35 protein-coding genes, 2 tRNA genes and 1 pseudogene (1 of these 38 cut by a window edge) are annotated in these 51,117 nt (G+C 69.2%); 13 read left to right on the forward strand and 25 right to left on the reverse strand.

From position 1 onward, the window contains the following. Together hflK and hflC are read left to right on the forward strand one after the other, a co-directional pair. Positions 1-816, forward strand: partial view of an FtsH protease activity modulator HflK gene (hflK, locus tag F4X11_23140; protein ID MYN67885.1) — the 3' portion only. Its footprint begins 219 nt before the window's first position; the window shows 816 of its 1,035 coding nt (coding positions 220-1,035); the start codon falls outside the window, past its left edge; its stop codon occupies positions 814-816. Continuing rightward, a complete protein-coding gene (hflC, locus tag F4X11_23145) occupies positions 813-1,742 on the forward strand; it encodes a protease modulator HflC (protein ID MYN67886.1) in 930 nt (309 codons plus the stop codon). Before hflK ends, hflC begins: the two co-directional genes overlap by 4 nt. A 73-nt stretch (positions 1,743-1,815) precedes the next feature. On the opposite strand, the gene F4X11_23150 is transcribed toward hflC, so the two are convergent. From F4X11_23150 to F4X11_23165, 4 genes are all read right to left on the reverse strand, one after another. Continuing rightward, positions 1,816-2,028 carry an integrase gene (locus tag F4X11_23150; GenBank protein MYN67887.1) on the reverse strand — a complete coding sequence of 71 codons (213 nt, stop codon included), beginning with the start codon at positions 2,026-2,028 and terminating at the stop codon, positions 1,816-1,818. A gap of 61 nt (positions 2,029-2,089) precedes the next feature. Next, positions 2,090-4,540, reverse strand: a complete 2,451-nt coding sequence (locus F4X11_23155; protein ID MYN67888.1) for an FtsX-like permease family protein — start codon at positions 4,538-4,540, stop codon at positions 2,090-2,092. A 4-nt stretch (positions 4,541-4,544) separates the two neighbouring features. Continuing rightward, the gene (locus F4X11_23160; GenBank protein MYN67889.1) at positions 4,545-5,696 is read right to left on the reverse strand and encodes a Gfo/Idh/MocA family oxidoreductase; all 1,152 of its coding nucleotides are present in this window, start codon (positions 5,694-5,696) and stop codon (positions 4,545-4,547) included. A 29-nt stretch (positions 5,697-5,725) separates the two neighbouring features. Beyond that, positions 5,726-6,715, reverse strand: coding sequence for a sugar phosphate isomerase/epimerase (locus tag F4X11_23165; GenBank protein ID MYN67890.1), 990 nt, complete (start codon positions 6,713-6,715; stop codon positions 5,726-5,728). 300 nt (positions 6,716-7,015) lie between these two features. Between F4X11_23165 and F4X11_23170 the strand changes: the two genes are divergently transcribed. The 5 genes from F4X11_23170 to F4X11_23190 all read left to right on the forward strand — a co-directional run bounded on the left by F4X11_23170 (position 7,016) and on the right by F4X11_23190 (position 13,270). Beyond that, positions 7,016-8,113 carry an NADP-dependent oxidoreductase gene (locus tag F4X11_23170; GenBank protein ID MYN67891.1) on the forward strand — a complete coding sequence of 366 codons (1,098 nt, stop codon included), beginning with the start codon at positions 7,016-7,018 and terminating at the stop codon, positions 8,111-8,113. 143 nt (positions 8,114-8,256) lie between these two features. Next, the gene (locus tag F4X11_23175; GenBank protein ID MYN67892.1) at positions 8,257-9,606 is read left to right on the forward strand and encodes an ATP-binding protein; all 1,350 of its coding nucleotides are present in this window, start codon (positions 8,257-8,259) and stop codon (positions 9,604-9,606) included. Beyond that, positions 9,309-10,640: a TIM barrel protein gene (locus F4X11_23180; protein MYN67893.1), complete on the forward strand. Its 1,332-nt coding sequence runs from the start codon at positions 9,309-9,311 to the stop codon at positions 10,638-10,640. Before F4X11_23175 ends, F4X11_23180 begins: the two co-directional genes overlap by 298 nt. Before the next feature lie 23 nt (positions 10,641-10,663). Continuing rightward, a complete protein-coding gene (locus F4X11_23185) occupies positions 10,664-12,034 on the forward strand; it encodes a DUF1080 domain-containing protein (protein MYN67894.1) in 1,371 nt (456 codons plus the stop codon). 9 nt (positions 12,035-12,043) lie between these two features. Next, positions 12,044-13,270: a nucleoside permease gene (locus F4X11_23190; GenBank protein MYN67895.1), complete on the forward strand. Its 1,227-nt coding sequence runs from the start codon at positions 12,044-12,046 to the stop codon at positions 13,268-13,270. A gap of 676 nt (positions 13,271-13,946) precedes the next feature. Here the strand turns inward: F4X11_23190 and F4X11_23195 are convergent. The 14 genes and pseudogenes from F4X11_23195 to F4X11_23260 form a co-directional block, all read right to left on the reverse strand. Continuing rightward, on the reverse strand, positions 13,947-14,900 hold the full coding sequence (locus F4X11_23195) for a hypothetical protein (GenBank protein ID MYN67896.1): 954 nt from the start codon (positions 14,898-14,900) through the stop codon (positions 13,947-13,949). Next, on the reverse strand, positions 14,897-15,175 hold the full coding sequence (locus tag F4X11_23200) for a DUF4258 domain-containing protein (protein ID MYN67897.1): 279 nt from the start codon (positions 15,173-15,175) through the stop codon (positions 14,897-14,899). The genes F4X11_23195 and F4X11_23200 overlap by 4 nt, the downstream gene beginning before the upstream one ends. A 38-nt stretch (positions 15,176-15,213) precedes the next feature. After that, positions 15,214-16,557 carry a DUF1552 domain-containing protein gene (locus tag F4X11_23205; GenBank protein ID MYN67898.1) on the reverse strand — a complete coding sequence of 448 codons (1,344 nt, stop codon included), beginning with the start codon at positions 16,555-16,557 and terminating at the stop codon, positions 15,214-15,216. Then, positions 16,554-19,046, reverse strand: coding sequence for a DUF1592 domain-containing protein (locus F4X11_23210; protein ID MYN67899.1), 2,493 nt, complete (start codon positions 19,044-19,046; stop codon positions 16,554-16,556). Before F4X11_23210 ends, F4X11_23205 begins: the two co-directional genes overlap by 4 nt. A gap of 131 nt (positions 19,047-19,177) precedes the next feature. Then, complete coding sequence (locus tag F4X11_23215; GenBank protein MYN67900.1) at positions 19,178-22,270, reverse strand: hypothetical protein; 3,093 nt, start codon at positions 22,268-22,270, stop codon at positions 19,178-19,180. Positions 22,271-22,448: 178 nt separating this feature from the next. Further along, on the reverse strand, positions 22,449-23,411 hold the full coding sequence (locus F4X11_23220; protein ID MYN67901.1) for an alpha/beta hydrolase: 963 nt from the start codon (positions 23,409-23,411) through the stop codon (positions 22,449-22,451). A gap of 129 nt (positions 23,412-23,540) precedes the next feature. Then, positions 23,541-25,007 (reverse strand): DUF1501 domain-containing protein, encoded by a 1,467-nt coding sequence (locus tag F4X11_23225; protein MYN67902.1) that lies wholly within the window; start codon positions 25,005-25,007, stop codon positions 23,541-23,543. Between the two features lie 60 nt (positions 25,008-25,067). Beyond that, the gene (locus tag F4X11_23230) at positions 25,068-28,343 is read right to left on the reverse strand and encodes a DUF1553 domain-containing protein (GenBank protein MYN67903.1); all 3,276 of its coding nucleotides are present in this window, start codon (positions 28,341-28,343) and stop codon (positions 25,068-25,070) included. A gap of 170 nt (positions 28,344-28,513) precedes the next feature. Continuing rightward, positions 28,514-29,629 (reverse strand): annotated as a pseudogene (locus tag F4X11_23235) (hypothetical protein). A gap of 1 nt (position 29,630) precedes the next feature. Beyond that, positions 29,631-30,821: a branched-chain amino acid ABC transporter substrate-binding protein gene (locus F4X11_23240; GenBank protein ID MYN67904.1), complete on the reverse strand. Its 1,191-nt coding sequence runs from the start codon at positions 30,819-30,821 to the stop codon at positions 29,631-29,633. Between the two features lie 47 nt (positions 30,822-30,868). Next, entirely contained in the window at positions 30,869-33,889 is a 3,021-nt protein-coding gene (locus F4X11_23245; protein ID MYN67905.1) for an NHLP bacteriocin export ABC transporter permease/ATPase subunit, read from the reverse strand. A gap of 20 nt (positions 33,890-33,909) precedes the next feature. After that, positions 33,910-36,084: an NHLP family bacteriocin export ABC transporter peptidase/permease/ATPase subunit gene (locus F4X11_23250; GenBank protein ID MYN67906.1), complete on the reverse strand. Its 2,175-nt coding sequence runs from the start codon at positions 36,082-36,084 to the stop codon at positions 33,910-33,912. A 20-nt stretch (positions 36,085-36,104) separates the two neighbouring features. Continuing rightward, positions 36,105-37,367 (reverse strand): NHLP bacteriocin system secretion protein, encoded by a 1,263-nt coding sequence (locus tag F4X11_23255; protein ID MYN67907.1) that lies wholly within the window; start codon positions 37,365-37,367, stop codon positions 36,105-36,107. Then, positions 37,364-38,902, reverse strand: a complete 1,539-nt coding sequence (locus F4X11_23260; GenBank protein ID MYN67908.1) for a TolC family protein — start codon at positions 38,900-38,902, stop codon at positions 37,364-37,366. The genes F4X11_23255 and F4X11_23260 overlap by 4 nt, the downstream gene beginning before the upstream one ends. Positions 38,903-39,401: 499 nt before the next feature. Here F4X11_23260 and F4X11_23265 point away from each other — a divergent pair, with 499 nt between their 5' ends. Genes F4X11_23265 through F4X11_23285 form a run of 5 tightly spaced genes read left to right on the forward strand, consistent with a single transcriptional unit; the run spans position 39,402 to position 45,229 of the window. Beyond that, a complete protein-coding gene (locus F4X11_23265; GenBank protein MYN67909.1) occupies positions 39,402-39,929 on the forward strand; it encodes an NHLP leader peptide family natural product precursor in 528 nt (175 codons plus the stop codon). A gap of 15 nt (positions 39,930-39,944) precedes the next feature. Further along, positions 39,945-43,187, forward strand: coding sequence for a type 2 lantipeptide synthetase LanM (gene lanM / locus F4X11_23270; protein MYN67910.1), 3,243 nt, complete (start codon positions 39,945-39,947; stop codon positions 43,185-43,187). Between the two features lie 5 nt (positions 43,188-43,192). Next, complete coding sequence (locus F4X11_23275; protein MYN67911.1) at positions 43,193-44,332, forward strand: hypothetical protein; 1,140 nt, start codon at positions 43,193-43,195, stop codon at positions 44,330-44,332. Then, complete coding sequence (locus F4X11_23280; GenBank protein ID MYN67912.1) at positions 44,329-44,559, forward strand: hypothetical protein; 231 nt, start codon at positions 44,329-44,331, stop codon at positions 44,557-44,559. Before F4X11_23275 ends, F4X11_23280 begins: the two co-directional genes overlap by 4 nt. Beyond that, positions 44,540-45,229 (forward strand): hypothetical protein, encoded by a 690-nt coding sequence (locus F4X11_23285; GenBank protein MYN67913.1) that lies wholly within the window; start codon positions 44,540-44,542, stop codon positions 45,227-45,229. Before F4X11_23280 ends, F4X11_23285 begins: the two co-directional genes overlap by 20 nt. A 90-nt stretch (positions 45,230-45,319) precedes the next feature. Here F4X11_23285 and F4X11_23290 read toward each other — a convergent pair whose 3' ends face one another. From F4X11_23290 to F4X11_23320, 7 genes are all read right to left on the reverse strand, one after another. Continuing rightward, positions 45,320-46,276 carry a Zn-dependent exopeptidase M28 gene (locus F4X11_23290; GenBank protein ID MYN67914.1) on the reverse strand — a complete coding sequence of 319 codons (957 nt, stop codon included), beginning with the start codon at positions 46,274-46,276 and terminating at the stop codon, positions 45,320-45,322. A gap of 60 nt (positions 46,277-46,336) precedes the next feature. Continuing rightward, positions 46,337-46,410 (reverse strand) — tRNA-Cys (locus F4X11_23295). Positions 46,411-46,449: 39 nt separating this feature from the next. Then, a tRNA-Gly gene (locus F4X11_23300) sits at positions 46,450-46,524 on the reverse strand. 90 nt (positions 46,525-46,614) lie between these two features. Next, on the reverse strand, positions 46,615-46,998 hold the full coding sequence (locus F4X11_23305; GenBank protein MYN67915.1) for a YraN family protein: 384 nt from the start codon (positions 46,996-46,998) through the stop codon (positions 46,615-46,617). A 101-nt stretch (positions 46,999-47,099) separates the two neighbouring features. Beyond that, complete coding sequence (locus F4X11_23310) at positions 47,100-48,542, reverse strand: cysteine--tRNA ligase (protein ID MYN67916.1); 1,443 nt, start codon at positions 48,540-48,542, stop codon at positions 47,100-47,102. A 40-nt stretch (positions 48,543-48,582) separates the two neighbouring features. Continuing rightward, positions 48,583-49,029 carry a hypothetical protein gene (locus F4X11_23315; GenBank protein ID MYN67917.1) on the reverse strand — a complete coding sequence of 149 codons (447 nt, stop codon included), beginning with the start codon at positions 49,027-49,029 and terminating at the stop codon, positions 48,583-48,585. Between the two features lie 5 nt (positions 49,030-49,034). Continuing rightward, positions 49,035-49,988: a bifunctional riboflavin kinase/FAD synthetase gene (locus F4X11_23320; GenBank protein ID MYN67918.1), complete on the reverse strand. Its 954-nt coding sequence runs from the start codon at positions 49,986-49,988 to the stop codon at positions 49,035-49,037. A gap of 589 nt (positions 49,989-50,577) precedes the next feature. Here F4X11_23320 and F4X11_23325 point away from each other — a divergent pair. Then, the gene (locus tag F4X11_23325; protein MYN67919.1) at positions 50,578-50,949 is read left to right on the forward strand and encodes a hypothetical protein; all 372 of its coding nucleotides are present in this window, start codon (positions 50,578-50,580) and stop codon (positions 50,947-50,949) included. The last annotated feature ends 168 nt before the right edge of the window (positions 50,950-51,117 follow it).

Genomic DNA, 51,117 nt, shown 5'->3' on the forward strand with positions numbered 1-51,117 from the left:
GAAACCGTGCTCAAGGTGCCCGTGCAACGGCAGCTCAAACAGGAGTTCGGATTCCGGACCATGGAACCGGGCATCCGCACGCAGTACGCCGCCTTCGACCGTAACGCCACCGAGGAGTCCGTGATGCTGACGGGCGACCTCAACGTGGCGGTGGTCGAGTGGATCGTGCAGTACCGCGTCGCCGACCCGTATCTCTACCTCTTCAAGGTGCGCAACCTCGAGGACACCTTCCGCGCCATGAACGAGGCGATCATGCGCGAGGTGGTCGGGGACCGGACGGTCACCGAGGTGCTGACGGTCGGACGCCAGGAGATCGAGTCCAGGGTCGAGGGACGTCTGCAGGACCTCGCCAACCAGTACGAGATGGGCATCACCATCGACCAGGTGGTGCTGCAGGACGTCAACCCGCCGGATCCCGTCAAGCCGTCGTGGGACGAGGTCAACCAGGCCCAGCAGCAGCGCGACCGGATGATCAACGAGGCGCGGGCCGAGTACAACCGCGTCATTCCACGGGCACGGGGCGAGGCCGAGCAGACCGTGCTGCAGGCCGAGGGCTACGCGCTCGACCGGGTCAACCGGGCCGAGGGCGAGGCGACCCGCTTCGAGGCGGTTCAGGCCGCCTACCGCCTGGCTCCCGACGTGACGCGGCGCCGGCTCTACCTGGAGACGATGCAGCGCATCCTGCCGCGGGTGGGCCGGAAGCTCTACGTCGATGAGGACGCGACCGGCGTCCTGCCGTTGCTGTCGCTCGACGGCGCGACACCGCGCCGTGCTGCCCAGAACACGACGCCCGTGGGGGCCGGAGGTGGACAATGAGCAGGAACGCACTCTCTCTCGTGATCGTCTTCGCGGCGCTCGTGATCGTCGGCCAGGCCGCCTACACGGTGAGCGAGACCGAGCAGGTAATCATCACGCAGTTCGGGGAACCGGTCGGCGACCCGGTGGTCGCCCCCGGGCTGCACTTCAAGATCCCGTTCATTCAGCGCAGCAACTTCTTCGAGAAGCGCTTCCTGGAGTGGGACGGCAATCCGAACCAGGTGCCGACCCGCGACAAGCGTTTCATCTGGGTCGACACCTACGCCCGGTGGCGCATCGTCGATCCGCTGCTCTTCTTCCAGCGCCTGCGCGACGAGCGCGGGGCGCAGTCGCGGCTCGACGACATCCTCGACGGGGAGACCCGCAACGCGGTCGCGCGCCACGACCTGATCGAGCTCGTGCGCAGCAGCAACCGCGATCCGGCCGACGTGCTGATCGAGTCGGAGGAGGAAGAGGCCATTCTCGAGCAGATCGAGCGCGGCCGGCTGGAAGTGACCCGCACGATTCTGGACACCGCCGCGGGGCGCACCGCCGACCTCGGCATCGAGCTGCTCGACTTTCGCTTCAAGCGGATCAACTACGTCGAGGAGGTCCAGCAGGACGTCTTCGCGCGGATGATCGCCGAGCGGCAGCGGATCGCCGAGGAGTTCCGGTCGGAGGGCCAGGGCGAGTCGGCCCGCATCCACGGCGAGCGCGAGCGCGAGCTGGCCCAGATCCAGTCCGCGGCCTACCGCCGGGCCGAGGAGCTGCGGGGCGAGGCCGACGCCAACGCCACCCGCATCTACGCCGACGCCTACAACCGCGACGAGGACTTCTACGCGTTCACCAAATCGCTGGAAACCTACGAGGCGACCATGGATACCGAGACGCTGTTCATTCTGGGGACCGACAGCGAGCTGCTCCGGTTCCTGGAGCGGACGCGCTGAGCCGGGCTCGGAACCGACGCGGCCCATGCCGTGAGTCGTCCCCGCGGCGGCTCACGGCGCGCCCGCGGATGTGTCAGCCGGCGACCAGACGCAGGAGAAGGGCGAGGATCGCCATGGACAGCGCGACGTTGAACCCGGCGATCCATTTCAAGAGCTTCACATCGGACTCGATGTTGGAAAGCCGGTCTTCGAAGCCCGCGATCTCTTCGGCAGCCTCGCGGGCCTTGTCCTCCGGCGCGCCGGCGGCCTTGAATGCGTCGTAGGTCTTCGACAGCATCAGCGCCATCTCGGCATCGTACGGTAACGGCCGCGCGGAAGCAACGCGCCCGCGGAAGAACCGATGCAGGTCACTCCCCCCGCAGGACGATCGCCGGATCCACTCGCGCCGCGCTGCGGGCCGGTGCGAACGCGGCGAGCATCGAGGCCATTCCAAGGATGACGGCGGCACCGGCCAGCGTCGGCGGGTCGCGGGGGTCTATCTCGTACAGCAGGCTGGCGAGCCCGCCCGTGGCCAGGACGCTGGCCCCGAGGCCGAGCAGCAGACCGATCCCGGTCAGCCGCTCGGCGCGGCGCAGCATCAGCCGGACAATCGACGCGGGCGTGGCGCCGAGCGCCGCCCGGACTCCGATCTCCCGTTGGCGACGGCCGACGACGTAGCCCATCAGGCCGTAGAGGCCGACGAGCGCCAGGGTTGCGGCGACCGCCGCGAGCGCCGACGCCAGTCCGGCCTGGAGGCGCGCGTCCCTTGTCGCGTCGAACCGGAGCTCCGCGAAGGTACGAGGGGCGGACACGGCGCCGCCTGCCTCGAGCGCGCGCAGATGCTCGCGCAGGGCCGGCAGCGCCCCGCGCGGATCCGCCCGCGTTCTCAGATTCACCCACGTCCAGCCCGGCGGGTCCTGCGCGAGCGGAACGTAGACCATCGCGTACGCCGGTGAGCGCACGTCGCGCCGGGCGGCGTCGCCCACGACCCCGACGATGCGCCGGGCCTGGTCCTCGACGGCCCATTGCAGGCTGTGGCCGATCGGGTTCGTCCCCGGCCAGTACAGCTCGGCCAGGGTGCGGTTCACGACGGCGACAGCTGCTCCCGACTCCTCGGCCGCCTCGAAGTCCCGCCCGGCCAGGAGCGGAATGCCCAGCGTCTCGAAGTAGTCGCGGCTGACCGGCCGGTAGCGCGCGGTGACCGCCGACGCCGGCCCGGCGACCGGCGAATCGTGAACGTAGACCTCCCGGGCCGGCAGGAACGACACCACCGCGCCGCCGCCGGATGCGCTGGCCGCTTCCACGAACGGCTCGTCCCGCAGGCGGTCGACGAGTGCGCCGAACAGCACCGCCCGCTCCTCCGCGGTCAGACCCGGCACCGTCACCCTGGCCGTCAGCCCGCGGCCGGCGTGGAAGCCGAGGTCGACCTCGGCGGTCCGGAACGCGCTCCGGACCAGCAGGCCGCACGACACGAGCAGCACGAGCGACAGCGCCACCTGAACCACCACCAGCCCGTTCATCGCCCGCACGCCGCGGCTGCCGGTCGTCCCCATCCGCTGGCGCTCGGCGAGCGAGGTTCCGTCGCGGAGCACCTGCGCCAGCGGCAACGCCGCGAACAGGAGCGCGGCCAGGGCCGCAACGGCGACGCCGATGGCGAGCACCCGCCGGTCCGGACCGAGGTCGAGCTCGTAGGGCACCCCGAGCGGCAGCAGCGGCGTCAGTGGGCTCAGCGTGTACACCAGCCCCGCCGCCAGCGTCCCGCCCGCGGCCACCAGCAGCACCACCTCGGCGCCCACGCGGCGCGCCAGATCGAGGGCCCCGGCTCCGAGCGCGCGGCGAACGGCCAGTTCGCGCCGCCTTTCGAGACCACGCGCGATCAGCAAGGTGGCCAGGTTCGCGCACCCCACCAGCAGGCCGGCCATGGCCATCAGCCCCAGCATCAGCAGCACCCGGCCCACGGGCTCGCGATACTCCGGCCATAGCCGCAGGTAGTTGCCGGGCAGCACCGCGACGCGCCAGGGCTGTCCCATGTCGGGAAAGCTCGGATTGTCGACCCGGTCGCGCGAGAGCACCGCGTCGAGCGGATCGATGCGCGCCTGCAGCGCCTCGATCCGTTGTCCGCCACGCACCCGCCCGACGGTCTGGAACACCGGCAGGGCGGCGCTCCCGAACACCCGAGAATCGTCGACGCCGAACTCCTCGGCGGCCATCAACGCGGGAATCCAGAAGGCGCTCTCGAAGCTGGGCCAGACCGGACCGCGGAACCCGGGCGGCGCCACGCCGATGACCTCGAAGCGGCGGCCGTCCAGCAGCAGGTCGCGGCCCACCACGTCCGGGTCCGACGCGAACTGCGTGCGCCACAGCATGTGCGACAGGACGATCACGGAATGAGCGCCGGGGGCTACGTTGTCGGACGGCGCAATGATCCGCCCGAGAAACGGCTGCACCCGTAACACGGAGAAGAAGTTGCCGGAAACGAGCTCGCCTTCGTGCAGCTCCGGGAACTCGCCGCCGCCGACCGTGCTGAAGGTGCGCACGAAGGCCGCCAGGTCCGCGGGTCCCTCACCGTCGTCGTGCAGGACATCGCGGAAGGCGACGTAGTCCGGCCAGGCAATCGTGGAGTACTCGACACCGCTTCGCGCGTAGAGCGTGATGAGCTCGCCCCCGTCGGCGAAGCCGAGAGGCCGCCACAGCGCCCGGTCCACGAGACTGAACGCCAGCGTCGACCCGGCGATGCCGATGGCGACGGTCAGCACCGCCGCCGCGACCCAGCCCGGCTTCTTCAGGAGAAAGCGCAGCGCGAGCCTCAAGTCACGCACCGTCTCATCCCGCCGGCATCGACGTCCATTTCTCGGACGAACCCGCGCTCGCCACTACCGTCTCGATGAACAGCATGCCGCGCAGGCCGTCGTCGACGTTCGGGAAGTCGAGCGCGAGCGGATCGGGCTCCCCACCCAGCACGCGGGCACGGATGGTGTCGCAGGCGTTGGCGTAGATGTTCGCGAACGCCTCGAAGAACGCCTCCGGGTGGCCGGCCGGCAGCCGGGTCGCGCGGGCCGCGGCGGGGCTCATCTCGCCGATGTAGCCATTGCCGCGGCTCCAGGTCTCCTCCGGCCCGTCGAGCGAGGTCAACTGCAGCGTGTTGGGCGTCTCCTGCCGCCAGCGGAGGCCGCGCCGCTCGCCGTAGACGCGAAGCGCGAGCCCGTTCTCCTCGCCGACCGAGACCTGGCTGGCGAACAGGACGCCGCGCGCGCCGCCCTCGAAGCGCACCAGGACGTTGCCGTCGTCGTCGAGCCGCCGGCCGTCGACGAAGATCGTCAGGTCCGCGGCGAGCTCCGTGACGCGCAGGCCGGTGACGTACTCCGCGAGGTTCTCGGCGTGCGTACCGATGTCGCCGATGCAGCCGGCCGCACCGCTGCGGGCCGGGTCGGTGCGCCAGTCGGCCTGCTTCATGCCGGTCCGTTCCAGCGGCGTGGCCAGCCAGCCCTGCGGGTATTCCGCCACGATCTTCCGCACCGGCCCGAGCTCGCCCTTGCGCACGAGGTCGCGGGCCAGCTTCACCATCGGGTAGCCGGTGTAGTTGTGGGTCAGCGCGAACACGCAGCCGGATCGCTCGACGATCTCCTTGAGACGCCGCGCCTCGTCGACGTCGAACGTCATCGGCTTGTCGCAGACGACGTGGATGCCCGCCTCGAGCAACGCGCTCGCCATCGGGAAGTGCAGGTGGTTGGGGGTGACGATCGAGACGAAGTCGACCCGCTCCCCCGCCGGCAGCCTCCGCTCACGCTCGATCATCTCGTCCAGCGAACGGTAGACTCGCGCCGGATCGAGGAGCAGCTCGCGCCCCTTCTCCCGCGATCGCTCGAGATCGGAAGCGAACGCCCCGGCGACCAGCTCCACGCCGCCGTCCAGCAGCGCCGCGCGCCGGTGGACGTCCCCGATGAAGGCGCCCGGGCCGCCTCCGACCATTCCCATCTTCAGCGTCCGGTCCAGAATCGCCATGATCAGCTCTCGAACGCCGCGTCGAAGGCCAGGCTCGACGGCGCGAAGTCGATGCTCTTGACGAACTCGCACGACTCGCGGGCGCCGTGCTCGCGGTCCATGCCGGAATCCTCCCACTCGACGGACAGCGGTCCGGTGTAGGCGATCCGGTTCAGGGCGCGGATGATCGCTTCGAAGTCGACGTCGCCCCGGCCCACCGAGCGGAAATCCCAGCCGCGGCCCGGCTCCCCGAACCCGAGGTGCGACGAGAGGATGCCGCTGCGGCCGTCGAGCGTGACCGCCGCGTCCTTCATGTGGACGTGGTGGATGCGGTCGGGGAACTCCTCGATGAAGCGCACCGGATCGACCCCCTGCCACTTCAGATGGCTCGGATCGAAGTTGAAGCCGAAGGCGTCGCGCCGCCCGATCGCCTCGAGCGCCCGCGCGGCGGTGACGATATCGAAGGCTATCTCGGTCGGATGGACCTCCAGGGCGAAGCGCACCCCGTTGTCGTCGAACACGTCCAGGATCGGGTGCCACAGCGCCGCGAAGCGCTCGAAACCCGCCTCGATGGCCTGCGGGCTGACCGGGGGGAAGGAGTACAGCAGGTGCCAGATGGACGAGCCGGTGAAGCCGCACACCACCGGGACGCCGAGATTGCGGGCGGCTCGCGCCGCGTTCTTCATCGTCTGGACCGCCCAGGCCCGCTTCGCCTCCGGATCGCCCGCGAGGTCGTCCGGGGCGAAGGCGTCCGAGCGCTCGTCGTTCGGATCGCAGACGAGTTGCCCCGCCAGGTGGTGGGAGATCGCCCAGCAGCCGAGGTTCTCGGCCGCCAGCAGCTCCTTCCGCTCGGCGCAGTATTCGGTGTCGGTCGCCGCGCGGTCGACGTCCAGGTGATCGCCCCAACAGGCGAGCTCCAAGCCGTCGTACCCCAATTCGGCCGCCTTCGCGGCGAGATCCGAGAGTGGAAGATCGGCCCACTGGCCGGTGAAGAGCGTGACCTGACGCGCCATGAATCGTCCGTCCTTTCGTGCGAAACCACCGCCAGCCGGACGCGCCGCCCGACTGCCCTCACTACATATCACGTTCACGTTCCGCGGGCGGCGCCGCCCACCGTTCCGCTGCGAGCCGCGATGCGCGTACGGCCGAAGCGCGGACGCGCCAATCGCGTATTATCGCTTCATGGGCAGGTGGCGGCGGCCGGGCGGCAACGAGCACCGACACCGCAACGGAATCGCGGGGACGGGCTCATGGCGGAACGGACCGGGCGCCAGGCGACCGTCCTGAGCGACACGCAGCGAGAGACCGTGCCCGTGCGGGTGGACATCAATCGCCAGTGGTTGCTCGCTTCCCGGCCGCGGGGCACGGTGGCCGAAGCGGATTTCCGCTACCACGAAGCGCCGTGCCCGACGATCGGCAGCGGGCAGTTCCTGGTACGGACGCTCTACGTGTCCATCGATCCGGGGCTGCGCGGATGGCTGACACGCTCTCCGGAGTATCTCTCTCAGGCCATCGACCTGTACCTGGACGCCCTCTTCGTGACGCGCGGCCAGATGGCCGTTCCTCCCCGGTACAACGCTCCCCTCTCCATCGGATCGGTGATGTGCGGTCCGGGCCTCGGACAGGTGGTCGAGTCGCGCCATCCGGCGTTCGCCGCCGGCGACTTCGTATCGGGACTCCTCGGCTGGCAGGAGTATTGCGCCAGCGATGGCGTCAACGAGGTTCCGGTCTCCCGGTTCAAGCGGGTGCACCCGCTGCCGAGATACCTGGGCGTGTTCGGAAACAGCGGGATGTCCGCCTACTTCGGCATGCTCGACGTCGCGAAGCCGCGCGAGGGCGAAACGGTGCTCGTATCCGGCGCGGCCGGGGCAACCGGCTCGATCGCCGCACAGATCGCGAGATTCCAAGGCTGCCGCGTCATCGGGATCGCGGGCGGGCCGGAGAAGCGCCGCTGGCTCACGGAAGCGCTCGGGCTCGACGCCGCCATCGACTACAAGTCCGAGGATCTCGACGCGCGTCTGAAGGAGCTGTGCCCCGACGGCGTCAACGTCTACTTCGACAACGTCGGCGGCCGGACGCTCGAGATCGTGCTCGACCACATGGCCACCTGGGGACGCATCGCCCTGTGCGGCACGATCTCCGCCTATGACCACGGCGAGGCGCCGGCGGGTCCCGCCAACCTCGCCCGCCTGGCCACGCGCCGCGTTCGGATGGAGGGTTTCCTGGCCCCCGACTACAGCCCGCGCTACAAGGAGGCGCGGCGCCAGCTCTCCGCCTGGCTCGCCACCGGCGCCCTCAAGGCATGCGAAGACATCCACGAGGGTTTCGAGAACATCCCGCGGGCCTTCCTCGGTGTTTTTCGCGGCGCCAACATAGGCAAGGCGATGGTCAAGCTGGCCGATCCGGTGTGAGCGGCGCGGCCGGCGCGGGAACGGCACGGCGAGCCGTCGCCGCATTGCCGAACGAGAAAGCGACGAGGGTGCCGGCCGGGGGTTCTGGCGCAAAATACCCTGAATCCTTGACATGATTCGTCACAAATAGACACCATTCTCTGGTGCTCTTCAGGCGGGTAGTCGATGACCTTCGGTCCTGGCGGCAAAGGGACGACCGCAAGCCCCTCGTGCTCCGCGGCGCCCGTCAGGTCGGCAAGACGACGGCGGTCGACCTGTTCGGCGCGGAGTTTCGCCAATACGTCTCGCTGAATCTGGACCATCCCGGAGACCGCGAGATCTTCGACCGCGAGCTGCCCCTCGCGCGAACGCTGGAGGCGATCTTCTTTCTGAAGAACGCCGACCCGGCCGAGGCGTCGACGCTCCTGTTCCTCGACGAGATCCAGAATTCCCCGCACGCCGTGCAGTTGCTGCGCTACTTCGCAGAGGAACGCGCGGACCTGCCCGTGGTTGCCGCCGGGTCGCTGCTCGAGGCGACCCTGGACCGGTACCGGGCCAGCTTCCCGGTGGGCCGCGTCGAGTTCCTGTACGTCTATCCGCTGACCTTCGCAGAGTACGCCGCGGCCGCGCCCGACAGGTTGCACGACGCGATGGCCGCCGCCCCTTGCCCGGACTACGCCGTCGCACCCTTGCGGCGCCTGTTTCGAGACTACGTCCTGGTCGGCGGCATGCCCGAGATCGCGGCCTCGTATCTCCGCCATCGTGACCTCGGCCGCCTGACGCGGCTGTACGAAGGTCTGCTCGTGTCCTACGCGGACGACGCTGCGAAGTACGCTCGCGGCGCGACGCAGCTCGGACATCTCCGGCACGTCATCGAGAGCGCTCCGTTGCAGGCGGGCGAACGGATTTCGTTTCAGGGGTTCGGCGGCTCCAACTACCGTTCTCGCGAAATGGCCGACGCGCTCAGGACCCTCGAGCGCGCCATGCTCCTGTTTCTGGTCTACCCCACCACCGCCGTCCAGCCGCCGGCGCTGCCCGATCTGCGCAAGTCACCGCGCCTGCTCTATGTCGACACCGGCCTGGTGAACTACCGCGCCGGCCTGCAGACCGGATTCCTCTCGGCGAACGATCTCGGCGCGCTGTATCGTGGCCGCTTGGCAGAGCACATCGTCGGCCAGGAAATGATCGCCGCCGACCTCCGGACCAACGCCAAGCCATGCTTCTGGGTGCGGCAGAAGCCCGGGTCCACTGCGGAAGTCGACTACCTGCATCGGTACCGAGACCGACTGGTGCCCGTCGAGGTGAAGTCCGGCAAGAGCGGCACCCTGCGGTCGCTCCACCAGTTCATGCAGCGCGCGGACCACGACATCGCCGTTCGGCTCTGGGACGGCGACATCGACCTGCACGTGGCGAAGACGCCCGAGGGACGCCGCTTCCGCCTGCTCAACCTGCCCTTCTTCCTGGCCCACCAACTGGACGCCTATCTCGATTGGGCAGACCGAGAGGGCTACTGACATGGAGCCCCGAAACCCCTCGCAGGCTCGGAGTCTCGGCCCGTTTCGTCCTCATCACGACCTTGCGTCGCAGCCGTTCCGCGACGCAAGGTCGTAGAATGGGCAGGTTCGGGCAGCGGAGGTTACCGATGGCGCAGCTCACACGACGCGAATGGCACCGGCTGACGCTCGGCGGCGTCGCGGCGGGCGCGGCCGGCATCCTGCCGGGAACCGCTCGTCGGGCCGTGTCCGCGCAGTCCGAATCGCGGTTCGCGGGCGTCCTCATCGGCCTGCAGAGCTACAGCTTCCGCGACCTGAGCCTCGACGCGGGCATCGCCGCGATGCAGCAGGTCGGGATCACGAGTTGCGAGCTGTGGGAAGGGCACGTCGAGCCGGCCGAGTTGCGCCGCCCCGAGAACCGGGAGCGGCTGCGGCGCTGGCGAACGACCATTCCCCTCGATTACTTCGAGGAGATCCGCTGGCAGTTCGAGGACGCCGGCATCGAGATCAACGCCTACAACCTCAGCTTCAAGGACCACTTCTCGGACGCGGAGATCGACCGCGGCTTCGAGATGGCGCAGATGCTGGGGGCGCCGGCCATCACGGCCTCGGCGCACATGAACAGCGTGCCTCGAATCGCCCGCTACGCCGACCGCTACGGCATGCCGGTGGCGATGCACAACCACTCGCGCGTCGACCCGAACGCGTTCTCCAGCCCGGCGGACTTCGCGCGGGCGATCGAGATGGGCGGGCGCGCGCCGATCGCGGTCAACCTCGACATCGGCCACATGGTGGCGGCCAACCACGATCCGATCGCCTACCTGAAGGCGAACTACCAGCGGATAGTCACCCTCCACCTGAAGGACCGCGAGCGGAACGACGGCCCCGACACGCCATGGGGCGAGGGCGACACCCCGATCCGCGAGACGCTGCTGCTGCTGCGCGACGAGGGCTGGAACATCCCGGCGAACATCGAGTACGAGTACCCGGGCGACGACACGGTCACCGAGATCGGCCGCTGTCTGGAATACTGCAAGGACGTGCTCGGCGCATGAGCAAGGGCACGGGAGTGAATCCGATGACAGACTTGATCCGCACCACACACGCGACCCTGGCCGTGCTGCTGCTCGCGGCGATTGCCGCGCCGGCAGTCGCCCAGACGCTGCCGCGGGTGCTGTACGTCACCCAGTCGGCGGGCTTCGCGCACCCGGTGGTGCCGCTCTCCGAGCAGGTGCTCCCGGCCATCGGCCGCGAGCACGACGCATTCGAGGTCGACATCACGCGCGACGCTTCCATCCTGACCGCGGAGGTGCTGGCCCGCTACGACGCGGTCGTCTTCTACACCACCGGCGAGCTGCCGCTCGACGCCGACCAGAAGGAGGCGTTCCTCGACTTCATCCGCGGCGGCGGCGGCTTCATCGGCGTGCACAGCGCGACGGACACCTTCTACGAGTGGCCGGCGTACGGCGAGCTCATCGGCGGCTACTTCGACAACCACCCGTGGCGGCAGGAGGTGGAGATCCGGGTCGAGGACCTCGACCACCCCGCGACGCGCCACCTGGGCGCCAGCTTCCGCATCAGCGACGAGATCTACCAGTTCAAGGACTGGGAGCGCGCGCGGGTCGACGTGCTGCTGAGCCTCGACACCGACTCGGTCGACGCGCAGAAGGAAGGCGTCAGGCGCACGGACGGCGACTTCGCGCTGGCCTGGAGCCGCGACTACGGCGACGGCCGGATGTTCTACACCGCGCTCGGCCACGAGGACGCGGTGTGGCAGGACGAGCGGTTCCAGCGTCTCGTCGTCAACGGTATCGTCTGGGCGATGGGCGATGCCGGCAACCGGTCCGCGGACGACTGGCGCGTTCTGTTCGACGGCACGACGACGGCGGCCTGGCGCGGCTACAAGCGCGACGCGCTGCCGGACGGCTGGCAGGTGGTCGACGGCGCGCTGGCGCGGGTCGACCGCGGGGGGGACATCATCACCGTCGAGCAGTTCGAGAACTTCGAGCTCCGCTTCGAGTGGCAGGTCGAGGCGGGCGGCAACAGCGGCGTGTTCTTCGGCGTCACCGAGGAAGTCGACGGCCCGGTCTGGCACAGCGGCCCCGAGTTCCAGATCCTGCACAACGCCGGGCACCGCGACGGCCAGGCGCCGATCACCTCGGCCGGCAGCAACTACGCGGTTCATCCGCCGGCGGCGGACGTCACGCGACCGGTGGGCGAATGGAACACGTCACGGCTGATCGTCGACGACGGCCGCGTCGAGCACTGGATGAACGGCATGCACCTGCTCACCTACCAGATGGGCGACGCCGACTGGCAGGCGCGGGTGGAGGCGAGCAAGTTCGCCCCGCTGCCGCGCTACGGACGCGTGCCGCGCGGGCACATCGCGATACAGGACCACGGCGATCCCGTCCGGTTCCGCAATATCCTGATTCGGGAGATCAACTGAGCGTCTCCCATGTCGCCAACTGTTCGCCTCAAGCTCTCGGCGATGATGTTCCTCCAGTACTTCGTCTGGGGGGCATGGTCCGTGCCGCTCGGTACCTATCTGGGCGGCCCGCTGGCGTTTCAGGGCGAGCAGATCGGCCTCGTCTTCGGGACGACGGCCATCGCCGCGATGGTCTCCCCGTTCTTCATCGGGATGGTGGCGGACCGCTTCTTCGCCACTGAGCGGCTCCTCGCCGCGCTCCACGTCGTGGGCGGGATCATCCTGTTCATGGTGTCGCTGCAGGCGTCGTTCGGAGCGTTCTACGCGGTCCTGCTGGTGTACGCCCTCTGCTACATGCCGACGCTGGCGCTCACCAACTCCATCTCGTTCCGGCAGATGTCGAATCCCGGCCAGCAGTTCCCCGCCGTGCGCGTGCTCGGCACCATCGGCTGGATCGTGGCCGGCCTCGCGGTCGGCTTCCTGCAGCTCGAAGATACCGAACGCCCGCTGCAGATCGCCGCCGCCGCGTCGGTCGTGCTGGGCGTCTTCTGTCTCGCGCTGCCCCACACGCCGCCGGCGAAGACCGCCACGCGGGTGACGGCGCGCGACGTGTTGGGCCTCGACGCCCTGCGGCTGCTGCGCGAGCGCTCGTTCGCCGTCTTCGTGATCGGCTCGTTCCTCGTCTGCATCCCGCTGCAGTTCTACTACGCGTTCGCCAACCCGTTCCTCAACGAGATCGGCGTCGACAACGCGGCCGGCAAGATGACCCTCGGCCAGATGTCCGAGATCGGCTTCATGGTGCTGATGCCCTGGTTCCTCGTCCGCCTGGGCGTCAAGCGCCTGCTGCTGGTCGGCATGCTCGCGTGGGCGGCGCGATACGTCCTGTTCGCCTACGGAGACCCCGGACCGGCCGTCTGGATGCTCTACGCCGGCATCCTGCTCCACGGTATCTGCTACGACTTCTTCTTCGTCACCGGCCAGATCTACGTCGACACCAAGGCGCCGAAGGACCTGCGCGCGGCCGCACAGGGGTTCATCGCCTTCGTCACCCTCGGCGTCGGCGGCTTCATCGGGAGCTGGCTCTCGGGACGTGTCGTCGATGCCTACGTCGTGGCGGGCGACGGCGTCCCCCACCAGTGGGAGTCGATCTGGCTGATCCCCGCGGCCTGGGCCGCAGTCGTGCTGGTGCTGTTCGCGGTCTTCTTCACGCACCGGGACGATCCGGACCCGGCGGCGGAAGCGAGAGCGGCGGCCTGATAGCGCTCAACCATCACGAAGCGAGCAAATGAGACCGTATTACGACTTCTCTCGCGGAGAGCGCGGCAAGTTCTACCGCCGCGGGGCCCGGTTGAATCTGCCACGCCATGAGGTAGTCCCGGACCCGGACCATCCGAACGGCAATTCTGCCACACGCTCGCCTGAACCGCGTGCGGGCGTGTCGAGACCGACTGACGACAGCATGGTCGGCGACGACGAATCCGGGACTGCAGCCGGCTCGAGGCGAATGCGAAGCCAACGCCCTTGAATACGCTGGTCGACACCCTCGTCGTGACCAACGATGGGGACGAATCGTCCCCGACGGTCGGGCCGCGCTGGTGCCGTTCGCGGTGTTCTTCATGCACCGGGAAGCGCCGAACCCAGCGACAGAGGCAAGGGCGACCACCTGTGCGCTGAACGGCACGACAAAGCCATCACACGAGTCCCGTCAGCGGCCGCGTTTCCATGCCGCCACCACGATTTCACCCGCCCGGCGCTTGTCGCCCGCACTCAGTTGCCCAAGCGGCACCTGCGCGGCAGGCCCGAATGCAAAACAGAATGGGAATGGCAGGACTGACGCGCCACTCGAATCCCTTGACGTCCTCGAACGCACGCCACGCCTTCTCCACAGCCGTGTTGAGATACTGCCGCGATAGCGACTCCATCGCTGTCACGGCTATTCGGCGGTCTCGTCGTCGTCCCGGACCCGACCAGCTCGACCCTCGTCACAGGGACCTCGCAAGAGCATCCACGCTTCTGTACGATCACAAGCATCGGCAAGGGCGAAAACGGCCCGTTCGACATCCACGGCTCGAACGCTCTTTCCGGAAGAACCAGATTCCGCGTTGACCGACGTGGCGATGTCCCTGCACCAGGAAGCCCACTTCCCATAGACGCATTCATTCCTCCTGGTAATCTTGATCTGCGTATCGGCCTTCTTTCCGAAGTCAGCTCGTTTCCGAAACACGAGATCCTGCAAGGGAGGAAACTCCAAAGTCTGCGAAAACGACTCGGCGACCTTCATATCCAGAACGGGGTGTCTATCCGGATTGAGGAACATGACGATCTTGGTCACGAATGACATGCCACTGAACTGGGGCAAGCCAATCTTCTTGATGTCGAACAACCCCGGCGTCTCTTGCGATTCCGTAGCCGAAATGAAGTCGTCGACCATCTTCTCGGTAGCGTTCTGCAGGAATTCCTCGACCCGATGGACTCGCCGTCCAGGGCTGTTGGCATACCCCCAGTACAGAACATTCGCCAGGCCCTCCTTCACGGTCTCGGATTCTCTTGCTCGTAGCCGCTTTCCGATGTACATCTCCACCGCAGCCATGTCACGATGACAGAGCTCGCGCCCCTTCCGGAAGTCATAAGTGACCGTGGGAAAACGGTACTGCTCGATGGCCGTACGTAACATGGACGAATACGTACCAGTGCTCGCGAGCAGCTTCCGCACCGCCGGCACCAGACGGGTCGGAATCACCATGACCGTCTGACCGGGGTCGGACAGGGCGGCCTCGTCCTCCGCCACTGCCTCGTCCTCGGGTTGCGTCTCGTAGTGCGTAATCACGTCGGCAACGCGGGCGTCGCCCCACCCTTCCGGCAACCGCGAATTCCCCGACGACTTCATCGCCGTTTCCTCTTCATTCGACGCACGAAAGCTCGTAGGGGCTTTCCGTGCAATTCGTACGCCGTGATGACGAACAGGCCATCGGCATCTCGCGACGGCGCATAGATCACGCGCAGATATCTTCCGTCCTGGGTCTGACCCGTGGCAATCCGCGAGCCAGCCCGACCCGGCCGGTCCTCACCCGGTGCTCCAAGCACGTCCTCGACCTCCGTCTCGGAAACACCGTGCCCATAGATGTGCGGCTCGCCCGTAGCGGGGTCCGAATAGTACCGCACTCCGAACCGACCTGTTCATCGCGACACCCGTGACTACGCTACACCCCGGCGAGCCTCCCCGTGCTGTCGGCGATTCGGTCCACCTCGACGTCGACCTTCTCGAGCAGGCTGAGCCCCAGGTTCATGAACGGGGTGTGCAGCGGGTACTTCAGGTGGCGGTTGCCGGCCAGCCTTCCGGCGCCGCCGCCGACGAGCGCCGTCGGCAGGTCGAACGGGGTGTGGTGGTCGCCGTCGCCCATGCCGCAGCCGTAGACCAGGATGCAGTGGTCGAGCAGCGTGCCGTCGCCGTCGGGGGTCGCGCGCAGCTTCTCGACGAGCTTGGCGAAGAGCGACATCTGGAAGACGGTGATCTTCGTGTACTGCGCGACGTTGTGCGGATCGGTCTGGTGGTGCGACACCGTGTGGTGCGCCTCCGGCACCCCGATCTCGGGATAGGTCCGGCCGCTCTGCTCGCGCGCCACCTGCGTGCAGCTCACGCGGGTGACGTCGGCCTGAAAGGCCAGCGCCAGCAGGTCGTAGAGCAGGGAGAGGTGCTCGGCGTAGCCGTCGGGCACGCCGGCCGGCTGCTCCAGCTCGGGCAGCGGGGTGGAGGCGTTGTTCTCCTCCGCCCGCTGGATGCGCCGCTCGACGTCACGGACCGTATCCAGGTACTCCCCGACGCGCGTCCGGTCACCTGCGCCGAGCCGCCGCTCGAGCCGCCGCAGGCTCTCGGTGGTCGCGTCGAGGATGCTGCGGTCCTTGCGCATGTCGGCCAGCCGCGCCGCCACGCTGCCGCCGTCGCCGAACATCCGCTGGAAGACGACGCGGGGGTCCCGCTCGTGCGGCAGCGGCGTCGACTCGTCCTTCCACGACGTCGAGTTCAGGTAGGCGCACGCGTAGCCGTTCTCGCAGTTGCCGACCAGGTAGTTCGAATCGGTGGTCAGCTCCAGCGACGACAGCGAGGTCTCGGCGCCGAGCACGTCGGCCGCGTACTGGTCGATGGTCTTGCCCGCCTTCAGGTCGGCGCCTTCGGTCTTGTAGGGCAGGACGCCGTTGAGCCAGCCGGCGTGGGCGCGGCTGTGGACCCCGCCCCCTTCGTTCGGGCTGACCACGCCGCGGTTGCTGAGGCCGCTGACCACCGTCAACTGGTCGCGGAACGGTTCGAGCGGCTGCAGGATCGGCGTCATCGCGAAGTCGCGGCCGCCGTCACCCGCCGGGTGGAAGTTCGACAGGAACATGCCGTTCGGCTCGTAGAAGAAGCCGAGCCGCCGCACCGGCCGCGCCGCCGTCCGGGCGGTGGCGGTCAGCGCCGGGGCCATCGCGTCGAGCAGCGGCAACGCCACGGCAGCGCCCAATCCGCGGAGGAACATCCGGCGGGGCAACGACTTGCGGGTGATGATCATGACCGCGCTCTCCTCAACTGGAACGGATCGCTCCGCACCACGCTCAGAATGATGTCCTGCAACCGGTAGCCGCCGTCCGCCGTCTCGCGCAGAATCCGCCGCACCGTCGGCATGTCGGCGTGCGTCAACCCGCGGCCGAGGGCGTAGGTCAGCAGCTTCTCCGTCATCGTCGTCACGAACCGCTTCGGACGCCGCACGAGCGCCGTGCGCAACTCGGCCGCGCCGTCGAACGCCGTGCCGTCCGGCAGGACGCCCGATGCGTCGATCGGGTTGAACGACTCGTCGACCACCCGCCAGCGGCCGATGGCGTCGAAGTTCTCCAGCGCGAAGCCGGCCGGGTCGATCATCGCATGGCAGGCCGCGCAGGCGGGGTTGTCGCGGTGCGCCTGCATCCGTTCGCGCAGCGTCGCCGTCTTCGCCTGCGTCTTGCGGTCGACCAGCGCCGGCACGTTCGGCGGCGGGTCGGGCGGCGGCGTGCCGAGGATGTTGTTCAGAATCCACTTGCCGCGCAGCACGGGCGACGTACGGATGGCGTGCGACGTCAGCGTGAGGATGCTGCCGTGCCCCAGCAGACCGCGGCGCGGGCTGCCGGCGGGCCGGGACACCCGGCGGAAGTGACTGCCCTGCACGTTCGGAACGCCGTAGTGCGCCGCCACCCGCTCGTTCAGGAACGTATAGTCGGCCGTCAACAGGTCCAGGGCCGCCCCGTTCTCCCGCACGACGCTGTCGAAGAAGAGCTCCGTCTCGCGGATCATCCCGCGGCGCAGCGACTCGTCGAACGCGAGCGAGTACGGGTCGCCCGGCCGCACCGCCGTGTCGGCCAGGTTGCGAAGCTGCAGCCACTGCCCGGCGAAGTTGCGGGTCAGCGCGCCGGCGCGCGCGTCGGCCAGCATTCGCCGCACCTGCCCTTCCAGCTCGTTCGGATCGCGCAGACGGCCTGTCTCGGCCGCCCGCAGCAGCGCGTCGTCCGGGATGCTGCTCCAGAGGAAGAAGGAGAGGCGCGAGGCGAGCTCCAGGTCGCCGATGCGGTAGACGTCGGCGCCCGCCTGGTCGGGCGGCGGCGCCTCGACACGGAAAAGGAAGTCCGGACTCGCCAGCAGCCAGCGCAGCGCCAGCTCGATGCCCGCCTCGAACGAGCCGCCCGCCGCGCGCTCGTCCGCGTAGAAGCCGAGCAGCGTGTCCAGGTCATCGTCGGTCGCCGGCCGCCGATAGGCGAGGCGGGCCAGGGACGACAGGATACGGGCGGCGCACCGGGTCTGCTCGTCCGGCGCCGCACCGGCCGGCCGGCACGTGAAGATCCGCGCCCGGCTCGGGGTCTCCCCCGCCCCCTGCGGGTTGTAGGGGCCGGTGACGGTGATGCTCGACACGATCGGGATCGGCCCGGCCGCGCCGCCGCGCCGCGGGTTCTGAAACGGCAGCCGGACCTGCTCGACGAGTGCCGCCGGATTGCGGAAGAAAGTCACCCCGACGTCGTGCGGACCTGCGGGAACCGGCACGCGCACCGTCACGCTCGACGCGTTCGCGTACGGGTTCGACCCGCCGGCGTCGGGATCGGGCGGCGCGAGCGTGACCACATCGACCTGCTCGCCGTCGACGGTGATCTCCAGACGGTGCGGGACGCTCACGTTGCGCGACCGCCCCAGCTCGACCTGGATGTCGTACTCCGCCTCCTGCGGGAACAGGTGCGTCACCAACGCGCCGCCCCGGGTCCCGAAGGGCAGCCGGTCCATGCGGTCGTGCTGCTGCATGTCGGTCGCGAGGCGGTAGGTCTCGCCCACCACCGCCGGCGGCGGGCTCCCGACCGCAGCCCGGCTGACCGTCCTGGCCGCCGCGAGGTAGCGCTCCAGCAGCGACTGCGACATCCGCAGCGCGGTCCCGATGTTGTCGAATCCGTAGCTGGAGTCGTCGGCCGGCAGCAGGGCGTCGACATCCACCTCCAGGGCCAGCAGGTCGCGGACCGCGTTGCGGTACTCGGCGCGGTTGAGACGGTGCAGCGGCGCCGTCCGGCCGGGATCGGGCCGCGCGGCCGCCGCGCTATCCAGCTCGGTTTCCAGCCACGTGACGAAATCGAGCGTGCCTGCCTCGTCCGGGCGGGGCCGACCCGCCGGCGGCATCATCCCGCCGCGCAGCTTGCGAACGACCTTCTCCCACGCCTCGGGATGCTCGCCGACGGCCGCGAGGTTCAGGGTGTCGAGGGTCAGCCCGACGGCGCGGAGCTGGCCGACGAGCGGCGACGGCGCGCCGCCGCGGCCCGTGACCAGGCGCTCGTTGTGGCAGGTGACGCAGTAGCGGTCGAGCAGGGCGCGGTACGACGTCGCCCCTCTCTCGGCTCCCGTAGCTTGCGGTGCGACCGCGGCGGCAAACGTTGCCTGAGCACGCGCAGCAGAAGCCGATGCCGCCGCGGCCGGCACACCCTGCCCGAGTGCCTCACCGGCCGGCATGAACGCAACGGCGATGACGGCGAGGGCAATGAACGGCGTCCGGCTCACGAGGAATCCTCCCGAATCACGGAGCGATGCACCGAGGGATGGCGGCCCGCGGCGATCGTACAACTCCACTTGCCCACTGACAATTCGGATGCGCGTTCCGCCCGACCCGGAAACGGGTTCACCCGTCGTGGTCAGAACGGCAGACCGACCCGAACGTAGTAGCGCGGCCCCTCCCGCTCGATGAAGGGAAAGGCGGCGCCTGCACGCAGCCGCAGCGGCACCCCGTACAGGGCGAGCAGGTCGGTGCTGACCTCGAAACCGGCCGACAGCAGAACGCTCGGCCGGGGACTCTCGTCGCCGGAGGACGACACGCGGCCCCACGCGTTGCCGCCGTCGAGGAACACCGAGCCGAAGATGCGGTCGACGTGCAGCGGCAACGTCCCGCGTCCGCGATTGACGAGCGCGAGCGGCATGCGCAGCTCCACGCTGGTGGACCATGCAGTGCGGCCCGATCGCGTGGATGTCTCGTAGCCGCGAACAGGCAGGAAGACCGAGCCGCCCACCAGCGTGGGAGCGCCCGGCAGCGACACGCGGTCGCCCGAGGCGCCGCCCACCTCGAAGTACCCGGTCTGCGCCCCCGGCCCGCGAGCCGTCCCGCCGCTCGCGCGCACCGCGAGCACCGGCGCCGCGAATCCCGGTCCCGGCAACGGAATGTAGGCCCGCACCCGCCCGATGAGGTCATCGACGGAGAGATCGACGGCGTCGCGACCCGCGAGCCCACCCGGAACATCCACGTCGCCGCGCGTCCGCGCGCGCAGGTACAGCGCCGCGCCGCGTGCGTTGCCCATCTGGAAGGCATGCGACCGCGCGCTCGAGACGCTGAACGAAACCGCGTACTCGCTCAGGAGGCTGCCGGGCCGGGTGAGGCGGAGACTGTCCGTCGACCGCAGGGCATCGTCCAGCACCTCCCGGTCGCTGCGGACCAACCCGGCCGACAGCCGCAGCGACGTCGACAGGCGCACGCCGGGTCTCCGCACCCGCACCGACGTGGCCAGGCGCCGCTCCCGCTCCAGAACGAAGAACGCCGCCGGCGAGCCCGCCGCACCCGCCTCCGGGCGTCGTACCCGCACGCCGTCGTCGTCCCACGTCTGCGAGGCGGTCACGCCGATGGTCGGATTTCCCAGGCCTCGATACTCGTACGAAACGTCGCCTTCTCCCCGGCCGCCCGACGTGAAGACCTGCGCCCCGGCCTCGTAGGCATGCCTGCCGACGAGGTCGATGCCCGACGTGCGGCCGCCGAGCGCGTAGCCGAGAAGCTCCGTGCGCGGCACCTCGACATCCCCGACGGTCGTCTTCGCGGTTGCGACCGGCTCCCGGATCACGGGGAACCAGTACCGCGGATACAGGGTCGAGGCCGGCGAGTAGTCGCGGGACGGACTCTCCCGATCGCGGGACGTCGTTCCAGCCGTATCGCCGATGGAAGCGCCGGCGGCGGCCGGCCCGACATGCGAAGCGCCGGCATCGTCGAAGCGCGCCGCCGGGGCGGGGGCGGGCGGGGCGGCGTCCGGGGCGAACCGGACCCGCTCCACCTCCCAGCCGTCGACGTGGTAACCGGAGAAGTACAGCCACTCGCCGGCGGGGTCGACGCTCGGAAACGCCGCCCCCGTCCGCACGTTCGTCAGCATGACGGGCGGGCCGAGGGGGCCGGTAAGCGGATCGACCTCCGCGCCCAGGATGTTCAGGATGCCGCTCCGGTCCGACGACCAGACCAGATAGCGGCCGTCCGCGCTCCATTTCGGCGCCAGGTCGAGGGCCCGGTCACGGGTCACCTCGTGCGTCACGCGCCCGTCCGCATCGAGGACGACCACGTCGTGCCGCCGCTCTGTCCAGCGGCTCGCGGCGATCCGACGCCCGTCGGGGGAGACCGCGGGGTAGGCCCAGTACGTGCCGGCCTCCGGCGCCGCCAGCGTCCGGATCGACCCGTCCAGGAGGTCGACCCGGGCCAGGCCGTTCGTTCCCTCGCCCTCCGCCACGGCGACGGCCCACGTTCCGTCGGGGCCGGCGGACGGCGCCGTCAGCCTCGCGCCTCGGGTCACGCGGCGCACCTCCCCGTCGACGGTCGCGACGTGCACGTCGCTGAACACCCGGTAGCGGTCCGTGTAGTCGCGTTGCGCGAAGACGACCCCCCCGGACGGCAGGACGTCGAACGGGGCGCGATTGTTGATCCTCGTCACGGTGGTCGGATCGCCGCCGTCGGGCGGCATGACCACCAGCCGCGGATACGACCGTCCATCGGACCGAACGTAAACCAGGGCGCCGCCGTCCGGCGACCTCATCGGGTGCAGCCCGTAGCGGGCGTTGCGGGTCAACGCCTCCGGCTCGGTGATCGGGCCGAACGCCGCGAGCTCGCCATCGAGGCGGTTCAGGCCCGCCCGCAACTCGTTCGTCCAGGCGGCCCATTCGCTCGACAGCGACGCGCCGAAGGCGCGCCGGCCGGCCGCGTTCAACCACGACAGCGACAGTTGTGTCGCCGGGCGCACGACCGCCTCGACGAACGCGGCCATGCTCTCGCGGCCGTGCTTGTCGAGCAGGTAGTCGAAGAAGAGCGACCCGTAGGCGTACCGGCGGGTACCGCCCGGCCACTGCCGCGAGTTGCCGCTTGCCTGTCCGATATTCTCGAACCGCCCCTCCAACGCCGCCGTCCGCAGCACCATCTCGTGGAACGTCCCGTGCACTCGGCCCGCGTCGGTCAGCGCCGACTCGTACCAGGTCGCCAGTCCCTCGGCTACCCAGCCGGGCACGACGACGCCGGGAAAAGTCAGCGGCGTCTGCGCGCGCCCGAACAGCGTGCGGAAGATCCTGCCCAGCGTCCCGCCGTAGTCGAGGTGAAAGATGTGCGCCAGCTCGTGCGTGACCAACAGCTCGAACCAGTCGTCGAAGTAGGCCAGCGCGAGGTGGTCGGCGGGGGGACGCGCGTAGAGCACGATCCGGTTCGACGGCCAGATCCGCGCGTAGCCGTTCGAGACGTCGACGTGGTCGGTCAGCACGACGTCGATCCGCCCGGACGGACCCTCGCGGAATTGCGCCGTGAGCTCGCGGTAGGCCCGCTCGGCCAGCTCGCCCACCCGCCGACCCTGCTCCTCCAGTTGCGCGGGAAAGGTGATGCGGAAGTGCTCGGTATCGACCGAGCGCCAGGCTTCGTCCGGCGGCACCTGAGCCGCCGCCGGAAAGGCGAGCACACACACGAGCACCGTCGTGGAGAAACGGAAGGACGAACGGGACATGCTGCGTCGACTCCCGGCGGGCTGGCCTCTCCAGCCTACCAGGAGAAGCGGGACGCCGGAGACGGCGGCCAGCGCGAGGTCGCCGGAAGGCCGGCGATTCGGCATTCGGCAGGCCGAGGGCCGAGGCCGTCGGACCGGAAGACGATGCGGTACCCGTGCGTCCGGGATCGGACGGGATCTACTCTTCGTCGAGCCATGCCAGAATCGCCGGCGTCACGATCTCCGGCACCTGCGTATGCGGTCCGTGCCCCACTCCCGGCAGGACGCGCAGGGTCAGCGGACCGTCTACCCAGCGCCAGATCCCGTTGAGCGTCTCCGGCTTGAAGGGGCCGCTGTCCCTGCCGTAGATGAGCAGCGTCGGAGCCTGGACCGGCGGGAACTCGCCGATGCGAAAGCCGAAGCCCTCGGTCTCCATCGTGAACGGACGCGGCGGCCAGTTGGCCTTGTAGAAGTTCACGATCGACTCCGGGTACAGCCGCTGGTAGGCCAGCCGGCGCAGGGCCGCCAGCTCGAAGGTGTCGTCCGGGCTCGGCGGCCGGCTCCGAATGCGATCGCCGAACTCCGCCCCCGCGTTCGGGTTCTCCTGCATGCCCCGCTGGAACATGCTCGCCTGCTGCTGCTCGGTGTTGGAGATCAGCTCCCGGATCAAGCCCTCCGGGTGGATCGTGCCGACGGAGACGAGGCGGGCCGTCTTCTCCGGATGGGTCATGGCGAAGTGCCAGGCGTAGAACCCGCCGCTGTCCTGGCCCACGATGATGGCCCGCTCCTCGCCGAAGTCGTCGATGATGGCGGCGATGTCGGACGAGATCTTCGCCATCGTGTAGTTCTCGACGCCCTCCGGCTTGTCGCTCTTGTCGGTTCCTCGGGTCGACATCGCAACCACCCGGTAGTGCTCCGAGAGCGCGACCAGTTGATGACGCCAATCGAACCACGGACCGGTGATGCTGTGGACGAAGATGACCAGCGGACCCTCGCCCGCCGTGTGGTAAACGATTCGGACACCGTCCGAATCGGCGGCGCCCTCCTCCATGGTCACCGACTCGCCCCGCCAGTCCGTGACGGGCACCTGCGCCCCGGCCACTGCCGAGATCAGACCGAGAAACGCGACGACAAAGACCAGCGACAACCACCCTGTTCTCACGACATCCTCCCGAATCTCCGGATCACTGCCGCCCGTCCGACCGGAGCCGAGCCGTCACGCAAGCGTCGAACATCCTGCAGGTCGAGCGTCTCGCTCCTCCGAGCGCGCGCGGGGCCTCCCCGCGGCCCGCTACGCCAGCACCTCCCGGACCACGCGGGCCGGCTCGACGCCGGTCAGCTTGGCGTCGAGGCCCCGGTGCTTGTGCGTGAACCGCTGGTGATCGATCCCGAACAGGTGCAGAATCGTCGCCTGCAGGTCCCGGATGTGCACCGGGTCCTTGACGATGTTGTAGGAGAAGTCGTCGGTCTCGCCGTGGACGACGCCCCCCTTGACCCCGCCGCCCGCCATCCACAGGCTGAAGCAGCGCGGATGGTGGTCGCGCCCGTAGTCGGTAGGGGTCAGCCGCCCCTGCGAATAGATCGTCCGGCCGAACTCGCCGCCCCAGATGACCAGCGTCTCGTCGAAGAGACCCCGCTCCTTCAGGTCCTGGATGAGCGCCCACGCCGCCCGGTCGACGTCCCGCGCCTGCGCCGGCAGCACCTCGGGCGCGAACGCGTGCACGTCCCAGCCGCGATGGTAGATCTGGACGAAGCGCACGCCCCGCTCGATCAGCCGCCGGGCCATCAGGGCCGCGTTCTGGAACTTGCCCGGCTGCTTCGCGTCCTCGCCCCAGCGTTCGAACGTACGCTCCGGCTCGCTCGACAGATCGGCCATCTCCGGAACCGACGACTGCATCCGGAACGCCATCTCGTACTGCTGGATGCGGGCCAGCGTCTCGGGGCTGCCGAACTGCTCGTGCTGGATCCGGTTCAGATCGGCGAGGCCGTCCAGCATCTGCCGGCGGACGTCTCGCGAAACGCCGTCCGGGTCGCGCAGGTACAGAACCGGATCGGCACCGGTCCGCATCCTGACCCCGGCGTACTCCGGCGACAGGAACCCGGCGCTCCACAGCTTCGCCGAAATAGCCTGCACGCCCGACTTCGGGTGGCTCTTCTCGGCATTCATCACCACGAACGTCGGCAGGTCCTGGTTCATGCTCCCGAGGCCGTAGGCGAACCACGCCCCGATGCACGGGCGGCCCGGGATCTGCTGGCCGGTCTGGATGAACGTGATGCCCGGCTCGTGGTTGATGGCGTCTGTGTGCATCGAGCGGATGATGGCGATGTCGTCGGCCATCCGCGCCGTGTACGGCAGGATCTCCGAAATCCAGGCGCCGCTCTGCCCGTGCTGGTCGAACTTGAAGACCGAGGGCGCGATCGGGAAGCGCGCCTGCCCCGACGTCATCGTCGTCAGGCGCTGCCCCTGGCGGATCGACTCCGGCAGATCCTTGTCGTACCAGTCCCGCATCTTCGGCTTGTAGTCGAGCAGATCCATCTGCGGCGGGGCGCCCATCATGTGCAGATAGATGCAGCGCTTCGCCTTCGGCGCGAAGTGCGGCAGCGACGGCAGGCCGCCGAACGACGCGGCGTCCTGCGGCGCGGCGAACGCGTCCTCGGCCATGAGGCTGGACAGGGCGAGCCCGCCGACCCCCATGGCGACCTTGCCGAAGAACTGCCGCCGAGTCTCCGCCTGGATCGCCTCTTTTACTGGATGCATCGTGAACCTCTCGTTAACGGATCGCCCGCGCCGCCACGTGTTGTCCGTCTGCTCGCGCCGCTACTTGTTGAGCACTTCGTCCAGGTTCAGCACCTGGGTCACCAGCATGGTCCAGGCCGCCGACTCCGCCCGCGGCAGCGTGTCGTCCGGCGCCGAGTCGCCCACGTCGAGAAGCCGCTCCGCCTCGTCCGCATCCGCGCGATAAGCCTCTACGAGACGGTCGTACGAACGCTTCGCGATCTCGCGCTCGCCGTCGCTGAAGCGCCGCGCGAGCAGCCGCAGGGTCACGAAGTCGAGCCGCGGCTCGAACCCGTCGCCCGCCTGCCGCATCGCGCGCTGTGCCAGGTGCCGCGATGCCTCGACGAACTGCGGATCGTTCATCGTCACCAGGGCCTGCAGCGGCGTGTTCGTCCGCTCCCGCCGCACGACGGAGTGCTCGCGGGTCGGGGCGTTGAAGATCTCCATGGACGGCGGCGGCGCCGACCGCTTCCAGAAGGTATAGAGGCTCCTGCGGTACAGGTTCTCGCCGTCGTCCTGCCGGTAGGTCCCGGTATTGCTCTGCGGCATCGCCACCGTCGACCAGACACCGGCCGGCTGATACGGCCGTACGCTGGGGCCGCCGATCGTCGGCACGAGCAGCCCGCTGGCGGCCAGGGCGTAATCGCGCACCATCTCGGCGTCCATCCGGAAGCGCGGGCCGCGCGAGAACAGACGGTTCTCCGGGTCTGCCTCCAGCTTCTCGGGCGTCGTCAACGCGGACTGCCGGTAGGTGGACGACGTCACCAGCGTCCGGAAGAACTGCTTGACGTCCCAGTCCGACGCAAGGAACTCCACCGCCAGCCAGTCGAGCAGAGCCGGGTGCGTCGGCGGATCGCCCTGCGCGCCGAAGTCCTCGCTGGTCGTGACCAGACCGGTCCCGAACACCTGCTGCCAGAAGCGGTTCGCCGTCACGCGACTCGTCAGCGGGTTGTCCTCGTCGACCAGCCAGCGAGCAAGCCCGAGGCGGTTGCGCGGCCACGACTCCTCCATCGGCGGCAACGCGGCCGGCGTGCCCGCCAACACGCGCTCCAGCGGCTGGTCGTACATCCCCCGGTCGAGCACGTGCGCCGCGGCGTCGCTGTCCGCGCGCTCGTTCATCACGTGGGTCACGCCGCCGCGGCGGCGCATCTCGCGCCACTCGCGCTCGATCTGCTGGCTGCGCGCGACGAGCCCGCGGTAGCGCTCGTCCTCGACGCTGAGGTAGTAGAGCCGCAAGGCCTCCCGCTCGGCCTCGTCGAGCGCCGCGGCCTGCTTGTCACGCGCCTGCTCCAGCGTCGACCAGAGCGAGACGACCCTGGCCTCCTGCACCGTGAGCGGGCGATTGAAGACGCGCAGGTCGGCGATGCCGCCGCCGGTGAAGTAGCGCATCTCCAGTTCGTCGCGGCCGCCCCGGCCGGTCGTCCGGCCGCGGCCGAGCTCGAGCGGCAGGCCGGCCCGGATGCTCCCGATCGCGCGCGTGAAGTACTCGCTGCCCGACGCCTCGACCACGTCACCGTTCTGGAAAACGTTCATCCCGGCGCGTTCGCCCGTGCCGTCGTGCGTGATCACGATGTGCGTCCACTCGCCGGGCGGCAATCGCCTGAGGTTGCTGGGCGCAACCCTCGGCGCCGGCCGCCCTTCGCCGTCCGGGTCCGGCCCGCCCGTCATCCGGAACGAGAGCTGCCGCGATCCGATGTTCATCGACCAGCCGCGATTGGCGTCATCGGCGTCGTACTGCCCCGCGACGACGTAGTTGCCTTCCAGTTCGGGCTGGTAGATCCACAGCGCGATGGAGAAGGGCGTGTCGGTGTCGAGGGGCACGGACGGGAGGCCCGCCCACGACGCGTCCTCGAAGCGGAGCGCCGCCTGGCCGTGCGGCCCGGCCTCGATCTTCGCCCCGCCCTCGAGAGTGACCGGATGCCGCTGCCCTTCCATCTCGAAGCCCGGATCCGCCGGTTCGCCGAGATCGAGCCGCATCCACTGCGCCTCGTCCTCCAGGGGCGACTGCAGGTTCCGGTAGTCGCCCGTCGCGAGCCACTCGGTGAAGGCGGTGTCGACCTCCGCCGCCCGGCGGGCCATCCGCGCCTCCACGTCGGCGGCCTCCTCCCGCAGGTCGTACCAGAGATCCCGGTCCGCCTCCTGCGGGACCACCAGGATGGGCGGCGGGTCGGAGACGTTGCCGTCCATCACGTACTGGGTGGTGTTCCGGAAGAACGCGGTCATCGCGTAGAACTCGCGCTGCCGGATCGGGTCGAACTTGTGGTCGTGGCAGGTGGCGCAGCCGACGGTCAGACCCAGAAAGACGTTGCCGACCGTCTCCGCGCGATCCTTCGCGTAGATGACCTCGTACTCCTCGGGAACGACCCCGCCCTCGTTGGTCGTGATGTTGTTGCGCTGGAAGCCGGACGCCACGAGCTGATCCAGGCTCGGCTCGGGCAGCAGATCGCCGGCCACCTGCTCCATCGCGAACTCGTCGAAGGGCTTGTTCCGGTTGAAGGCGCGGATGACCCAGTCGCGGTAGGGGTACATCTCGCGGTAGTTGTCGATGTGGATCCCGTGCGTGTCGCCGTAGCGCGCCGCGTCGAGCCAGTAGCGGGCCCTGTGCTCGCCCCACCGCTCGGTCGCGAGCAACCTGTCGACGTACCGCTCGTAGGCGTCCTCGGACGGATCGTTCAGGAACGCATGCAGCAGCGCGGGATCGGGCGGCAGACCCGTCAGGTCGAGTGCCGCGCGACGCGCCAGCGTCCCCCGGTCGGCATCGGGCGCCGGCGCCAGCCCCTGGGCCTCCAGCCGGGCGAGGACGAAGCGATCGATCGGATTGCGCGCCCAGTCGGCATCGGCCACGGCCGGCGCCTCGGGGCGGACGATGGGCTCGAACGCCCAGTGCTGGTCCCAGGAAGCGCCCTCGTCGATCCAGCGCCGCAGCACGTCGATCTGCTCGTCGTTCAGCGTCTTGTTGGTGTGGGCCGGCGGCATCCGCAGCCGCTCGTCGGCGTGCGCGATGCGCTGGAAGACAAGGCTGGACTCGGCGTCCCCCTTGACGACTGGATGGCCGTTCGGCCGTTCCCCGAAGGCGCCCTCCTCGGTGTCGAGCCGCAGCCGCACCTGCCGGGTGCTCTCGTCCGGCCCATGGCACTGGAAGCAGTTGTCCGCCAGGATCGGCCGCACCTGCCGCTGGAAGTCGACGGCCGGCGCCGCAGCCGCGTCCTGACCGGCCGCCGCCGGTGCGCCGGCGAACGGCCCGGCCGCGAGCGCCAGAATCGCCGCCGCGAGCGGCCACAGGCCACGGGTTGAAAGGTTCGCGGATCGACTTGACATTGCGTTCACCCCGAATACGCGTCGGTGGTCCGGATCTCCGTGTCGCTCGTGCGAGTCACCAAGGTTATACGGGCGCGCATCGCGGGTGTCAATCGGCGCGGTCACAACGGTCTCGCGTGCACCGGCCGCGGCGCGCGTCCCACGTGGGGTGCGACGGCCCGGGCAGCCGCGCGGAGACGTCTCGCGGCGTCGGCCGCGGCGAGATCCTCGACGGTCAACCTCGTCATTGCGACGACCGTACGGATGTGGCCATCCGGCCGCGTCGCGTCGTCGCCGGTCGCGGACCACGCCTCCAGATTCTCGACCGCGCGCGTCACCAGGCGCTGCAGGACCCGGAAGGCGCCATCCGAGAGTGGAGGATCGCCGCGGTAGTGCTCGAGGCGTCCGCCCGACCGATAGTCCGGATACGACTCGAGGCCGAGGAACCTGAGAGCCCAGTCGGCACGGAACCGGCCGGTCGCGCGCACGATACCCGCATAGTCCGCGATCAGCTCGTCGAGCAGCCGGTTCTTCATGGACCCGAACACGCGGCGCGTGAAGTAGTGCATGGACTCGTGCTCGATGCGAATCGTCAACGACAACCGCTTCCAGCTCCCGGCGTCGAGGCCGAGGCAGTCGGCCGGCACCGCGCTGTAGGGCGCCGTGGACGCGATGACGAACCGGTCTCGATAGAGTTCCTTCTTCGGAAGCAGCTCTCGCAGCTCCCGCCTCCAGCCTGCCTGCGTCGGGATCGGGTGCGCCGCCCACCAGCGATCCCTCAACCGGCGCAGCCGATCGACGTTGGCGTAGCCGGCGACCATGCAGGCGCCGACCGCCGCGGGAACGGGCGCCGGCTCGTTGCGCTTCGTCAACGCCTGCACCAGGACCTCGAAGTCTTCCCGGCAGGCGGCGATCAGCACCGGCAACCGGCCGGCGGGCGTTGCGTGGATCTCGATCCGCAGGTCGCCCGGCCGCTGCAGGCTCAGCGGCGCGGCCGGATCACTGACGGGCACCGGACTTCGGGTGGCGGACGCATAGGCGGGCTCGCGACTCATTCCCTCCCGGACGGGGAACCGGAGTTGCACCAGTGCGCGGCGTAGCACGGCCCACACGCCGTCGACCGCCGCCTCCCGCGCGTACCGCTCCCACGTCGCCACGAAGGGCTCGTCCGCGAGCGGCAAAGGCCCGCCCCGATCGAGACCCGCCGGATCGAAATGATTCTCGTTGTAACTCAGGAGCTCGAGAGACTCGGCCGGGGCCGCCCCGAGAGCACGCAACACCGACAAGCGGTCCGCCCCGGCCGGCACGTCACTCCCCCTCGGCGCCGTCGCCCAGCCAGACGAGCTGCCCGTTGCGAACGACGACCTTGCCGATAGCGCGCTCGACCAGGTCGCCGTCGTCCGTGAAGGTGACGGGCCCGGTGACTCCGCGCCAGCCGGCCGTCGCTCGCAGGGCATCGGCCACCCTGTCCGGGTCGACCGATTCCGCCCGGGTCATGCCGTGCGCGAGCAGCCGCACGGCGTCGTAGGCGAGCGCGGCCGATGTGTCGGGCAACCTGCCGTAGCGCTCCCGGAACCGCACGCTGAACTGCCGCACCGTTTCGCGCTCGTCACCCGGGTGGAACGCCGCCGCAAGCACCGTTCCCTCGACCGCACGGCCACCCATACTCACGAAATCGGCCGTGCCCAGCGCGTCGCCGCCCAGCACGGGAACGTCTATCGCACGCTCGCGGGCGGCCCGGATCATCGCCGCCGCCTCGCGGGGCTCGCCCGCGATGAAGATCGCGCGCAGGTTCAGATCCCGCCAGGACGCCAGGATGTCGGTCAGCGCTCGATCCCCGCCCACCGCATTGGGATCGTAGGACTGCCGGTCGGCGATGCCGACGCCGCGCTCGAGGGCCTGCTCCTCGAACGCGTTGGCCAGGCCCCGCCCGTACGCGTTGCGGATGTAGTAGATGGCGATTCGGTCGTAACCCCGCTCCGCGGCGAAGTCCGCCATCTGGGCGCCGGTCTCGCGGTCGGTGAACGTCATGCGGAACAGCCGGCGGTATCCCTGCTGCGTCAGCCGCGGGTCGGTCGACGTCGGCGCGAGGTGAACGATGCCGAACAGGTCGTAGATGGCCGCCGCGGGAAGTGAGACGTAGGACTGCATGTGCCCGATCACCGCCACCACGTCGTCATCCTGTGCAAGACGCCGGGCGACGAGCCGGCCCTCGTCGACCGACTCCCGATCGTCCTCCCGCAACACCCGGAGAGGGCGTCCCAGCACACCCCCCGCCGCGTTTGTCTCGTCGACGGCCATCTGCAGACCCTGGCCGTACAACAGGGTCGCCCGCGACTCCCAGGGCCACGCGGTAGCGATGGTCACGGGTCCGCCCGCCTCCGCCTGCGCCTGTCCCCGGAACAGCGCCGGCTGCCGGCAAGTGCACATGAGAATGGACAGCGTGCAGACGCCGGCCAGGACCGCTGCTCGATCGAGTCTCGGATTCGTGCTGAACATGGTTCCCTGCCGTCGAGGTCAGTGCACCTGCCGCTTCGCGAGCAAGGTCAGTGCACCTGCCGCTTCGCGAGCTCGGCGAACGGCCCTTCGCGAGCGATGAGGTCCTGGTATCGTCCCGACTGGACCACGCGTCCGTGCTCCATTACGTAGATCCGGGTGGCGTTCACTATCGTGCTCAGCCGGTGCGCAATGACGACTCGCGTAGCGTTCAGCCGCTCCAGGCTCCGGCTCACGATGGCTTGCGTCCGGTTGTCGAGCGCACTGGTCGCCTCGTCGAAGAAGACCACGCGCGGCTTGCTCACGATGGCCCGCGCGATGAGCAGGCGCTGGCGTTGACCGCCGGACAGGGTGTTCGCACCTTCGCTGACGACCGTGTGCATGCCCATGGGCATCGCCTCGATGTCCTCGGCCAGACCTGCCATGCGCGCGGCTTCCCAGGCGTCCTCGATCGTGTGTGCGGAGGCGCCGACGATGTTCGTAAAGAAATCGCCGGCCATCACGCGCCCGGACTGCAGGACGACGCCGATCTGGCTTCGAACGGCCTGCACGTCCAGGCGGCTGAAGTCCTGCCCGTCGAAGTACACGGAGCCGGAATCCGGTTGCTCGAAGCCGAGAAGCACCCGCAGCAGGGTCGACTTGCCCGATCCCGACGGCCCGACGAAGGCGATGAACTCGCCTGGACGCGCCGTGAACGACACGTCCTGCAGGGCGGGTGGCAGATCCGGCAGATAGCGGAACGTCAAGTGGCGCGCCTCGATGTTGCCGGTCAGGGCTCCCGGATCGCCGCGTGCGCCATGAACTTCCGGTGCCGCGTCGAGAATCGGCTTGGCGCTCTCGTAGACGGGAACGACGCCGAGAGCATCCATCGCCGCCGTGCTCATCGAGACGACGGCCGCCATGCACGCCCCGAACGCAGCCGAGAACGCCAGGTAGTCTCCCGTGCGGATCTCCGGAATGACACGGCCGCCCTCCGTCGCCGCCGCCACGATCACCAGCAGCGACAGCGTCGGAAAAACGGCGTTGAAGACGCGCAGCCTGTTGCCGGCCATTCTGGACCTGAACTGCAGGCGCCGCTGTCGACTGAACAGACGGGCCCATTGTGCGAACGCGTGCCCTTCCGCGGCTGCCACCCGAAGCTTCGATACGCCGGTCAGCAACTGCAGTACCAAGCCCGACGCCCTGGCTCGCAGCGGAACGATCTGCCGCTGGAGGCGAAGGTGTCCGTACCCGGCCAGCAGGCTCGCGCCGGCGGCCGTGAACAGCAACAGCGTCGCCCACCATGCAAGCGCGCCTCCGTAGTGAAACAGGAGCACGAGATTCGAAAGGGAGAACAGGCCCCCGAGTGCCGCGGTGACGGTGGCTCCGGCCAACGTCCTGCGCATGGCGTCGATGCCCATCGCCCGCACCGCGAGATCGCCGGCGCTGTACGGGCGAAAGAACCGCGGGGGAAGGTCGAGCAGCCGGTCCCAGACGGCGGCTTGCACCGCGGCGCCCATGCGGCCGTCCACGCGCGCCAGCGCCAGCCGTCGGACCAGCTCGAACATGCCGGTGGCGCAAGCGCAGGCGAGGAGAATGAGAGTGGCCTGCAGTAGCTGGTCCCGCTCGGCGCCGGGGATGATCGAGTTGAACATGGCGCCGGTCACAACGGGCGCAACGAGGGCGAGCAGGCCGCCGCCAAGTCCCAGAACGACGGTCAGAGACAAATCGCGCGAACAACCGTGCACGCCGAAGCGCAGCACGTCCTTGAGCGACAGCCTGCCGGTCGGAAAGGAGCGGTAGAAGGTGTACGCGCCGGGCGCCAGCGCCGAGGCGACCGCGGCCGTAACCCGCCCGCGCGTACCGTCTGCAGGATCGCAGACGACATAGTTGCCGGGCGAAGTCGGCAACAGCGCGACCCAGTGCCCGTCGTCGCCGGCCATTCGGCCGAGCAGCGGTCCATTGTCGCTTTGCCACCAGCCGTGCTCCAGGAGCACCCGCCGCACCCGGACCGCCGAGGCTCTGGCGATTCCCGCGACCGGATCGGACAGCGCGTCGACGATTCGCTTCGATTCCTGCCCGAGTGACAGTCCGAGCGCTGCTCCCACGAGTCGACAGGCGGCCGCGAGCGTACCCTGCTCGGCCATCACCGAGGGCACCGCGGTACGGCCGTGCGGCGATCGCGCGCCCGTCGCGGCGTCGTGCGCCGCGACGAGCTCGGTGAAAGCATCACGCATGAGCGCGTCCCGTTCCACGCTTCGCCGCCGCCGGCGACGCCGCTCGCCAGCCGCTTGCTCTTCCATCGCCGACAGCGCGCCGCGGACCGCCAGCCGTCGGAACGCGCCCAGACTCGTCCAGACGCCACCCTGCTCCAGCAGCGAAGGAGTGGTCACAGCCCGGACCTCGCATGCCGTGGATGTCGCGAACCAAGCCCGCGTCGAACAGGGAAGCGGGCATCCGCGCATCGGCAGCTCGGGCTTCCCCAACAGACTCGACTGCCCTTTCCGGTGATCGATCCACGCGACACCTGAACGCGAGCTCACGACCGTCGCAGGCTCGAGACGCGCAGTGGACGGCGCCGGTAGCGCCCTGCAGTCCCGTGGCATCGCGCCCGCTACCAGTCCGGCATAGATCGTCTCGACCCACCCGTCGATGAGGTGCGCGGATTCCGCGTGCAGCGCAGCCTCCTCGAACCTCGCGCGCGCGGCGAGCTCCCCAAGGAACAGGAGCGTCGTCCCCGCGCTCCCGACCGCCTGCAGAACACCTCGCGCTGCCTGCGCATCCGCCACTCCCTTCCGGGCGTTCGTTGCGCGGACGACTGCCGGAAGCGCCCCGGCGTCGCTCGCGCATCCCGCGCCGTCGATCGAATCGCCCTCGCCGGCGTCACTGCCGCCGTCTCCGAACAGACATCCGCCCGCCGCTACACGCGCGATGTGCGTGCGGTCCGCCACCGCCCCATCGGCCGCCAGCCGAATGCAGAAGACATCGACCCGCCCCCGCTCCACGAACCAGACACCTCCCGCGTCGAGAAGGAAGGCCTGGTTCGCCCCGGCCTCCATTACCTCGTCTCCCGCCCTGAAAACCGTCGTCATCCCACACGCTCCCACCGGTCCTAGCTCGCTGCGATGAGCCGACTGTAGGGTCCCGAAACCGCCTTCATTTCGACATGCGTTCCCCGTTGCACGACACGCCCACGATCGAGCATGACGATCTCGTCGCAGTCCCGGATGGTGCTCAGTCGATGAGCCACGATGAGGCAGGTACAGCCCCGGCGGCGCAGATTGTCATCAATCAGCGCCTCGGTCGTGGGATCGAGCGCACTGGTCGCCTCATCGAGCACAAGCAGGACGGGATTCGTGACGAGGGCGCGCGCGATCTCCAGCCGCTGACGCTGACCGCCGCTGAAGTTGCGGCCGCCTTCCTCGACCGGGCCGTGATAATGACCCGGTCGAGCCGAGATCTCGTCGTGCATGCACGCGTCGGTCGCCGCGCGCACCATGTCGACCTCCTCTATGGTGCTGTCCCAGAGCGTCAGGTTGTCGCGGACGGAACCCTCGAACAGAAACACCTCCTGATCGACGACGGAGAAGGAGTTCGTCATCAACCCGCGAGGCACTTCCTTCCGCGAGTTGCCGTCGAACAGCACCTCGCCGCTCCAGGGTTCGTAGAGGCCGCACACCAGTCTGGCGATCGTGGTCTTGCCACAGCCGGATCCGCCGACGAGCGCAACGCGACTGCCGGGACGCAGTGAGAGGCTGAAGTCCTCGATGAGAGGCGGATCGAGCGGGCTGTAGCCGAACGTGACCCCGCGCAGCTCCAGATGGCCCGACAATCGCGGGAACGATGCGGAGACCGGCGTCTCGCCCGACAGCGGCGGAGGATTCGCCGGCGCCGACAGCACGTCATCGAGACGGGCGATGTCCCCCTCGACCTCCTGCAGCGTGCTGCCCAGATCGACCATCTTGTTCAGGGGAGTGATGAATCCCAGCATCAGTGCCTGGAAGGCAACGAGCATTCCCATGCTGACCGTCCCGTCCATGACCCGCAGCCCCCCGATGCCGAGCACGAGCGCCGCGCTGAGCGGCATCAGCAGGCGCGGCACCACAGAGAGAATCTCGGACCGCACTCTCAGACGCTGCTCCGTACCCATCGCCTTGGCCTGGTAGCCCGACCACCGCACAAAGAAGTCGGATTCGGCGCCCATCGCCTTGAGCGTCTCAACGCCCTGGAGACCGGCCATCGCGGTTCCGAGCATCCGTCCACGGTCGTGCAGAAGCTGCTGGTTCAGATGCACGCGCTTGGCCGAGAAGTACCTGAGTGCGATGACGTTGAGACCGGCGGTCGACATGGCCACGAGGCTGAGGGCCCGGTCGTACTGCCACATGAACCAGGCGTAGAACACCGCCATGCACGTGGCGATGAACGACGCGGCCAGCTCGCCCGACAACAGATGAGCAATGCGATCGTTGATGGCGACACGGGAGCCTATGTCGCCCGCGAAGCGCTGTGTGAAGAAGCGTATCGGCAGGTGCAGGACGTGCCACAGGAACCGGCTGGAGGTCGTGACCGCGAAGCGGGTCTCCAGGCGGAGCAGATAGCGATGCTGCAACCATGTCAGCGCGCCGAGCGCGACGATTGCCGACCCCATCGCCAGAAAGAGCGGCCTCACCAGCTCCGCGGCCCGGCGCACCAGCACGTCGTCCACGAAGAGGCGGGAGAACGTCGGCACGACCAGGCCGGGCACCACCAGAAGGAGACCGGCCGCGACCACGTACGCCAACGCGGCGTACGATCCGGACAGCCTGGGGCGCAGCGCGGCCATGAGTCGCCGCCTGACGCCGCCGCGCTCGAAGTCGCGGCCGGGCTCGAACGTCAGCGCCACGCCCGTGAAGGCCTCGTCGAACTCGCGGTCGGTCACGACCCGCGGTCCGGCAGCCGGATCGTTCAGGAAAGCGCGCCCGCGCCGGAACCCCTCGAGCACTAGGAAGTGGTTGAAGTTCCAGTGGATCACCATGGGAAGGGGCAGGTCCGCGAGCGCGGACGGCTCCCGCCGGTAGCCGCGCGCGACCAGTCCGTATCCGCGTGCGCCCTTCAGCAGGTTGCTCGCCTTGCTGCCGTCGCGCGAGACGCCGCACGCTGCCCGCAGTTCCTCGAGCGGAACGAACCGCCCGAAATAGGCCAGGACCATGGCAAGCGCCGCCGCTCCGCACTCGACGGCCTCCATCTGCAACACCGTCGGGACGCGCACGCGGCGCGCGCGCCAATGGCGCGGCAGCGCGCGCCGCATCAGTTCCAGTGTCTTCATGGCTATATGCCGAACTGCTCGCGGAACAGCGGAATCACCATCTCGACCGGCCGGCGGCGTTCTATCGTTATGCGCGCGGCGCACAAGGTTCCGGTAAGGATGTCCATCGGCGGGCCCGACGAGGAAGACCACTTGTAGCCACTGGCCGTCGCGGGATCGAGTTGGAGGTCCGCCCTTATCTCGTATGGCGCATCGCCCCGTGACAATGCCGCTACGAGCTCCGGGTTGCGCAGGGTGCGCTGTATGGCTCGGGATGTCGTCGGGAAGTCCGAGACGTAGGTAACGGTCCCGATCATGTAGCCGTGCTCTTCCGGCGCCACCGACGCCGGTGCAATCCTGACTTCCATGCCCACGCGAATCCGCTTGCCATGTGCGGACGGCACGTAGATCACGGCCTCCAATTCCTTGACGGTACGCCCGGTCCGATCGAGACGAAGCAACGGCTGACCGGGAGCGGCCACGTCGCCCCTCTCCGCCATGATCTCGATGATCCGGCCCGTGAACGTCGACACGATTTCCGACATGTCCTTCATCTCGCGCTCGAGCTGTTCCAACTCCACCATGGCCCTGGCGACCTGATGCTCGCTCGTCTGGAGAGTCCGCGCGTTCCGTGCTTCCATCACGAGCCGGTCGAGGCGCAGCTCCGCCAATTGCTGGCGGTTGGCCCGCAACCGTTCCTCCGTCGCATGCATCCGCTGCCGGCTGTCGATCACGGTCTGTCTCGTCAGCCGGCCCTGGTCCACAAGCTGTTGCTGCGCTGCGATCTTCTCGCGCTGCCAACGGAGGCTGTCCTCTGCGGCCGCGATGGACTGGTCGAGTCCTTCGCGGCGCTGGCCGAGTTGGGCGAGCTGCAGGGCCGCCTCCTCCTCCGAATGCGCCGCCACCAGGCGATGCTCGACGCGGAGGTTGTCCAGGGCGAGCCGAACCTGTCGGATGCGGTTCAGGACGTCCGGCTGCGCGACGCGCGCGACGACCTGTCCTTCGCGAACGAGGTCGCCGACGTTGACCGCCACGTCGGTGATGCGCCCCCCGGCTCCCGCCGCGATCTCGAGCACCCCGCCGCTCTTGAGAAGAATGCCCTGGCCGGCGACCCTGGAGGGGATGCTCCCTTCGAACCCCCAAAGAACCGCGGACCCCACCAGGAAGCCGAGCGCGACCAGGGCAATCCATCCGCGCGGACGCGTTACTTGCAGCAGCTTGTCGAGCTGCTCGGGCGAGGCGAGCCGGTCGAGTGACGCTTTCCGAAACACACCGCTGTTCTTCATGGTCTGCACTCCTCGACTCCGAAGGCGCCAATCCGGATCGCGTCCACCGAGACCGCACCGGCCGCGAGGTCGAGCAGCGTGCCGGTCTCGAATCGGAGTCTCAAGAGCGCCGCGGCGAAGCGGAGTCTGGCGGTCGTCCGTTGCAGGCGCGCGTTCGTCAACGAGTCCTCGGCGAGGATCGCATCGAACAACGTGGCGAGCCCCAAACGGAACTTCTCCTGCTCCGTGAGCACCGTCCGCCCGGACAGCCGCACCGCTTCCTCCGCCGCCAGCGCTTCCTGCACCGCGTTGTCGAGCGCCTCGATCGCGACGAGCACGCTCGCCTCGATACGGCGGGCGAGATCGTCGACGGCCGCGACCGAGGCCCGGTGCGACGCCGCTCCCACCATCGCTCTCCCTCTCGCCGCGCGATTGGTGGCCACGGGCTCGTACTGCACCTGTACCAGGCCGTTCAGTCCTGCGGCACCCGCTGCGAACGAGACTCCGGCTTCGGAACCCGCTCGCCCGCCGACGCGGGTGTGACCGAAGCGGGTCACGACGTCCCAGCGCGACCGCACGTCCCTGAGCGCTCCCTCCCAGGCCAGCCGGGCCCCGTCACGCCGTGCCCGCAACGCCGCCAGATCGCGCCGCTCCCGCAGTGCCGAGCGGACCGCGGCCGCCCGCGTCTCCGTTTCGAACCCCGAGCAATCGAAGGCCGTTGCGGGAAACGCGGTCAGCGGCGCGCCCAACGTCCGGACTGCTCCGGCCCCGAGACCCATCGCGATTCCGAGGGCGTATTTCGCGTCGAGCAGAGTCTGTCGGGCCGCGGTGGCCACGGTCTGTTTTTGCGCCCGATTGCCGGCCACGAGGTCCAGGTCCGAGGCAGGTCGTTCGTCCGCCCGAATCAGGACCTCCGTCTCGCGGACGAGACGTTGCGCCCGCTCCGCGGACTCCACGTACGTCCGCAGTCGCTCCTGCGCGGCGACGTAGTGCCAGTAGGCGAGCACGGCGTCGTGGACCGCGCGCGCAGCGATGTGATCGCGCTCGAGCCTGCTGGCCGTGACCGACTGCTGCGCGGCACGCTCGTCCCCGGCCGCCGCGCTTCCCCCGCGCCCAGCCGCGAGCGGAATGCGGACGGAGACCCAGGAGTCCACCTGACCTGTCGCCGGTCCGGTCGTACCGGTGCGGATGCGGGCGAACGACACATCCGAGGACACGATCAACCCCGTTCGGAAGCTCTTCCTCGCGGACGTCCTCGTCTCGACGGTTTCCGAATCCAGTAACGGGTTGCGTGCGTTGACCAGCGGCAGGCGGGTCCGCGCCAGTTGCAGCGCCGTGCTGAGCTGGAGGTCGAAGGGGCCCGCCGCAAGGAGACGCGCACCGGCGCTGACCTCGACGGCGAGATCAGCCTGTTCGATATCCGGGCTGCCGGCCAGAACGCCCGACACGACGTCCGCGATGTCCACGCCGCCGGCGAATCGGACCTGGGCTTGGGCCGCCAGCGCCAGCGTCAACACGACGGCCGGTGTCATCGCTCCCACAGGTTTCGCTTGCATGTGCTTGTTTCCCGGTGGCCGCTGCGAACGCCGTGCGGCACGTGCCGGAAGACCCTTCAAACGCCGTGCCAGATGCGAGTGCGCAGCAGTTGGGCGTGGTCGGGCGACGCCCGGAACCGATACACCCGTCCACAGGAAGCGGAATGGGGTCGGTGGGCGAAATTCCCAGGACCGCCAGGAGGTCGCCTCGTCCTGCCGCGGGGCGGATCGGATGTCGAGTCAGCCGTGCGGCGACAACAGCCGGTGACACCGGAGATGTAGCCCGAACATCGCCGCGGCAGGCTTGCTGAACAGCGTCTTCGAGGTTTCATTCCGACCGGGAATCCCGTTCCGGCACGCCCGGGTCGCCCCAGGGTGTCGCGCCTGGTTGCGGGTTCGGAGGCTCGAGACGGGCCCGCGCAATCCGGGCGTCCACTTGCAGCCGCGCCCACCATCGAGGCGCCCGGCGCGACGAGAAACGACAACCAGGCTTGACGGGTCGAGGCTCGATTTCGAGACGATGCCGCCCGGGTCGCCTCGACGGTTCCCGGCAGCCCTCGGACCAGGACCGGGCTGCAACTCGATCGACAGTGCATCCGGGCTGCGCTGCGTTGCTCCTCGGGCGAATACACCCGGCGCCGTCTCAGATGTGGCACGCGGCTTGCGTGAGGCGAGGCTTGTTCAAGGGACACGCATTGGGCGCGTCTCGTTCGTATCTCAATCCCCACCACGCAGGAGGCATGACATGACGAGTACCAACGATCAGGGAAGAGTGCAGGAGGTCCTGGCACGCAGCGCCGTGGACAGCGAGTTCCGAGCCGGTCTGCTGACCGACCCGCGCGCCACTCTGGAGAAGGCGGCGGGCAGGCAGATGCCCGAGAACCTTCGCGTGAAGTTCATCGAGAAGGACTCGGACTGCGACGCGATGTTCGTCCTGCCCGATCCGGTCGCCACCGACGAGCTGACCCCCGAGCAGCTCGAAGCGGTCGCCGGCGGCTGCTTCGACATCGACATCGGCGACATCACCATCTGCTGGGAAACCGCGTAGCGGTTCGCCGGATGGATGAGGCCAGCCGTGGCGTTCCGACCGCGTGACCTGCGCTGGATGGTGGAGGAATCGATGACGCTGTCGGAGCGCCTCGGCGGAAGCGTCGTTCCCGGCGGCTCCGGCCGGTATGCCGGAACCGCCGGGACACGCTTGCACAAGTGGCGCCGCCGCGTGGCGAACGGCGACGCCCGGCGCTTCGAGAAGCGGCTGCGGTGGGACGGGCTCGATGTCGAGTCCGCGCTCAGGCTGCTCGGCCCCGTACGCCTGAAGCGTTCCGTCCGTTTGCCGGCCTGGATCGGTCTCGTCGAAGCGTCAACCGCGGCGACCCGACGCGATACGCCGTTCGAGCGTGCCATCACCGGTCGAGAAGTCTTCGATCCGCGGAACCAGCAGCCGTTCGAGGAACTGCTGTGGCAACTGGTGCCGGAAGCGGGAAGGCGGCTGCTGGCGAACCTCGGAGCCTGTCGCGATCGGCTCTCCTCCGGAGCGCTTGTCGACCTCGCGCGCGGCCTCCTCGGCAGGCTCTGTCGAACGGCTGAGCGAACGCTCCGGGTCGAGTTCGACGTCTTTCGCTCTCGCCATCCGGGGCATCCCCTGCTCCACGCACCCACCCCCTGGAAGCCCTCGCGTGGGATTTACTGCGATTTTGTCCGCGACATGGGGGGCGAGGGTCTGGTGGGGTGGCTGTTGCGGTATCCCATGCTCGCCCGGCTGCTGGCCACGTGCTGCGGGCAGTGGATTGCGGCCACGGTCGATCTCGTGCGGCGCCTGGATCGCGACGAGGACCTCCTCCGCACCACCTTCGAGATTCACGATCGACGGCTCGAGATCGCTGGGGTGGCTCCCGACCTGTCCGACCCGCATCGCGGGGGCCGCACGGTGTGCGCAATCAGATTCCGCTCCGGAGCGCGCCTCGTCTACAAGCCCCGACGGCTCGCCCTCGATCGCCATCTCTCCAACCTGCTCGCAGAGATCGAGGGGCTGCACAAGGACCTCGCGTCGAAACGGCTGAGAGTGATCGACCGCGGCGAGTACGGATGGGTGGAGTGGATCGATTCAGCTCCCTGCGCCGACGCCGCCGCCGTCGAACGCTTCTATCGTCGGTCAGGCTCGCTGACGTGTCTCGCCTACGTCCTCGGCGGCTCGGATCTCCACGCGGGCAACCTCATCGCCTGCGGAGACCAACCCGTGCCAATCGATATCGAGTGCATGACGGGAGCGCCGCTTGCCTCCCCGCACCGCGACGCCGCCGATCCGGCTCCGTGCATGTCTCCACCCGGGAGCGTATTGCGCACCGGCCTGCCACCAGTTGCCCGCAGCGGCGACGGCAACGTGTTCCGTATCGCCGGCGGCCTCGCGGACCCCGACTCCCGGCAGGCGCCGGAACATTCGGTCGCGCACGTGAATACCGACCGGATGGCGTGGCGCGGTCACACCATTCGTCGCGGGTCGGAACCGAACGCGCCGGTACTCGACGGCCGCCGACAGAGCGCATCGGCCTACCTGGAGCCGTTGATCGACGGATTCCGGCAGATGTACAGGACGCTCAGCCACAACAGGGAACGACTGCGGGCCACCGAGGGGATCCGCCAACTGGAGCGTGAGGAGTTCCGGGTCCTGATCCGCGACACGCGCAGCTACGCCAGGCTTCTCGAGGACGCGCTGGGTCCACAGAACGTGACGTCGGGTCCCGATTGGAGCATCGCGCTGGATGTCCTGGCGGCCCCCGCCCTCACCGCGCACGAGCGCCCCCGTTGCTGGGCGACGCGCGCCGCGGAGCGTATCGAGCTCGAAAGGCTGGACGTTCCCCTGTTCACCGGGAGCATGGCCGGCCCCAGCCTGCGGTCCGCGCTGGGAATCCGACTCGAAGAGCAACTCGACCGGACGGGATACGCGATCTCGACCCGTCTCGCCCGGCTGAATCCCGATGACCTGGAGCAACAGCTCCGCATTCTGCGAATGTCCTTCGCAATCGTCGGCGTCAAGCGCAGCTACCGCGAACGGCGCGTGCGCGCCGGGGGCCCGCGCGGTCGGAAGCGGCCTCAGGGTCGCTCTCTCGTGGAAGTGCACTCGCTGGTCGCTCTTCTGAAGCGTCTCGCACTCGACGAGGAGACCCGCGTCACCTGGTACGGCCCGGGCGGTCCTCCCGCCGGCACGGCGAGACTCGATCCGGTCGGGATCGATCTGTTCGGCGGAACGTCCGGCATCGCGCTGTTCCTGGCGGCGGCGGCGGCCGTCACGGGACGCCGCGACGCACGAGCTCTCGCCGCGCGCGTGTTCGATCCGTTGTGCGAACGTCTCCAGGGCAGCCGCACCTCGCCGCTCGATCTGGCGGCCGAGATCGGCATCGGCGGCGCCACCGGTCTCGGCGGGCTGATCTACGCCCTGGTCCACGCCGGCCGGTTCCTCGGCAGGCCCGACTATCTCGCCTCCGCCTCCACCGCAGTCCGGGGCATCGATCGGGACGCCATCAGAGCCGACGCCACGCTCGACGTCCTGTCCGGAACGGCCGGTGCGGTGCTGGGCCTGCTCTCCCTGCATCGGGCGACAGGCTACGGGCCTGCGCTGCAGACGGCCATCAGGTGCGGAGAGCACATCCTCGACAGCCGCAGGACCGCTCCCGGTAGCGGCCTGCGGACGTGGCGCACCCCGCACGGACCGATCACGCCCGGGTTCGCGCACGGTCCGAGCGGGATCGCCTACGCCCTGCGCAGACTCGGGGACGGTGCCGGCATACAGGTCTTCCGAGTCGCCGCGGCCGAGAGTTGGGCGGCCGAGGATTGGGCGGCCGAACGCCGGCAACCCGCGCCGGATCGTGTCTCGCGGTCCGAACGCTCGCCGGCGACGCATGACTCGTCGGCCGCTCGGTCCCGGTCCTGGTGTCAGGGCACGGCCGGCATGGGACTTGCCCGCCTCGCTGCTCTCGAAGACCGGGATGCGCGGTCCGCCATCGAGTCGGCCATCGAAGCCGCCCCGAACACGGGAGCCCCGGAAGCGGACGGCCTCTGCTGCGGACGACTGGGACGGGCGGAATTCCTGTTCTCGGCCGGACGTCGTCTCGGGCGGGGGGACCTCTGCGAAGCGGCGCACGCCATCTGTCGCGCGACGGTTGCCGGCGCTCTGGCGGCAGGCCGCTATGCCACCGGGGCGGACGAGGGTTTCCGTCCCGGTCTGTTTCAGGGCGCGTCCGGCATCGGCTACCAACTGTTGCGCATGCATGCGCCCGACGCCGTGCAATCGGTCCTTCTATGGGAGTAGACCGCATGTTCTCGCTCGCCGGCACCCTCGACGCGATGCGCCCCTACCTGCCGGGTGCGCTGGTTTCCGCGGACGCCTTCGAACACGCGCGGACGGCCGTCGACCACCTCGAGGCGGAGATCACGAACGGCATCTACTTCGAGTGCCGGCTGCGGAACGGCTCGTCTCGAGTCGACCTGGTCATCGCCGTGCACGCGGACGGCGCCGCCCTCCTGGCTGACGCGAACGGAAGCGGGCCACGCGGCTGCCGGCATGCGCAACCCGGGGGGCGCCGGCTCTCCGCGTTCTGCCGGCGGTGGACGACGCCGACTTCGCCGCTGCGCACGCTGGTCGATCACCTCTGGCTCGAATACGACGTCGAGCAGGGAGGGTTTGCAGACGAGGCGGCCCGATCCGGACCGGGAGTGTTCTGCAGCCTGCGCGGGTCGCACGGGATGGCCCACCCGGCCCCGGCGCTGCGCCGTAGCGTGATCGAGGCGCTCGAGGCGCTGACCGGACACCAGGCGTCGCGTACGGTCGAGGAGTGTCTGCACACCTGCTTCACTCGACTTCCGGCGGAGACCGGCGTACCGCATGTGGGTCTCATGTTCGGCCGCGATGCGCCGACCGTCCGGATTTGCATCGCCAAGCTGCCGGCGGCAGGCGCCGCGGACTTGCTCGCCGCCACCGCGGGGGTCGGCGGCGGAGATCTCGCCGAAATCACCCGACTGGCGTCACTCCCCGACGGCCGCGGGGGACCGCTGTACGTTCCGATGCTGCACCTCGACATCGACGAGCGGCGCGGCTTCGTCCCCCGCGTCGGGATGGAACGTCAGTTCGCCCATGCGTGTCAGCTAACCGGCCGCACGGGAGCCGGCGAGCGGCATCTCCTCGATACCCTGACTGCGCTCGGCCTCTGCTCGCGAGAAAAGCGCGACGCCCTCCTGCAGTGGCCCGGACGCGCGCTTGCAATGATGCCGCACGAAGTCTGGTGGAGCGTGGTCGAACGGCGGGTCAACCACGTGAAGTTCGTCTACGAACCCCATTCCGGCGTCGAGACCAAGGGCTATCTCTTCGCGAGACATCGCCCGCAGCGCGGGAACAGTCGACCGAAGAGCCCAACCGGCACGCACCGGAAGCAACCATCGAACTCGAACTGCTGGTGATTGCGGTCGACGCCTGCGACCCCGATTCGGACCAGGAAAGGAGAATCATGACGCCATCGGACGAACTCGCGAATGCGGAACACGGGCGCGCGCCCCACGGACAGGTCCCCGACGAGGAACTCGACACCGTCACCGGCGGCCTGTTGCGACCGCTGGACTCGCACGGCTGCGAAGACCATCGGATCGGCGGCGGATCGGAATCAGGGCATGACGACACCGACGAGTAACGCCGACTCCTCCGGAGACGCAGGAACCGGCCGCACGCCCGGCACGCCGGTCACAGCCCGCGCCGTGTCCCTGCAGTGGTGCCTTGGCGGCCTGCTGGCGGCTCCGTTCGCCATTCTGCCGCACGAGGTCGGCCACTACCTCGTGCTTCTCGCGTTCGGTGTCCCGGATCTCACCCTGCACTATGTGGCCGTCACATGGGATCTGCGAGAGTTCTGGGAAGCAATCCAGCGCGCCGACTTCGACGGCGCCAATGCCGTGGTCCCGGTCTGGGCAGTGGCGCTGTCCGACGCCATGGGACCGATAGTCACCTACGCCATCGTGGCGGGATGCTGCTACGCCTGCGCCAGATGGCGTCCGTTACCGGTCTTCGTCGCCGTAGCCGTCCTCTCGCAGTTGCGGATTCGGGCCGGTGTCAATCATGTCGTGCGAGAAGCGCTCGGCATCGACAGGCCGGCCAACTTCGACGAGCTGCGGGTCGCCGTACTGACCGGCATTCCGGTAGAGGCGCTCGTGGGATTCGCGCTGCTGACGCTTCTCGTCTCCGTTGCCTGGCTGTCCCGGTTCCTGCCACCCGGGCGGCGCCTGGTGGCGGTCGCCTCGATGACCGTAGGCATGGCCGTCAGCCTGTACCTCTACGCCGGCGTCATCGGCCCGTGGCTGCTGCCGTAGCGCGCCGCAACGCCTCGCAGGCTCGGATTTCGGCCCATTCCCGAAGCCGTCGCCGAACGCGACCGCCGAGGGCGCGTTGCGGCTTGGGCGCTACTGCGCCGCCGCGTCCAGGTCAAGCACCAGATCGGTCACGATGCGGACGGCGCGCGCCATGGCCTCCGGCTCCAGCCTGTCCACGGTGTCGCGCTCGGTATGGATGATTCGCAGGATCGGCGGCGTGAGCGCGCCGCGCAGCGTGGCGGACAGGTCGCCGTTGAGAAACAGCCAGGCGCGATGCGCTTCCTCGGCCGGCAGCACGGCGAGCGAGACGGCGGGAATGCCCGCCCGCTGGAAGCTGCGGTCGTCGCTCGGCGGCATGCGGGGCGTGCCCACGCAGGCAACGGCGTGACGACTGCAGGCACGGTTCACGCGGCCGGCCAGGGGGTGCGCGGCGGAAAGATCGCCGGGGCCGTAGAACAGCGTGTCCCCGTAGGCCACGATATCCACGTTGACCATCACGGCGCCGCGCGCCGGATCGAGCGACTGCACGTACGCGCGGGATCCGAGCAACCCGAGCTCCTCCATGTCGAAGAAGACGACGTGGACTACGCCCTGCAAGTCTGCGTCCCGGAGGGTCTCGGCCAGGCGCAACAGCACCAGCACGCCGGCCGCGTTGTCGACCAGCCCGTGGCTGAGCGTGCCGTCGTCCAGCCGGTCGGCGTCGAAGTGTCCCCCAACGACGATCCGCGGCGGACCGGCGCCGAGGCTGACCACCACGTTGTGACCGTGCGTCCGGTCATCGTCCGCGCCCGCCCCGGAAAACGTCTGTAACGCGTAGGGCAACCCGCGTCGTTGCAGCTCCTCCTCGAGGACGGCGAGCCGCAGATCGTTCGTCGGCTGGACGAAACGCCGCGCAACGTCGATCACGTCGTCCGTGAAGGGCGCCGGCAGAGGTCGCGGCGCAATGGGCACCGCGGTTTCCTGGGCGCCCGCCCCGATGCAACCTGCGCCGGGCAGAAGGAGGGCGAGCAGCAACAGGTGAACCCTGACGATACTTCGCGTTTGCATATCTTCCGCTCCCGGAATCCGGACTTCCGCCCCTTGTCACTCGGAACGGTAAGGAAAGGTTGGAGGCGCCGCCCGGATTTGAACCGGGGATGGAGGTTTTGCAGACCTCTGCCTTACCACTTGGCGACGGCGCCGTCAGGACGGCAGCGCGGGCGGCTCGGGAAGACAGAAGATGGAGCGGGAAACGGGATTCGAACCCGCGACTTCGACCATGGCAAGGTCGCACTCTACCACTGAGTTATTCCCGCTCGGCCCCGAAACGCAACCTGAAAGGTACCACAGGCGGCCTTCCTCCTTCAAGGCGTCCCCCCGGCCGGCCTGCCACCGGCGGCGACGATTCAACGACCGGGCCAGCCTGCGCCGAACGCGTTCCGGATCAACATGACGTCCGGCGGCTCCCCGGCGCCCCCCTGCACGGCCACGACGTCGAAGCGGCAGGGCCGCGCGGCCCACCGGACCCGCGCCATGTAGCGTTGCGCCATGGCGATGACCTGCCGCTGCTTGCGCGGGGTCACCGCACCGACCGCGCCGCCGAAACCGCGCGAGGTGCGCGCCTTTACCTCGACGAACACGAGCACGTCGCCGTCCCGGGCGACGATGTCGATTTCTCCATGGCGGGTCCGGAACCGGCGCGCAAGAATGGAGTACCCCAGGCGGCGAAGCTCGCGACAGGCGAGGTCTTCACCCTGTCTTCCAAGACGTTCCTGATGCGGAGTCGGCATGATGACCGGGGGAAGATGCAAGACCCCGGCCACCCGTGCCGCCGCGGCCGGGAGACTCCTCACCCGGGCCGGGCGACGGCGGACGGCCTTCTGCGGCGCACCTACTTCCGCTTCCAGCGCGTGCCGGCGGGCGTGTCCTCCAGGACGATCCCCCGCGCGTCCAGCTCGTCGCGAATGCGATCCGCGGTGCCGAAATCCCGCTGCCGCCGCGCGGTGCGACGCTGCTCGATGAGCCGCTCGATCTCGGCCACGTCAACCGGCGGAGCGGCCTCCTCCCGGCGCCGGAGCGCGATGACCCCCAGCACGTCGTCGAAGCGGTCGAAGGCCTCACGCACGGCCCGCGCATCGTCCGCGCCCAGCTCGCCCGCATCGATCGCCGTGTTGACGTCGCGGACCAGCTCGAACATGGCACCGATGGCGCCGGGCGTGTTGAGGTCGTCGGCGATGCGGGCCCGGAACGTCTCGCGCGCCGTCTCGACCCGCTCGCGGATCGCTGCCCGGCCCGCCGGGGAGGACGCGGGCGCGCCGGCGGCCGTCTCGGTCACCGACTCCAATCGCCCCAGACAGTCCATCAGCCGCCGCAACGCCTCCTCGGCCTGCGCCAGGCTGTCCCAGCCGAAACGGAGCTGCTTGCGATAGTGGGTCGACAGCAGCACGTAGCGCAGCGCCGACGCCCGGTGGCCGCGCTCGAGGACGTCCTGCACGTTGAGCACGTTGCCGAGTGACTTCGACATCTTCACGTCGCTGCCGAGCAGCAGGTGCTCGACGTGCACCCAGAAGCGGGCGAACTGCTCCCCCGTCGAACCCTCCGACTGCGCGATCTCGTTCTCGTGGTGGGGAAAGATCAGGTCGACGCCGCCGGCGTGGATGTCGATGGGAGACCCGTCGAGCAGGCGCAGCGCCATCGCGGAGCACTCGATGTGCCAGCCCGGGCGTCCGGGGCCGACGCCGTAGTCCCAGGTCGGCTCGTCCGGTCCGGTCGCCTTCCACAGGACGAAGTCGCGGGCCGCGTCCTTGGCGTACTCGTCGCTGTCGATCCGCGCGCCGTCCTGCATGCCGGCGTGATCGAGCCGCGCGAGCTTGCCGTAGCCGGGCAACGTGGAGATCCGGAAGTAGACCGATCCGTCGCTGCGGTAGGCGTGCCCCCGCGCCTCGAGCGCCGCGATGGTCTCGACCATCGACCGCAGGTTCTCTTCGTCGGTCGCCCGCGGCGACTCCTCCGCCGGCTCGATGCCGAGCGCGTCGGCGTCCTCGCGAAACGCCGCGATGTAGCGGTCGGTGTACTCCCGCAACGGGACCCCGGCCTTGCGGGCGCCGGCAATCGTCTTGTCGTCCACGTCCGTGAAGTTGACGACCTGCCGCATGCCGTGGCCGCCCACGTGCCGCAGCGCGCGGCGCAGCACGTCGAGACAGACGAAGGTGCGGAAGTTGCCGATGTGCCCGCGCGCGTAGACGGTCAGGCCGCAGGCGTACATGCGGACGGTGTCGTCACGCAGCGGGGCGAAGTCCTCTGTCCGACGGGTCAGCGTGTTGTAGAGACGCATGGGGATGGCGCGCAAATCGACGGCAGTGAATCGTTCGAGGTCAGGTCGCCGCGGTCAACGGCGCGACCAGCGTGCAGCACTCGACGCCGTCCACGCGGCCGAACTCGACCCGGCTCGCGAGGCGGCGCATGACGGCAAGGGGCGCATCGCTGCCCCCTTCGCTCAGAATCGACTCGACCCCCGGCCCGGGGGCCGTCTCCGCGGCGACCGTATCGACCGGATACCGGACGCGAATCGTGAGGACCCCACCGCCCGCGGTGAAGGTCAATGTCACGCGCGAGTAGACCGATCCGGCCGGGTGATCGACCAGGCCGCTCGTTGCCAGCACCACCGCGCGGGCGGCCGCCTCGGCCCCGGCGCAGCCCAGGCTGGCGGCCAGACGCTCGACCACGCACTCGCGGAGCGCCCGGAATCGCACGTCGCAGGGCAGCGTCAGCTCGCACCGTACGGCACCCGGATCCTCCCTCGCGTCGTCGGACACCGCCATAAACACTACAGGGAAATCTGCTGGAACAGTGCCCGCGCCTGCACGCAGTCCGCGTCGATCTGCCGCTTGAGCGCCGCCGCGTCCTCGAACGCCTGCTCGCCGCGCAGCCGCTGGATGAACGCGAGCCGCAGCGGCCGGCCGTAGAGATCGAGGTCCGCGTCGAACAGGTGCGTCTCGATGGTCCGCGCGCCGTCCGGCCCGAACGTCGGCCGCACCCCGACGTTGGTCACCGACGCGTGCAGCACGCCCTCGACCGTTGCAGTCGTCGCGTAGACCCCGTCGGGCGGCAGCAGCTCGTTCTCCGTCCGCAGGTTGGCGGTGGGCACGCCGTGGTCCCGGCCGCGCCCTGCACCCCGCTCCACCGTGCCGTCGATCATGTAGTGGTGGCCGAGCAGCGCGCCCGCCTCGTCCACGCGCCCGTCGGCGATCAGGCGCCGCAGGCGGGTGCTGCTGACGACGAACTCCTTGTAGCGCACCGGGTCGATCTTCTCGGCATCGAACCCGTAGCGGCCGCCGAGCGACCGCAGCAGCGAAAAGTTGCCGCTGCGGTGCCGGCCGAACAGGAAGTTGGCGCCGACGCAGACCTCCGCCACCTGCAGCCATTCGACGAGCACCGCCCGGACGAACCGCTCCGGATCCCATTGCGAGAGCTCCGGCGTGAAGCGCACGATGGCGGCGGCATCCATGCCGGCCGCGGCGAAGGCATCGAGCTTCTGGGCCTGCGTCATCAGCAGCGGCGGCGCCTTGTCGGGACGCACGACGCGCGGCGGATGCGGATCGAAAGTCAGGGCGGCCGCGGTGGCGTGGCGCTCGTCGGCGCGGCGCCGCACCTGCTCGACGATCCGGGCGTGCCCGCGGTGCATGCCGTCGAAGTTGCCGAGCGCGAGGACCGTCTGCTGCCAGCGGGTGGGCCGCGGGTCGTCAGGATAGTGAATGACATCCATGCGCGATCCCGCCATGATAATCCAGAGGCGGATAACCGGTCCCCCGGGAGTCTTCCTTGGTGGCGCCCCTGTTTCCAATACGCCCCAACACGTTACCCTGCCAAGGGTCGATCTGCATGAGGATCCAACAGGCGGACGGGGCGGCCCTGTCAGGATGCGAGGCCGCGTCAGGTCTTCCGGATGCGGCCGGTGAGTTCTGCTCCTTCAAGGCTTCCACTCACCGGCCGGGTTGCTCAGGACTGAACATGGTCACGTCTGCACGACCGGCCAAGTACTGTTCAATCACGGGCGTCCACCTCCTCTCGGCGGTCGCCCCGTCCACCTGTTCGATCCTACATGCGTGCTGGGGCGTATCCGAGAACAGGGGCGCCACCGCCGACGGCAGCTCATTTCAGCGCCTGCCGCTGGAAGAACCCGTGGTGTACCGCGGCCTCGCCGATCACGACCGGGATGGGCGCATGGATGCGCCGATGGCCTGGCGGCGACCCGCGGATCGATGCGCTGGCCGGATTCCACGCCGTGCCGGCAGGAGAGCCAGGGCTTGCTGAGCGGGTTTGCTGGATCGTCGCCCACGGGTAACCGCGGATCGCGTAGGATCTTCGCCATGCAACACTTCCATTGGGTTACGGCAAGGTCAAAGTGCACGCCTGAGGAACTGTTCGGGAAGCTCCGGGACCGCGTGAAGGGCGACGTACAGACCGCAGTGCGGGTGACCGGCCGCAAGATCGAGTTCTCCCCGACGAGCAACGAGTTGTTCCACGTCGCCCGCATCAAGGCGGGCGGCAACCAGACGCTCGCCGCGGTCGGGTTCCAACTGGTGGGCCATCAGATCGTCGTCATCGAGCAAGGTGGCACGTCCCATGCTGCGAGGGCAGCCCTACAGCACGGCTCCTGCAGGCTGACCGACGATGACGGCCGGTGCTTCGAGCTGTGGGAGTTCAGCCGCGATGCACTGGAGGATCTGTTCTTCGGCTAGATGTGTCAATGCCGACGCCATTCAACCGGACGTGCCCTCACTGCAACCGGGCTACAACCATATCTGAACAACTATTCCATGCTGGAAGCGCCCCGCTGAGGATTGGGTTCTCCAAGGGTGCGGCTCTTTCTCGTCGGGGGTCCAGAGAGGTCCATGGGGCTTCTGGGA

Source organism: Acidobacteriota bacterium, assembly GCA_009861545.1.
GTDB lineage: Bacteria > Acidobacteriota > Vicinamibacteria > Vicinamibacterales > UBA8438 > WTFV01.

Excerpts from the sequence above, each read along its gene's own strand:
- hflC (MYN67886.1), top strand. The coding sequence starts at position 813 with ATGAGCAGGAACGCACTCTCTCTCGTGATCGTCTTCGCGGCGCTCGTG.
- F4X11_23150 (MYN67887.1), bottom strand. The coding sequence starts at position 2,028 with ATGGCGCTGATGCTGTCGAAGACCTACGACGCATTCAAGGCCGCCGGC.
- F4X11_23160 (MYN67889.1), bottom strand. The coding sequence starts at position 5,696 with ATGGGAATGGTCGGAGGCGGCCCGGGCGCCTTCATCGGGGACGTCCAC.
- F4X11_23165 (MYN67890.1), bottom strand. The coding sequence starts at position 6,715 with ATGGCGCGTCAGGTCACGCTCTTCACCGGCCAGTGGGCCGATCTTCCA.
- F4X11_23180 (MYN67893.1), top strand. The coding sequence starts at position 9,309 with ATGCTTCTGGGTGCGGCAGAAGCCCGGGTCCACTGCGGAAGTCGACTA.
- F4X11_23185 (MYN67894.1), top strand. The coding sequence starts at position 10,664 with ATGACAGACTTGATCCGCACCACACACGCGACCCTGGCCGTGCTGCTG.
- F4X11_23190 (MYN67895.1), top strand. The coding sequence starts at position 12,044 with ATGTCGCCAACTGTTCGCCTCAAGCTCTCGGCGATGATGTTCCTCCAG.
- F4X11_23195 (MYN67896.1), bottom strand. The coding sequence starts at position 14,900 with ATGAAGTCGTCGGGGAATTCGCGGTTGCCGGAAGGGTGGGGCGACGCC.
- F4X11_23205 (MYN67898.1), bottom strand. The coding sequence starts at position 16,557 with ATGATCATCACCCGCAAGTCGTTGCCCCGCCGGATGTTCCTCCGCGGA.
- F4X11_23215 (MYN67900.1), bottom strand. The coding sequence starts at position 22,270 with ATGTCCCGTTCGTCCTTCCGTTTCTCCACGACGGTGCTCGTGTGTGTG.
- F4X11_23225 (MYN67902.1), bottom strand. The coding sequence starts at position 25,007 with ATGCATCCAGTAAAAGAGGCGATCCAGGCGGAGACTCGGCGGCAGTTC.
- F4X11_23230 (MYN67903.1), bottom strand. The coding sequence starts at position 28,343 with ATGTCAAGTCGATCCGCGAACCTTTCAACCCGTGGCCTGTGGCCGCTC.
- F4X11_23240 (MYN67904.1), bottom strand. The coding sequence starts at position 30,821 with ATGTTCAGCACGAATCCGAGACTCGATCGAGCAGCGGTCCTGGCCGGC.
- F4X11_23245 (MYN67905.1), bottom strand. The coding sequence starts at position 33,889 with ATGACGACGGTTTTCAGGGCGGGAGACGAGGTAATGGAGGCCGGGGCG.
- F4X11_23250 (MYN67906.1), bottom strand. The coding sequence starts at position 36,084 with ATGCGGCGCGCGCTGCCGCGCCATTGGCGCGCGCGCCGCGTGCGCGTC.
- F4X11_23255 (MYN67907.1), bottom strand. The coding sequence starts at position 37,367 with ATGAAGAACAGCGGTGTGTTTCGGAAAGCGTCACTCGACCGGCTCGCC.
- F4X11_23260 (MYN67908.1), bottom strand. The coding sequence starts at position 38,902 with ATGCAAGCGAAACCTGTGGGAGCGATGACACCGGCCGTCGTGTTGACG.
- F4X11_23265 (MYN67909.1), top strand. The coding sequence starts at position 39,402 with ATGCCGCCCGGGTCGCCTCGACGGTTCCCGGCAGCCCTCGGACCAGGA.
- lanM (MYN67910.1), top strand. The coding sequence starts at position 39,945 with ATGAGGCCAGCCGTGGCGTTCCGACCGCGTGACCTGCGCTGGATGGTG.
- F4X11_23275 (MYN67911.1), top strand. The coding sequence starts at position 43,193 with ATGTTCTCGCTCGCCGGCACCCTCGACGCGATGCGCCCCTACCTGCCG.
- F4X11_23285 (MYN67913.1), top strand. The coding sequence starts at position 44,540 with ATGACGACACCGACGAGTAACGCCGACTCCTCCGGAGACGCAGGAACC.
- F4X11_23290 (MYN67914.1), bottom strand. The coding sequence starts at position 46,276 with ATGCAAACGCGAAGTATCGTCAGGGTTCACCTGTTGCTGCTCGCCCTC.
- F4X11_23305 (MYN67915.1), bottom strand. The coding sequence starts at position 46,998 with ATGCCGACTCCGCATCAGGAACGTCTTGGAAGACAGGGTGAAGACCTC.
- F4X11_23310 (MYN67916.1), bottom strand. The coding sequence starts at position 48,542 with ATGCGTCTCTACAACACGCTGACCCGTCGGACAGAGGACTTCGCCCCG.
- F4X11_23315 (MYN67917.1), bottom strand. The coding sequence starts at position 49,029 with ATGGCGGTGTCCGACGACGCGAGGGAGGATCCGGGTGCCGTACGGTGC.
- F4X11_23320 (MYN67918.1), bottom strand. The coding sequence starts at position 49,988 with ATGGCGGGATCGCGCATGGATGTCATTCACTATCCTGACGACCCGCGG.
- F4X11_23325 (MYN67919.1), top strand. The coding sequence starts at position 50,578 with ATGCAACACTTCCATTGGGTTACGGCAAGGTCAAAGTGCACGCCTGAG.